This window comes from Acidovorax kalamii (assembly GCF_002245625.1).
GTDB lineage: Bacteria > Pseudomonadota > Gammaproteobacteria > Burkholderiales > Burkholderiaceae_C > Acidovorax > Acidovorax kalamii.
In genome coordinates, this window is the sequence record NZ_NOIG01000001.1 from 395,077 (window position 1) to 452,747 (window position 57,671).

The 57,671-nt window shown below is 66.5% G+C and carries 45 protein-coding genes (2 of these 45 only partly in view); 24 read left to right on the forward strand and 21 right to left on the reverse strand.

Going from position 1 to position 57,671, the window contains the following annotated elements; all coding sequences use genetic code 11:
* The 6 genes from CBY09_RS01800 to CBY09_RS01820 all read right to left on the reverse strand — a co-directional run.
* Nucleotides 1-757: the 5' portion of an MBL fold metallo-hydrolase gene (locus CBY09_RS01800; protein WP_094285916.1), read on the reverse strand. It extends 41 nt beyond the left edge of the window; 757 of the gene's 798 nt are visible here — the first part of the coding sequence; its start codon is at nt 755-757; its stop codon lies off the left edge, out of view.
* Between the two features lie 91 nt (nt 758-848).
* Nucleotides 849-1,943, reverse strand: coding sequence for an outer membrane protein assembly factor BamC (gene bamC / locus CBY09_RS01805; protein WP_094285771.1), 1,095 nt, complete (start codon nt 1,941-1,943; stop codon nt 849-851).
* A gap of 54 nt (nt 1,944-1,997) precedes the next feature.
* A complete protein-coding gene (dapA, locus tag CBY09_RS01810) occupies nt 1,998-2,897 on the reverse strand; it encodes a 4-hydroxy-tetrahydrodipicolinate synthase (RefSeq protein ID WP_094285773.1) in 900 nt (299 codons plus the stop codon).
* A 30-nt stretch (nt 2,898-2,927) separates the two neighbouring features.
* A complete protein-coding gene (locus CBY09_RS01815) occupies nt 2,928-3,482 on the reverse strand; it encodes a class I SAM-dependent methyltransferase (protein ID WP_094285775.1) in 555 nt (184 codons plus the stop codon).
* A gap of 83 nt (nt 3,483-3,565) precedes the next feature.
* Nucleotides 3,566-3,721 carry a hypothetical protein gene (locus CBY09_RS23805; protein ID WP_165773856.1) on the reverse strand — a complete coding sequence of 52 codons (156 nt, stop codon included), beginning with the start codon at nt 3,719-3,721 and terminating at the stop codon, nt 3,566-3,568.
* A gap of 14 nt (nt 3,722-3,735) precedes the next feature.
* On the reverse strand, nt 3,736-4,953 hold the full coding sequence (locus CBY09_RS01820; RefSeq protein WP_094285777.1) for an MFS transporter: 1,218 nt from the start codon (nt 4,951-4,953) through the stop codon (nt 3,736-3,738).
* 130 nt (nt 4,954-5,083) lie between these two features.
* On the opposite strand from CBY09_RS01820, the gene CBY09_RS01825 reads away from it, so the two are divergent.
* The 4 genes from CBY09_RS01825 (at nt 5,084) to CBY09_RS01840 (ending at nt 12,357) form a co-directional block, all read left to right on the forward strand.
* Complete coding sequence (locus tag CBY09_RS01825; RefSeq protein WP_094285779.1) at nt 5,084-7,066, forward strand: DNA topoisomerase IV subunit B; 1,983 nt, start codon at nt 5,084-5,086, stop codon at nt 7,064-7,066.
* Nucleotides 7,067-7,114: 48 nt separating this feature from the next.
* Nucleotides 7,115-7,960, forward strand: coding sequence for a lytic transglycosylase domain-containing protein (locus CBY09_RS01830; RefSeq protein WP_094285781.1), 846 nt, complete (start codon nt 7,115-7,117; stop codon nt 7,958-7,960).
* A complete protein-coding gene (gene parC, locus CBY09_RS01835; protein ID WP_094285783.1) occupies nt 7,957-10,314 on the forward strand; it encodes a DNA topoisomerase IV subunit A in 2,358 nt (785 codons plus the stop codon). The genes CBY09_RS01830 and parC overlap by 4 nt, the downstream gene beginning before the upstream one ends.
* Before the next feature lie 276 nt (nt 10,315-10,590).
* Nucleotides 10,591-12,357 carry a methyl-accepting chemotaxis protein gene (locus CBY09_RS01840; RefSeq protein WP_094285786.1) on the forward strand — a complete coding sequence of 589 codons (1,767 nt, stop codon included), beginning with the start codon at nt 10,591-10,593 and terminating at the stop codon, nt 12,355-12,357.
* A gap of 252 nt (nt 12,358-12,609) precedes the next feature.
* Here CBY09_RS01840 and CBY09_RS01845 read toward each other — a convergent pair whose 3' ends face one another.
* Nucleotides 12,610-13,068: a RidA family protein gene (locus CBY09_RS01845; RefSeq protein ID WP_094285788.1), complete on the reverse strand. Its 459-nt coding sequence runs from the start codon at nt 13,066-13,068 to the stop codon at nt 12,610-12,612.
* A gap of 152 nt (nt 13,069-13,220) precedes the next feature.
* Between CBY09_RS01845 and CBY09_RS01850 the strand changes: the two genes are divergently transcribed.
* The 4 genes from CBY09_RS01850 to CBY09_RS01865 all read left to right on the forward strand — a co-directional run bounded on the left by CBY09_RS01850 (nt 13,221) and on the right by CBY09_RS01865 (nt 18,537).
* Nucleotides 13,221-15,791: a DNA internalization-related competence protein ComEC/Rec2 gene (locus CBY09_RS01850; protein WP_094285790.1), complete on the forward strand. Its 2,571-nt coding sequence runs from the start codon at nt 13,221-13,223 to the stop codon at nt 15,789-15,791.
* An 87-nt stretch (nt 15,792-15,878) separates the two neighbouring features.
* Nucleotides 15,879-17,426 carry a circularly permuted type 2 ATP-grasp protein gene (locus CBY09_RS01855; protein ID WP_094285793.1) on the forward strand — a complete coding sequence of 516 codons (1,548 nt, stop codon included), beginning with the start codon at nt 15,879-15,881 and terminating at the stop codon, nt 17,424-17,426.
* 2 nt (nt 17,427-17,428) lie between these two features.
* Nucleotides 17,429-17,584 carry an alpha-E domain-containing protein gene (locus CBY09_RS01860; protein WP_094285795.1) on the forward strand — a complete coding sequence of 52 codons (156 nt, stop codon included), beginning with the start codon at nt 17,429-17,431 and terminating at the stop codon, nt 17,582-17,584.
* Nucleotides 17,578-18,537 (forward strand): alpha-E domain-containing protein, encoded by a 960-nt coding sequence (locus CBY09_RS01865; RefSeq protein ID WP_094285797.1) that lies wholly within the window; start codon nt 17,578-17,580, stop codon nt 18,535-18,537. Before CBY09_RS01860 ends, CBY09_RS01865 begins: the two co-directional genes overlap by 7 nt.
* Nucleotides 18,538-18,572: 35 nt before the next feature.
* On the opposite strand, the gene CBY09_RS01870 is transcribed toward CBY09_RS01865, so the two are convergent.
* The gene (locus CBY09_RS01870; protein WP_094285799.1) at nt 18,573-18,854 is read right to left on the reverse strand and encodes a VF530 family protein; all 282 of its coding nucleotides are present in this window, start codon (nt 18,852-18,854) and stop codon (nt 18,573-18,575) included.
* 105 nt (nt 18,855-18,959) lie between these two features.
* On the reverse strand, nt 18,960-19,877 hold the full coding sequence (locus CBY09_RS01875) for a LysR family transcriptional regulator (protein ID WP_094285918.1): 918 nt from the start codon (nt 19,875-19,877) through the stop codon (nt 18,960-18,962).
* Between the two features lie 191 nt (nt 19,878-20,068).
* On the opposite strand from CBY09_RS01875, the gene CBY09_RS01880 reads away from it, so the two are divergent.
* The 4 genes from CBY09_RS01880 (at nt 20,069) to CBY09_RS01895 (ending at nt 27,533) form a co-directional block, all read left to right on the forward strand.
* Nucleotides 20,069-20,938 (forward strand): alpha/beta hydrolase, encoded by an 870-nt coding sequence (locus tag CBY09_RS01880; RefSeq protein ID WP_205734074.1) that lies wholly within the window; start codon nt 20,069-20,071, stop codon nt 20,936-20,938.
* A gap of 491 nt (nt 20,939-21,429) precedes the next feature.
* Nucleotides 21,430-22,683 carry an efflux RND transporter periplasmic adaptor subunit gene (locus CBY09_RS01885; protein ID WP_094285921.1) on the forward strand — a complete coding sequence of 418 codons (1,254 nt, stop codon included), beginning with the start codon at nt 21,430-21,432 and terminating at the stop codon, nt 22,681-22,683.
* A 28-nt stretch (nt 22,684-22,711) separates the two neighbouring features.
* Nucleotides 22,712-25,945 (forward strand): efflux RND transporter permease subunit, encoded by a 3,234-nt coding sequence (locus CBY09_RS01890; protein ID WP_094285801.1) that lies wholly within the window; start codon nt 22,712-22,714, stop codon nt 25,943-25,945.
* Between the two features lie 91 nt (nt 25,946-26,036).
* Complete coding sequence (locus CBY09_RS01895; RefSeq protein WP_094285803.1) at nt 26,037-27,533, forward strand: efflux transporter outer membrane subunit; 1,497 nt, start codon at nt 26,037-26,039, stop codon at nt 27,531-27,533.
* A gap of 940 nt (nt 27,534-28,473) precedes the next feature.
* On the opposite strand, the gene CBY09_RS01900 is transcribed toward CBY09_RS01895, so the two are convergent.
* On the reverse strand, nt 28,474-29,646 hold the full coding sequence (locus CBY09_RS01900; protein ID WP_094285805.1) for a pyridoxal phosphate-dependent aminotransferase: 1,173 nt from the start codon (nt 29,644-29,646) through the stop codon (nt 28,474-28,476).
* Nucleotides 29,647-29,734: 88 nt separating this feature from the next.
* Here CBY09_RS01900 and CBY09_RS01905 point away from each other — a divergent pair, with 88 nt between their 5' ends.
* The 6 genes from CBY09_RS01905 to CBY09_RS24285 all read left to right on the forward strand — a co-directional run bounded on the left by CBY09_RS01905 (nt 29,735) and on the right by CBY09_RS24285 (nt 34,519).
* Nucleotides 29,735-31,171 (forward strand): NAD-dependent succinate-semialdehyde dehydrogenase, encoded by a 1,437-nt coding sequence (locus CBY09_RS01905; RefSeq protein WP_094285807.1) that lies wholly within the window; start codon nt 29,735-29,737, stop codon nt 31,169-31,171.
* 243 nt (nt 31,172-31,414) lie between these two features.
* Nucleotides 31,415-31,975, forward strand: coding sequence for a MarR family winged helix-turn-helix transcriptional regulator (locus CBY09_RS01910; protein ID WP_094285809.1), 561 nt, complete (start codon nt 31,415-31,417; stop codon nt 31,973-31,975).
* A complete protein-coding gene (locus tag CBY09_RS01915) occupies nt 31,972-32,658 on the forward strand; it encodes a GNAT family N-acetyltransferase (RefSeq protein WP_094285811.1) in 687 nt (228 codons plus the stop codon). The genes CBY09_RS01910 and CBY09_RS01915 overlap by 4 nt, the downstream gene beginning before the upstream one ends.
* A gap of 191 nt (nt 32,659-32,849) precedes the next feature.
* Nucleotides 32,850-33,536 carry a hypothetical protein gene (locus CBY09_RS01920; RefSeq protein WP_133066221.1) on the forward strand — a complete coding sequence of 229 codons (687 nt, stop codon included), beginning with the start codon at nt 32,850-32,852 and terminating at the stop codon, nt 33,534-33,536.
* A gap of 140 nt (nt 33,537-33,676) precedes the next feature.
* Nucleotides 33,677-34,078: a hypothetical protein gene (locus tag CBY09_RS01925; protein ID WP_133066222.1), complete on the forward strand. Its 402-nt coding sequence runs from the start codon at nt 33,677-33,679 to the stop codon at nt 34,076-34,078.
* 42 nt (nt 34,079-34,120) lie between these two features.
* Complete coding sequence (locus CBY09_RS24285) at nt 34,121-34,519, forward strand: DUF7668 domain-containing protein (protein WP_094285923.1); 399 nt, start codon at nt 34,121-34,123, stop codon at nt 34,517-34,519.
* Nucleotides 34,520-34,751: 232 nt separating this feature from the next.
* Here the strand turns inward: CBY09_RS24285 and CBY09_RS01935 are convergent, their stop codons facing one another.
* From CBY09_RS01935 to CBY09_RS01960, 6 genes are all read right to left on the reverse strand, one after another.
* The gene (locus CBY09_RS01935; protein WP_094285817.1) at nt 34,752-36,929 is read right to left on the reverse strand and encodes a TonB-dependent siderophore receptor; all 2,178 of its coding nucleotides are present in this window, start codon (nt 36,927-36,929) and stop codon (nt 34,752-34,754) included.
* A 121-nt stretch (nt 36,930-37,050) separates the two neighbouring features.
* Nucleotides 37,051-39,189, reverse strand: a complete 2,139-nt coding sequence (locus CBY09_RS01940; RefSeq protein WP_094285819.1) for a TonB-dependent siderophore receptor — start codon at nt 39,187-39,189, stop codon at nt 37,051-37,053.
* A 162-nt stretch (nt 39,190-39,351) separates the two neighbouring features.
* Nucleotides 39,352-40,092, reverse strand: coding sequence for a DUF4198 domain-containing protein (locus CBY09_RS01945; RefSeq protein WP_094285821.1), 741 nt, complete (start codon nt 40,090-40,092; stop codon nt 39,352-39,354).
* Between the two features lie 172 nt (nt 40,093-40,264).
* Complete coding sequence (locus tag CBY09_RS01950) at nt 40,265-42,445, reverse strand: TonB-dependent receptor (RefSeq protein ID WP_205734075.1); 2,181 nt, start codon at nt 42,443-42,445, stop codon at nt 40,265-40,267.
* Nucleotides 42,446-42,540: 95 nt separating this feature from the next.
* Entirely contained in the window at nt 42,541-42,771 is a 231-nt protein-coding gene (locus CBY09_RS01955; protein WP_094285825.1) for a hypothetical protein, read from the reverse strand.
* Nucleotides 42,768-43,970 carry a PepSY-associated TM helix domain-containing protein gene (locus CBY09_RS01960; RefSeq protein ID WP_094285827.1) on the reverse strand — a complete coding sequence of 401 codons (1,203 nt, stop codon included), beginning with the start codon at nt 43,968-43,970 and terminating at the stop codon, nt 42,768-42,770. The genes CBY09_RS01955 and CBY09_RS01960 overlap by 4 nt, the downstream gene beginning before the upstream one ends.
* A 533-nt stretch (nt 43,971-44,503) precedes the next feature.
* Between CBY09_RS01960 and CBY09_RS23590 the strand changes: the two genes are divergently transcribed.
* Nucleotides 44,504-45,193, forward strand: a complete 690-nt coding sequence (locus CBY09_RS23590) for a hypothetical protein (protein ID WP_133066223.1) — start codon at nt 44,504-44,506, stop codon at nt 45,191-45,193.
* A 255-nt stretch (nt 45,194-45,448) separates the two neighbouring features.
* Here CBY09_RS23590 and CBY09_RS01970 read toward each other — a convergent pair whose 3' ends face one another.
* The 5 genes from CBY09_RS01970 to bfr all read right to left on the reverse strand — a co-directional run bounded on the left by CBY09_RS01970 (nt 45,449) and on the right by bfr (nt 51,206).
* On the reverse strand, nt 45,449-47,620 hold the full coding sequence (locus tag CBY09_RS01970) for a TonB-dependent receptor (RefSeq protein ID WP_094285831.1): 2,172 nt from the start codon (nt 47,618-47,620) through the stop codon (nt 45,449-45,451).
* A 177-nt stretch (nt 47,621-47,797) separates the two neighbouring features.
* A complete protein-coding gene (locus CBY09_RS01975) occupies nt 47,798-48,130 on the reverse strand; it encodes a DUF3325 domain-containing protein (RefSeq protein ID WP_094285833.1) in 333 nt (110 codons plus the stop codon).
* Between the two features lie 5 nt (nt 48,131-48,135).
* On the reverse strand, nt 48,136-49,833 hold the full coding sequence (locus CBY09_RS01980; protein ID WP_240515547.1) for a PepSY-associated TM helix domain-containing protein: 1,698 nt from the start codon (nt 49,831-49,833) through the stop codon (nt 48,136-48,138).
* Nucleotides 49,834-49,970: 137 nt separating this feature from the next.
* Nucleotides 49,971-50,279 carry a DUF3649 domain-containing protein gene (locus tag CBY09_RS01985; protein WP_094285835.1) on the reverse strand — a complete coding sequence of 103 codons (309 nt, stop codon included), beginning with the start codon at nt 50,277-50,279 and terminating at the stop codon, nt 49,971-49,973.
* 450 nt (nt 50,280-50,729) lie between these two features.
* Complete coding sequence (bfr, locus tag CBY09_RS01990; RefSeq protein WP_094285837.1) at nt 50,730-51,206, reverse strand: bacterioferritin; 477 nt, start codon at nt 51,204-51,206, stop codon at nt 50,730-50,732.
* A 289-nt stretch (nt 51,207-51,495) separates the two neighbouring features.
* Here bfr and ahpC point away from each other — a divergent pair, with 289 nt between their 5' ends.
* From ahpC to CBY09_RS02015, 5 genes are all read left to right on the forward strand, one after another.
* The gene (ahpC, locus tag CBY09_RS01995) at nt 51,496-52,071 is read left to right on the forward strand and encodes an alkyl hydroperoxide reductase subunit C (RefSeq protein WP_094285839.1); all 576 of its coding nucleotides are present in this window, start codon (nt 51,496-51,498) and stop codon (nt 52,069-52,071) included.
* Between the two features lie 183 nt (nt 52,072-52,254).
* Nucleotides 52,255-53,832 (forward strand): alkyl hydroperoxide reductase subunit F, encoded by a 1,578-nt coding sequence (gene ahpF, locus CBY09_RS02000; protein ID WP_094285841.1) that lies wholly within the window; start codon nt 52,255-52,257, stop codon nt 53,830-53,832.
* 327 nt (nt 53,833-54,159) lie between these two features.
* Entirely contained in the window at nt 54,160-56,379 is a 2,220-nt protein-coding gene (locus CBY09_RS02005) for a TonB-dependent hemoglobin/transferrin/lactoferrin family receptor (protein WP_094285927.1), read from the forward strand.
* A 41-nt stretch (nt 56,380-56,420) separates the two neighbouring features.
* Nucleotides 56,421-56,777, forward strand: a complete 357-nt coding sequence (locus tag CBY09_RS02010) for a hypothetical protein (RefSeq protein WP_094285843.1) — start codon at nt 56,421-56,423, stop codon at nt 56,775-56,777.
* On the forward strand, nt 56,774-57,671 hold the 5' portion of the coding sequence (locus tag CBY09_RS02015) for a hemin-degrading factor (RefSeq protein WP_094285845.1). The gene runs 242 nt beyond the window's last position; the window shows 898 of its 1,140 coding nt (coding positions 1-898); its start codon is at nt 56,774-56,776; its stop codon lies beyond the right edge, outside the window. The genes CBY09_RS02010 and CBY09_RS02015 overlap by 4 nt, the downstream gene beginning before the upstream one ends.

A 57,671-nucleotide genomic window follows, 5' to 3' on the forward strand; every position in this document is an offset into this window, starting at 1 on the left:
TCCCCTGGGTGGGGCTGGCGACGATGATGTCCTCGGCCAGCCAACCCAGTGCTGCGGCAAGGGCCTCTTGCGCGAGGCGAGGGGCATTGTTTTGTGCGCTCAGGTGAGCGGCCACCACCTGTCCCAAGCCCGCGTGTTGCACCGCGCGCAGGATCTCGGCCGTGGCGGCGTTGGCCAGGTGGCCGTAGGGGCCGCCCACCCTGCGCTTCAGAAAGGGCGGATAGCGCGAGGCCTGCAGCAGGCCGGGGTCGTGATTGGCCTCGATCAGGAGGGCATGGCAGCCTTGGAGCTGCTCCAGCACATGGCCACTGGCGTGCCCCAGGTCGGTCAGCACGGCCAGGTGGGCGTTGCCGTCGGAGCAGCGCAGCTGCAGCGGCTCCCGGGCGTCGTGGGGCACCGTGAAGGGCAGGGCCTGGAAGCTGCCCAGGTCCACGGCTTGCATGTCACGCGCGACATGCAACAAGCCGTCGAAGTCCGGGAACCCCAGGGCTGCATGGGTGCCTTCGCTCATCCACACCGGAATGCGGTAGCGCACGGCCAGGGCTTGGGCGCAGCCGATGTGGTCGGAGTGTTCGTGGGTGATGAAAACGGCGTCGAGGTCTTCAGGTTGCAGATGGGCCTGGGCCAGCCGGGCTTGCAACTGGCGGATGCCGAACCCGCAGTCGATCAGCAGGCGGTGGGTGTGCCCACCGCTGCAGCCTTCGACCACGGTGGCGTTGCCCGTGCTGCCGCTGCCCAGATTCTTGAAGCGCAGCATGAAATAGTGGTGGGCGGGGGCTTCAAAAAACACACCCTGCCAGGGGCCGGGAGCCCAGGGCAGGGTGGTGGTGTGGGAGCGCCCTGGTCTGTTACTTCAGGTCGTCGGTGATCACGCGCACGATGCGCTCGGCATTGGCCGAGGTTTCGGGGGCGCCTGCTGCGTTGAGCACGGACACGGTGGTGGACTCACCCTGGCTGCGCACCACGATGCGGTACTTGAGCGGAGGTGTGGCGGCCGAGGAGCTGCTGAACAGCTTGCCAAAGAAGCCGGGTTCCTTCTTGTCGGCGTTGGGGGCCACATAACGCACGAAGTACGTGCCTTCGTTGCGGTTGCGGTCTTCCACCGTGAAGCCGGTGCGGTCCAGCGCCAGGCCCACGCGGCGCCATGCGCGGTCGAAGCCCTCGTCCAGCTGCACCACCGGCTGGTTGTTGACGGTGGCCATGCGTGCTGTCTGCGCGCGCGGCGACGGGGCGGCGGCAATGGCGCGGGATTGTTCCTGGCTCACGCCCAGCTTGACCATCAGGCGGCGCAGGAATTCGGTTTCCAGCTCCGGGTCGGAGGCGCGGGGCTGCCACACCGTGTTGTCCTTGGTGGTGGTGCCATAGACCTCGATCATGCCGCGGTGGCTGATGTAGATCTCGGTGCCGCCATTGGCATTGCGCTCCAGGCGGGTACGGAACTTGTCGCGTTCGCCGGTGGAGTACAGCGAATCCAGCATCTTGCCCAGCGTGGAGCGGATGAAGTCCTGCGGCAGCTTGGCGCGGTTTTCGGCCCAGTCGGTTTCCATGATGCCGACGTTGGACTCGGCCTGGGTCAGGTTGAAGCCGTTTTCCTGCCAGAAGTCGCGCACGGGCTCCCAGAGCTTGTCGGCGGGGCGGTTGACCACCAGCCAGCGCTGGTTGCCGTCGCGCTCGATGCGCACATCGCCCAGCTGCAGGGCGGCGGCGTTGGCCGTGCCGGAGGGCTGCGCGGCCTGGCCCGCCTGCAGGGCGGCGGCCGATACCGGGCCACCTGGCACGGCATAGCGCGAATCGCGCGACAGCTGTGTCAGGTCAGGCGGGACTTCCAGGGTCGAGCCCTTGGCGGCGCTCTTGTAGTCGATCTTGTCGCCTTCGAGGGCGGCGCAGGCGGACAGGGCCATGGCGAGGGCCAGCAGGCTCAGGCGGGTGGTAGCAGCTTTCACGCGGAAATCCTCGGGAAGAAGTGTCTCAGGGAGCCGGGCGAGGCCCGGGTTGGATCAGGCCAGCAGGCCGCTGCTGCGCAGTGCAGCTTCGACAACGGCTTCGTTGCCACTGGCCAGCGGCGTCATGGGCAGGCGCATGGTGCCACCACACAGGCCCATGCGGGCCATGGCCCACTTGACCGGGATGGGGTTGGCTTCGACGAACAGGTTCTTGTGCACGGGCATCAGCTTGAACTGGATTTCCATGGCGCGGCGTGCATCGCCTGCCAGGGCGGCCACACACAGTTCGTGCATCAGGCGCGGGGCCACGTTGGCCGTCACGCTGATGTTGCCGTGGCCGCCGCACAGCATCAGGGCCACGGCGGTCGGGTCGTCGCCCGAGTACACGCCAAAGCCCTGGGGAACCTCACGGATCAGCCACTGGGCACGTTCGATGTTGCCGGTGGCTTCCTTGATGCCGATCACGCCGGGCACCTGGGCCAGGCGCAGCACGGTGTCGTGCTGCATATCGGCCACCGAGCGGCCGGGCACGTTGTACAGCACGATGGGCAGGTCGCCCGTGGCTTCGGCAATCGCCTTGAAATGCTGGTACTGGCCCTCTTGCGTGGGCTTGTTGTAGTAAGGCACGACCTGCAGCTGGCTGTCGGCGCCGACCTTCTTGGCGAACTTGGCCAGCTCGATGGCCTCGGCGGTGGAGTTGGCGCCACAGCCGGCCATGATGGGCACGCGCTTGGCGGCCTGCTCGACGGCTACGCGGATGATCTCGCAGTGCTCTTCGACATTGACCGTCGGCGATTCGCCCGTGGTGCCCACCACGCCGATGCAGTCGGTGCCTTCGGCGATATGCCAGTCGATCAGTTTGCGCAGGGTGGGGTAGTCCACGCTGCCGTCCGCGTGCATGGGGGTGACGAGGGCGACGATGCTGCCGGTAAGTGGCACGGAGGAAGAGGTCATGTCCGCAGTGAAAAACGGTAAAAGGGCATTCTAACTAGCCGCGATGGACAAAAGATGGCGGGAAGGCTTGCCAGCCTGCGGGAGTTCCCGCACGGCCGTGATGCGTTGCACAAAACGCGCGGGTTCGTCCAGGAACCCGTCTTCGTAGGCCACCACGCGCAGCCCCTGGCAGGCGCCCAGCAGCTCGGCGGGTGCGAGCAGGAACTCGGGCCGCGCAGGGCGCCCCACGGTTTCGTTACCCAGGGCAAAGGTCTCGTAGACCAGCACGCCACCGGCGGCGACGCTGTCCACGATGGTGGGCAGCAGCGGCCGCCACAGGTAGTTGGTGACCACCACGGCGCCAAACTGGCGCCCTGCCAGGGGCCAGGGCCCGTTCTCGATGTCTGCCAGCAGCAGCTCGCCCAGGCCGTCGCAGGCGGCCAGGGCCTCGGCGGATCGGTCCACGCCCACCACCGGGTGCCCCAGGCTGCGCAGCCAGCGCAGGTGGCGGCCCGCGCCACAGGCCACGTCCAGCACCGTGCTGCCGGGGGGAATCAGGTGGGCCCAGCGTCGGACCCATGCGGAGGGAGCTTCAGTGCCATGCATGGTGCTATTTAATTTATAGCTATAAAGGCTTGTTCAGCGCGCGCAAAGGCCCCAAAAAGCCTTGAAATCACACGATGCGGCCGTCAGAAACAGGCCCACATCTGGTCGGCGAGCATCACCATGAACTCGGGCACGGTGTACATGCCAAACACCGCCAGGCACAGCAGCACCGCCACGGCCGCGCCCAGCCAGCGCAGGGCGCGCGACCTGGGTTTGGGGGGCGGATGGGGCGTGTGCATGGCGGGCGGCAGGGTCAGGCGGGTTGCGGGGCGGAGCGCTGGATGGGGCTTTCCTTGACGGGCAGGTTCACCAGCCCGGCAAACACGCCCAGGCCGATGGCGATGTACCAGACGATATCGTAGTTGCCCGTGGCGTCATACAGATAACCGCCCAGCCACACACCCAGGAAGCTGCCGATCTGGTGGCTGAAGAACACAAAGCCGCCCAGCATCGACAAATGCTGCACGCCAAAGATCTGCGCAATGGTCGCGTTGGTGGGCGGGATGGTGGACAGCCACAGCGTGCCCATCACGGCCGAGAACACATACACCGACAGCGGCGACAGCGGCACGATGAGGAACACGGTGATGGCCGCCGCGCGCGCGAAGTAGATGAACGCCAGGATGAACCGCTTGGGCAAACGCTGGCCCAGCGTGCCCGCCACGTAGGTGCCCAGCACATTGAACAGGCCGATCAGCGCCAACGCATAGCTGGCCACCTGGGGCGACAGGCCATGGTCCTTGAGGTAGCTGGGCATGTGCACGCCGATGAACACCACCTGGAAGCCGCACACAAAGTAGCCCGCCATCAGCAGGTTGAAGCTGGGGTAGCGGAAGGCCTCGCCCAGCGCCTGCAAGATGGTTTGCTCGCGCTTCACCGGCGCCACGCCCTGGAAGCCCGGCTCGCGCAGTCCAAAGGCCAGGGGCACGATGAGCAACACGGCCATCGACAGCACCAGCAGCGCCTGCTGCCAGCCCAGGCCCGCGATGAGCCAGCCTTCGACCGGCACCATCAGGAACTGCCCGAACGAGCCCGCGGCCGCCGCCACACCCATGGCCCAGGAGCGCTTTTCGGGCGCAATCTGCCGCCCCAGCACGCCATAGATCACGGCATAGGTGGTGCCCGCCTGCGCGGCGCCAATCAGCACGCCTGCCGTCAGTGCAAACAGCGTGGGCGTGGGCGACAGCGCCATGCCTGCCAGGCCCAGGCCATACAGCACGGCACCGCCCATGAGCACGCGGAACGCACCAAACCGGTCGGCCACCATGCCCGCAAAAATGCCGATCAGGCCCCAGGACAGGTTCTGGATGGCGATGGCCAGCGCGAACGACTGGCGCGTCCAGCCCATCTCTTGCGTGATGGGCAGCAGCCACAGGCCAAAGCCATGGCGGATGCCCATGGACAGTGTCACGATGGCCGCACCGCAGGCCAGCACCTGGAACATGGACAGTTTGGGAGTATTCATATGCATGCGCAGGAATGTAGCCAGATTGCGTGAAACGCGCTGATACACCCGCGACCAATACAGTTGCCACCAGGGCTGTGGGATGACTGTCTTTTTATCCAGCCCCGGGGCAGTGGCGGCACTACAATCCGCCGCTATGTCTGCCAAACCGTCTTCTGCATCCGCCAGCGAATATTCCGAAGGTTCGATCCGCGTGCTCAAGGGCCTGGAGCCCGTCAAGCAGCGCCCGGGCATGTACACCCGCACCGACAACCCCCTGCACATCATCCAGGAGGTGCTGGACAACGCCGCCGACGAGGCGCTCGCCGGGTATGGCAAGAAGATCCGGGTCACCCTGCACGCCGACGGCTCGGTGAGCGTCGAAGACGACGGCCGGGGCATCCCCTACGGTATGCACCCCGAGGAAAACGCCCCGGTGATCGAGCTGGTGTTCACCCGCCTGCACGCGGGGGGCAAGTTCGACAAGGGCAAGGGCGGCGCCTATAGCTTCTCAGGCGGCTTGCACGGCGTGGGCGTGAGTGTGACCAACGCCTTGGCGACGCGGCTGGAGGCCACCAGCTACCGCGAAGGCAAGGTGGCGCGCCTGGTGTTCGCCGCCGGTGATGTGGTCGAGCCCCTGGTGGCCCGCCCGCTGGAGGCGGGCGAGCGCAAGCAGGGCACCTCGGTGCGCGTGTGGCCCGACGCCAAGTATTTCGAATCCAGCGCCCTGCCCATGGGCGAACTCACCCACCTGCTGCGCAGCAAGGCGGTGCTGATGCCGGGTGTGACGGTGCAGCTGGTCAATGAAAAGACGCGCGACACGCAAACCTGGCAGTACAAGGGCGGCCTGCGCGACTACCTGATGCAGACGCTGAACGGCGACCCGGTGATCCCGCTGTTTGAGGGCGAGGGTTTTGCCGACCGCAACAACGAAAGTTTTGCCGAAGGCGAGGGCGCCGCCTGGGCCGTGGCCTTCACGGAAGACGGCCAGCCCATGCGCGAGAGCTACGTCAACCTGATCCCCACCAGTGCGGGTGGCACTCACGAAAGTGGCCTGCGCGACGGCCTGTTCAACGCGGTCAAGAGCTTCATCGAACTGCACAGCCTGCTGCCCAAGGGTGTCAAGCTGCTGCCCGAAGACGTGTTCGCGCGCGCCAGCTATGTGATGTCTGCCAAGGTGCTGGACCCGCAGTTCCAGGGCCAGATCAAGGAACGCCTGAACTCGCGTGACGCGGTGCGCCTGGTCAGCGGCTTTGTACGCCCCGCGCTCGAACTGTGGCTCAACCAGCACGTTGAATACGGCAAGAAGCTCGCCGAGCTGGCCATCAAGGCCGCGCAGACGCGCCAGAAGGCGGGCCAGAAGGTCGAAAAGCGCAAGGGCTCCGGCGTGGCCGTTTTGCCCGGCAAGCTCACCGACTGCGAAAGTCGCGACACCGCGCACAACGAAGTCTTCCTGGTCGAGGGCGACTCGGCCGGCGGCAGCGCCAAGATGGGCCGCGACAAGGAAAGCCAGGCCATCCTGCCGCTGCGCGGCAAGGTGCTCAACACCTGGGAGGTGGAGCGCGACCGCCTGTTTGCCAACAACGAGATCCATGACATCTCGGTGGCGATTGGCGTGGATCCGCATGGCCCCAATGACACGCCCGACCTGAGCGGCCTGCGCTACGGCAAGGTCTGCATCCTGTCCGACGCGGACGTGGACGGCTCGCACATCCAGGTGCTGCTGCTCACGCTGTTCTTCCGCCACTTCCCCAAGCTCATCGAAGCCGGCCACATCTACGTGGCGCGCCCGCCGCTGTTCCGCGTGGACGTGCCCGCCCGGGGCAAGAAGCCTGCCGCCAAGATGTATGCGCTGGATGACGGCGAGCTGGCCGCCATCCTGGACAAGGCCGAAAAAGACGGCGTGCCGCGCGAGAAATGCCAGATCAGCCGCTTCAAGGGTCTGGGCGAGATGAACGCCGAGCAGCTGTGGGAAACCACACTCAACCCCGACACCCGCCGCCTGCTGCCCGTGCAGCTGGGCGACATGGACTTTGCCGCCACCGAAGGCCTCATCACCAAGCTCATGGGCAAGGGCGAAGCCGCCGCGCGCCGCGAGCTGATGGAGCTGCATGGCGACGCGGTCGAGATCGACATCTAGGAAGGTGTGACCGAATCGACGCCTCCACTGGCTGTCTGTGGCAAAAATATGAATAAAAACAGTGCTTTCCGCGCATCTGTATTGGGTTTGTTGCTATGTTTTGTGCAGCAATTCGCCCATGCAGACCTGTGGGCGCATGTGGACGAGCGCGGCGTGACGCACTTTGCGGCCGAGCAGGTCGATGCGCGCTACCAGCTGTTTTTCCGGGGCAACGACTTTGACTCCACCCGCGATGCTCCGGCCAATGCATCGCCCATGCCCTATGCGCTGCCTGCTGCAGGCGCGCGCCTGCTGGCGTTTTTTGACATTGCGCCCGACTACAAGCGCGTCAAGCACCACCTGCGCGCTGCATCCAGCCAACATGGCGTGGACTACGAGCTGCTGCAGGCCGTGATCGCCACTGAATCCGGCTTTGATGCCACCGCCGTGTCGCCCAAGGGCGCCATCGGCCTGATGCAGGTGATGCCCGCCACGGCCAGCCGCTTTGGCGTGAGTGCGGACAAGAAGCGCACGGTGGAGCAAAAGCTGGCCGACCCCGCCGTGAACGTGCCCACCGGCACGCGTTACCTGCGCCACCTGCTCGACCTGTTCCCCGGCCGCATGGACCTGGCCGTGGCCGCCTACAACGCGGGCGAAGGCGCCGTGCAAAAGGCGGGCAACCAGGTCCCGGCCTTCAAGGAAACCCAGAACTATGTGCGCACCGTGCTGGGCCTGTATGCCCAGCTCAAGCCGCCAGCGCCCGTGCTGACACAGCGCGCCCTGCCGGGCCGTGTGCGCATGGAGCTGTCGGGCGGTGCGCAGAACCGGGGCAACCTGCCGCCCACCCAGGTGGCACAGACCCGCAGCGCGCCGCAGACCGCGTTTGAACCCCTACCGACGATTCCGAACGAATGAGCGACCAACCCACTCTTGATTTCACGACCGCAGGCGATGACGGGGGCGACTCCCTGGGCCTGGCGGGCTACGCCCAGCGCGCCTACCTCGAATACGCGCTCTCGGTCGTCAAGGGCCGTGCATTACCCGATGTGTGCGACGGCCTCAAGCCCGTGCAGCGGCGCATCCTGTATTCGATGGACCGCATGGGCCTGGGCTACAGCGGCCCCACGCGTAATACTGCCGCCAAGCCCGTCAAGAGCGCCCGCGTGGTGGGCGATGTGCTGGGCCGCTTCCACCCCCACGGCGACCAGTCGGCCTACGACGCGCTGGTGCGCATGGCGCAAGACTTTGCGCAGCGCTATCCGCTCATCGACGGCCAGGGCAACTTCGGCAGCCGCGACGGCGACGGCGCCGCCGCCATGCGCTACACCGAAGCGCGCCTGTCGCGCATCACCAGCCTGCTGCTCGACGAAATCGACGAAGGCACGGTCGATTTCATGCCCAACTACGACGGCAGCACGGAGGAGCCGCGCCAGCTGCCCGCCCGCCTGCCGTTTGCGCTGCTCAATGGGGCCAGCGGCATCGCCGTGGGTCTGGCCACCGAAATCCCCAGCCACAACCTGCGCGAGATTGCCGATGCGTGTGTGGCGCTCATCAAGACGCCCTCGCTGAGCCAGGACGAGTTGCTGGCCATCGTGCCCGGGCCCGACTACCCCGGTGGCGGCCAGATCATCAGCAGCCCCGGCGACATTGCGGACGCCTACCGCACGGGCCGAGGCAGCCTCAAGGTGCGCGCGCGCTGGAAGATCGAAGACATGGCGCGCGGCCAGTGGCAACTGGTGGTCAACGAACTGCCGCCGGGCGTGAGCACGCAGAAGGTGCTGGAAGAGATCGAAGAAATCACCAACCCCAAGGTCAAGGCTGGCAAGAAGGCGCTGACGCAGGAGCAGACGCAGCTCAAGGCCAGCATGCTGGCCGTGCTGGACGTGGTGCGCGACGAATCGAGTAAAGACGCGCCCGTGCGCCTGGTGTTCGAGCCCAAGACGGGCAAGACACCGCAGCAGGAGCTGATCACCGCGCTGCTGGCCCACACCAGCCTGGAGACCTCGGCGCCCATCAACCTCACCATGGTGGGCCTGGACGGCAAGCCGGTGCAGAAGTCGCTGCGCCAGATGCTGGAAGAGTGGATCGCCTTCCGCCAGACCACTATCACCCGCCGCAGCCAGCACCGGCTGAACAAGGTGCTGGACCGCATCCACATCCTCGAAGGGCGGCAGCTGGTGCTGCTCAACATCGACGAGGTGATTGCCATCATCCGCCAGGCCGAGGACCCCAAGGCCGCGTTGATTGCACGCTTCAACCTCAGCGACCGCCAGGCCGAGGACATCCTCGAAATCCGCCTGCGTCAGCTTGCGCGGCTCGAAGCCATCAAGATTGAGCAGGAGCTGAAAGAACTGCGCGAAAGCCAGGGCAAGCTCGAAGACATCCTGAACAACCCCGGCTCGCTGCGCCGCACCATGGTCAAGGAGATCGAGGCCGACGCCAAGACCTTTGCCGACGCACGCCGCACGCTGATCCAGGCCGAAAAGAAGGCTGTGGCCGAAGTCAAGGTGGTGGACGAGCCGGTGACGGTGGTCGTCTCGCAAAAAGGCTGGGTACGCGCCCGCACCGGCCATGGTCACGAGGCCGCCAGCTTTGCCTTCAAGGCGGGCGACGGGTTGTACGGCACGTTCGAGTGCCGCACGGTCGATACCCTGCTGGCCTTTGGCAGCAACGGCCGCGTCTATTCGGTGGCGGTGTCGCTGCTGCCCGGCGCACGCGGCGACGGCCAGCCGGTGACCACGCTGATTGAGCTGGAAGCCGGCACGCAGCTGCTGCACTACTTTGCGGGGCCCGCCAACGCCTCGCTGCTGCTGTCCAATTCGGGCGGCTACGGCTTCCTGGCGGCGGTGGAGAACATGGTGTCGCGCCAGAAGGGCGGCAAGGCCTTCATTACCCTGGGCGAGGGCGAAACCGTGTGCGTGCCTTCGCACGCCGCAGGCAGCACAGGCAGCAAGCCGGTGGTGCCCGCCACGCATGTGGCCTGTGCCTCCACCGGCGGGCGCATCCTCACGTTCGAGATCACCGAGCTGAAAACCATGGCCAACGGCGGCCGGGGCCTGATGCTGATCGACCTGGAAGACAAGGACCAGCTTGCAGGCGCGGCGGCCTACACCCGCAGCATTCGCCTGGACGGCGTGGGCCGGGGCGGCAAGCAGCGGGATGAGACGCTGGAGATCCGCAGCCTGAACAATGCCCGTGCCGCACGCGGTCGAAAGGGCAAGGCGGCGGACCTGGGCTTCAAGCCCACAGCGGTGACGCGGGTGGAGTAAGCCCCAGGCCTGACGAAGAAGCCACCTCCGGGTGGCTTTTTTCATGGGCGATGGTTTTCCACGGGTTGCTACGGATTGGACGAAATGCCCGATCAGGCGCACCATATGTAAGCGAATGTCTGTGCTGGTCTGTGGCCGCTCGCCCGGATCCCGCGCATGCCGGTGGGGGCAGGGGCGATGGGGCCGCCAGTTTCCGGGCCCGCCAGCCAGACAAGCAGGCACCAAGGCACCAAGGCACCCAGGTGCCAGGGCCGCCCATAACGACAGGAGACCATCATGTTCAAACGCATCCGCATCGCCCAGAAGCTGTGGCTCGCCGTCATCTTTATTGTGGTCATGCTGGCCGGGGTGGTGGGTTTTTCTGCCTACCGGTCGGCCAAGGTGCAGGCCGAGGCCGATGTTGTGTCGCGCGAGATGCAGACCCGCGTGAGCACCGCGATCCGCTGGGCGGGCCTGACGGAGACCAATGCCGCGCGCACCCAGGCGATGATCGTGAGCAGCGACCCGGCAGTCGAGGCCGAGTTCAAGGACGTGATTGCCGCCACCTCGGCGCAGATCACCGAGGTGCAGAAGTCGCTGGAGAGCCTGGCCTTGTCCGATGCCGACAAGGCGCAGATGGCCAAGATTGCCGAGGCGCGCAAGACCATGATCGACCTGCGCGGCAAGGCCCGCCAGCTCAAGGCCGACGGCAAGGCCGACGAGGCCGTGACCCTGGTCAAGCAGACCTACAACCCGGCCGTGGCCGCTTACATCAAGACCCTGCGCGACTTTGTGGAGCTGCAGCAGAGCACGGCCGAGGCGCGCCTTGCCGAGATGGCCGCGTCCCGCATGCTCACCGTGAAGATCGCGGCCGTGGCCGTGGCGGTGCTGCTGGCGGCCATCATCGCCGGGGCCTATTACCTGATCGGCAGCATCCAGCGCCCTCTGGCGCAGGCCAACGACCTGGCCGCCAAGATTGCTGCGGGCGACTTGAGCGAGCAGGGCGCGGTCACGCGCGGCGACGAGTTTGGCGATCTGCTGCGCTCGCAGTACGCGATGAGCGAATCGCTCGGGCGCATGGTGCACCAGGTGCGCCAGAGCACCGACAGCATTGCCATCGCCAGCGCCGAGATCGCTACCGGCAACCACGACCTGTCGGCACGCACCGAGCAGACCTCCAGCAACCTGCAGCAGACGGCGGCGGCCATGGAGGAGTTCACCAGCACCATCGCGCAAAGTGCCAGCAGCGCGCGCCAGGCCAGCACCCTGGCTGCCAGCGCCACGGGCGTGGCCCAGCGGGGCGGCACGGTGGTGACGCAGGTGGTCTCCACCATGGAAGACATCAACCACAGCAGCAAGAAGATCTCGGACATCATTGGCGTGATTGATGGCATTGCGTTCCAGACCAACATCCTCGCGCTGAATGCGGCCGTGGAGGCCGCCCGTGCGGGCGAGCAGGGCCGGGGTTTTGCCGTGGTGGCCAGCGAGGTGCGCAGCCTGGCGCAGCGCAGTGCCGAGGCGGCCAAGGAGATCAAGACGCTGATCAGCGCGTCGGTGGAGAAAGTGGAAACCGGCACCCGCCTGGTGGCCGATGCGGGCACGACCATGAACGACATCGTGCGCTCGGTGCAAAGCGTGACGGACATGATCGGCGAGATCACGGCCGCGTCGTCCGAGCAAAGCGCAGGCATTTCCCAGGTCAACCAGGCCGTGGGCAACCTCGACCAGATGACCCAGCAGAACGCCGCGCTGGTGGAAGAAAGCGCCGCAGCCGCCCAGAGCCTGCGCGAGCAGGCCGAACACTTGGCGCAGGTGGTGTCAGTGTTCAAGGTCAACGGGGCCGCCTATGGCGGGGTGGCGCCGCCCGTGCATGTGGCGCACAAGCCTGCGCCCCAGGCCCCGCGCGTGCCATCAGCGCCCGCCAAGACCGCCATGGCAGGCAAACCGGCCACCCACCGCATCGCCCAGGCAGCCCCTGCGGGCAGCAAACCCACGCCTGCTAAGGCCAAGGCCCCGGCACCCGCCCTGGCCCAGGGCGCGGACGAGGACTGGGAGTCGTTCTAAACCGCAGCGCGGCTTGTGCAGCAGGCCGTCGAAACTGGCACGCTTCAAGCCAGCGCTCCCGCGCAAGGGCCGCCAAGCTGCGGATGCGGCGCTTCACTTGCGTGCGCCGGGAGCGTCCCCCTCCCGAATTGCGCAGCAAGGCGGGAGAGGGGGCTGAGGGCTGCGGCTCCAAGCCTGCCTGCGCAGGCTTGGACGAGTCCGAAGAGCGGCCGCCTCTGGCGGACGCACCGAGGCGCGCAGCGACTCAGGGGGTTATCCGAGCTCAGCGATCAGCTCAATCTCCACGCAGGCGCCCATGGGCACCTGCGCCACGCCAAAGGCGCTGCGCGCGTGCACGCCCTTGTCGCCAAATACCTGGCCCAGCAGCTCGCTGGCGCCGTTGGTCACCAGGTGCTGCTCGGTGAAGTCGCCCGTCGAGTTGACGAGGCTCATCACCTTCACGATGCGTTGCACGCGGTTCAGGTCGCCGCCGGTGGCGGCATGCAGGGTGCCCAGGAGGTCGATGGCCACGGCGCGTGCGGCGGCCTTGCCTTCTTCGGTGCCGATGTCGCGGCCAAACTGTGCAGCCCAGGGCTTGCCGTCCTTGCGGGCGATGTGGCCGCTCAGAAACACCAGGTTGCCGGTCTGCACATAGGGCACGTAGGCGGCGGCAGGCACCGACACGGGGGGCAGGGTGATGTTGAGTTCTTTCAGCTTGTCGTAAACGCTCATGGTCTTCCTCGGATTGGAGTGGGTGGTGGAGAGATGGTGAATGGAGTGAAGAGGGCGGGGCGGACCCCCGCGCCGGGTCGGGGACGAGTGTTACACAGCAGCGCGCGCCGAATCCAGCCGCCCCGGGCCCGGTGCGGCATTAGCATCAGCCCATGCCCGCCATAAGCGCCTCTAATGCCACTACCTTCCCCCACCCCGAGGGTGTGGCCGGGGAGCTCGATTGGCCGCAGCCCGTGGCGCCTTGGCGGCTGCCCGTCCTGTTGCTGGGGGTGGTGGCGGGGGCGGCGCTGCAGTTGCAGCAACCCGGCCTGTGGAGCGCTGGCGCCTACGCCGCACTGCTGTGCGCCGCGCTGGTGGTGGGCTGGTGCGGGGTTGCCGCCAGCCGCCCCCGCCGCCCGGGGGCGGTGCGCCATGCCCGCGTGCGCGCTGCTGCGGCGGCGGTGCTGGCGCTGCTGGTCGGGGCGATGGCCATGGCGGCGGTCAGCGGTTTGCGCGCCACGGCGTATCTGCAGCAGGGCCTGGACCCGGCGCTGGAGGGGCAGGACATCCGCGTGACCGGGGTGGTGTCGGCCATGCCGCAGACCAACGAGGCGGGCACCCGGCTGCGCCTGGAGGTGCTGTCTGCGCGGCTGCAGGGCAGCCCGGTGGAGTTGCCGCCCCGGATCGAGGTCGCCTGGTATGGCGGTGCCTTCGTGCGCGATGCGGGTGATGCGGTGGACCTGCAGCGCCAACCCGCCCCGGTGCGCGCGGGCGAGCGCTGGGAGATGACGGTGCGGCTGAAGGCGCCCCACGGCCTGCGCAACCCCCATGGGTTTGATTTTGAGCTGTGGACCTGGGAGCAGGGCGTACAGGCCACCGGCTACGTGCGCGCAGGCCCCAAGGACGAGCCGCCACGCCGCCAGGCCACCACCTGGCAGCACCCCGTGGAGCAGGCGCGCCAAAGCGTGCGCGATGCCATCCTGGACCGCCTGGGCCGGGGCGCAGACGAAGCCAGCGACCCCGGCCGCGCCCGCATCGCAGGCGTGGTGGCGGCCCTGGTGACGGGCGACCAGCGCGCCATCGATCGTGCGGACTGGGACATGTTTCGCGCCACGGGCGTAGCCCACCTCATGAGCATTTCGGGCTTGCATATCACGCTGTTTGCCTGGCTGGCGGCCGGGGTGGTGCGGGCGCTGTGGCGGCGCTCTACGCGCCTGTGCCTGTGGGTGCCTGCGCCATCGGCGGCGTTGCTGGCGGGGGTGGTGCTGGCCAGCGCCTATGCGCTGTTCAGCGGCTGGGGTGTGCCCGCGCAGCGCACCGTCATCATGCTGTGCACCGTGGCGCTGCTGCAGTGGAGCGGGCGGCGCTGGCCCTGGCCCCATGTGTGGCTGCTGGCCTGTGCCGCCGTGGTGGTGGCAGACCCCTGGGCGCTGGCGCAGGCAGGCTTTTGGCTGAGTTTTGTGGCGGTGGGGGTGCTGTTTGCTGCTAATCCAATAGCTGGAAAGGCATATGGGACAGGTGCAAAGGGGCATTTTTATGCACTTTTTCGTGAGCAGTGGGTGGTCACGCTGGCACTCACGCCCCTGAGCCTGCTGTTGTTTGGCCAGGTGTCGGTGGTGGGGCTGGTGGCCAACCTGGTGGCGATCCCCTGGGTGACGCTGGTGGTCACGCCGCTGGCATTGGGCGGCGTGGTGTGGGCGCCGCTGTGGAGTCTGGCGGCCTGGAGCTTGTGGCCCCTCACGGCCTGGCTGCAGTGGCTGGCGCAGTGGCCTGGGGCGGTGCTGTTTTTACCTGCCGCACCCCTGTGGGCGGGCGTGGCCGCCGTGGTAGGTGGTGCGCTGCTGGCCATGCGGCTGCCGTGGCGCCTGCGGTTGCTGGCGCTGCCTTTGCTGCTGCCGGTGTTCTGGTGGCAGCCTGCGCGGCCTGCGCCGGGCCAGTTTGAGCTGCTGGCGGCCGACATCGGCCAGGGCAACGCGGTGCTGGTGCGCACAGCCACCCACAGCTTGCTGTACGACGCGGGGCCCCGTTTCAGCCGTGAGAGCGACGCAGGCCACCGTGTGCTGGTGCCGCTGCTGCGCGCACTGGGCGAGCGGGTGGATGTGCTCATGCTCAGCCACCGCGATGCCGACCACACGGGCGGCGCAGCGGCGGTGCTGGCGCAGCAGCCGGGGGCCCAACTCACCGGCTCCATTGAGGCCGACCACGGCTTGCAGGCCCTGCGGCCCGCCCGACCCTGCCTTGCAGGCCAGCGCTGGGAGTGGGATGGTGTGGCCTTCGAGGTGCTGCACCCGCTGGCGGGGGATGGCGCCCCGGCACCCCGCCCACCACGCCCCAACACCTTGAGCTGCGTGCTGCGCGTGGTGGCCGCCGGGGCCCAGGCACCCTCGGTTTTGCTGGTGGGGGACATCGAGGCCGCGCAGGAGCAGGCCCTGGTTGCACGGGGTGCGGCGCTGCAGGCCGACCTGCTGCTGGTGCCCCACCATGGCAGCAAGACGTCGTCTTCGCCCGCCTTGCTGGAGGCTGTGCGGCCGCGCACCGCTTTGGTGCAGGCTGGGTACCGCAACCGCTTCGGGCATCCGGCGCCCGATGTGCTGCAGCGCTACCGCGAGCGCAACATCCGCGTGGTGGAGTCGTCCCGCTGCGGGGCCGCCACCTGGGTTTCTGCGGCCCCCGATGCGGTGGCGTGTGAACGCGACACCGGCCGCCGTTACTGGCAGCACAGCATGGTGCCACGGAGCGATTGATTGCGAAAGCATGGCGCAGTAGCGCCAGGGGCTGTTGCCAAGGGGGTGGGCGCACAACTTGCTATCCTGTTTGCAGGAGGCCCGTTCATGCAGAAATTTGACGAGATGTACGCCATGCTGCCGTTTGATGGCAGCGATGTGCGGGAACACTACAAGCGCTACGCGCAATGGTTGAGCAAACAGCCCCCTGACGTGATGCAGGCCCGCCGGGCCGAAGCCGAGATGATCTTCCGGCGCGTGGGCATCACCTTCGCCGTGTACGGCGCCAAGGACGAGGGCGGTGCAGGCAACGAACGGCTGATTCCGTTCGACCTGATCCCCCGCATCATCCCGGCCCACGAGTGGGCCAGCATGCAGCAGGGCCTGGTGCAGCGCGTCACGGCGCTCAACCGCTTCATCCACGACGTGTACCACGGCCAGGACATCATCCGCGCGGGCATCGTGCCCGCCGACCTGATCCTGAACAACGCGCAATACCGGCCCGAGATGGCCGGGCTGCATGTGCCGCAAAACATCTATGCGCACATCGCAGGCATCGACATCGTGCGTGCCCCCGATGCCCAGGGCAACGGCGAGTACTACGTGCTGGAAGACAACCTGCGCGTGCCCAGCGGCGTGAGCTACATGCTCGAAAACCGCAAGATGATGATGCGGCTGTTCCCCGAACTGTTCAGCCTGCACAAGGTGGCGCCGGTGGCGCATTACCCCGACATGCTGCTCGAAACCCTGCGCGCCAGTGCCCCGGCGGCTGCGGACGAGCCCACGGTGGTGGTGCTCACGCCGGGCATGCACAACAGCGCGTACTTCGAGCACGCCTTCCTCGCGCAGCAGATGGGCGTGGAGTTGGTCGAGGGACAGGACCTGGTCGTCAAGGACAAGTTTGTGTACATGCGCACCACGCGCGGCCTGCAGCGGGTGGACGTGATCTACCGCCGCGTGGACGACGACTTCCTCGACCCGCAGGTCTTCCGCCCCAACTCCACGCTGGGCTGCTACGGCCTCATGGAGGCCTACCGCGCGGGCAACGTGGGCATCTGCAACGCGGTGGGCACGGGCGTGGCCGACGACAAATCGGTGTACCCCTACGTGCCCGAGATGATCCGCTTCTACCTGGGCGAAGAGCCCATCCTGAAAAACGTGCCCACCTGGATGTGCCGCAAGCAGGACGACCTGCAGCACGTGCTGGCCAACCTCAAGGACCTGGTGGTCAAGGAAGTGCACGGCGCGGGCGGCTACGGGATGCTTATCGGCCCGGCCGCCACGCAGGCCGAGATCGAGGACTTCCGCCGCGCGCTGATTGCCAACCCGTCGGGCTACATCGCCCAGCCCACGCTCAGCCTCTCCAGCTGCCCCACCTATGTGGAAAGTGGCATTGCCCCGCGCCACATCGACCTGCGCCCCTTCGTGCTCAGCGGGCGCGAGGTACAGATGGCCGCTGGGGGCCTCACGCGCGTTGCGCTGCAGGAGGGCTCTCTGGTGGTGAATTCGTCGCAGGGCGGCGGCACCAAGGACACCTGGGTGCTGGGCGAAGTTACGCCTGCAGCGCAACCCAAGGCCGTGCAATCCCAATCGCAAACCCAATCTCAGTCGCAGGGCCAAGGCCAGTCGCAAAGTCAATCGCAAGGGAGCCTCTGAACATGCTGAGCCGCACTGCCGACCATCTGTTCTGGATGTCCCGCTACACAGAGCGGGCTGAAAAGCCCCATGCCATGGGGCTTTCGACACAACACCGCGTGCGTGCGCAGCGCGTGCGGGGTTCTCAGCCCTGCTCGATCAAGGAGGCCGCATGCTGAGCCGCACCGCCGACCATCTGTTCTGGATGTCCCGCTACACAGAGCGGGCTGAGAACACCGCCCGGATGCTCAACGTGAGCTACGAGACTTCCCTGCTGCCCCAGGCCGCCGACGTGGCGCAAAAAGGCTGGGAGGGCCTGCTGTCCATCAGCGAGCTGATCCCTGCCTACACCGCCAAACATGGCGAAGTGACGCCAGCCAATGTGCTGGAGTTCATGGTGCGCGATGGCAACAACCCCTCGTCCATCCTGTCGTGCCTGCGTGCTGCGCGCGAGAACGCGCGGGCTGTGCGCGGTGCGTTGACCACCGAGGTGTGGGAGACGCAGAACCAGACCTGGCTGGAGCTGCACCGCCAGCTGGAAGGCGGCGCCTTCGAGCGCGACCCGGGCCAGTTCTTTGAATGGGTGAAGTACCGCTCGCACCTGTCGCGCGGTGTGGTGCTGGGCACCATGCTGCAGGACGAGGCGTTTCACTTCTTGCGTATGGGCACCTTCCTGGAGCGCGCGGACAACACGGCGCGCCTGCTGGATGTGAAGTTCCACGCCGTGAAGAACGACTTTTTTGGCCGCCCCAGCGATCGCAACCAGGAGAGCGACTTCTACCACTGGAGCGCCATCCTGCGCAGCGTGTCGGCGTTCGAGGTGTACCGCAAGGTCTACCGCGACGTGATCACGCCCGGCCGCGTGGCCGATCTGCTGATCCTGAGCCGCGACATGCCGCGTTCGCTGCACGCCTGTCTGCGCGAGGTGGTGGACAACCTCGCCGTACTGGCCAACGGCCAGTCTGCCGAGACCAGCCGCAGGGCAGGGCGCTTGCTGGCCGACCTGCAGTATGGCCGCATCGACGAAATCCTGGCGACCGGCCTGCACGCGTTCCTCACGCAGTTCCTGGACCGGGTGAACGACCTGGGTGGCGGGATCAGCCGCGATTTTCTGGTGACGTCCGGCGACTGAGACATCCCAGAAAGTGGGGCGGCGCGGGGACTGGGTCAGTCCTGCGCGTTGCGCCGCTGGTCGCGCAGCATGAAGAGGTAGAGGCTCTCCACCTTTTCGCGCGCCCATGGGGTCTTGCGCAAAAACTTGAGGCTGGAGCCCACGCTGGGGTCGATCTGAAAGCAGCGGATGGGAATCTGCCGCCCCAACTCATCCCAGCCGAAGTAGTCGGCCAGGCCCACCACCATGGCCTCCAGTGTCACACCGTGCAGGGGGTTGCGTGGCTGGATGGGCTTGCTGGCCGGTGGGGCGGGTGGCGGGGTCTCTGAAGTGCTCATGGCTCCAAGCATACAGACTGAAATCGTGAACATGTCCCCCGGGGCCACCGAGTGGCCACGGGAGGCATCCCTTCAGGGGGATGACGCGAAGCTGCTCAGGGCGCGTCAGGCTTTGCGTTGCAGGTGTTCTTCCCGCTGAAAAAGCTCGGCCGCCCAGTCCACAAAGGCGCGCACCTTGGCACTCAGGTGGCGGTTGGGCGGGTAGACCACATACACGGGCAGCAGGGGCTGGGTCCACTCTGGCAGCAGTTGCACCAGCGTGCCGTTTTGAAGATGCCGCTCGGCTTGATAGCTGGTGACCTGACCAATGCCCAGTCCGGCAACCAGTGAAGCCACATAGGCGTTGGCCTCGTTCACGCTCAGCTGGTAGGGGCCCGAGATGTCTATGGATTCAGTGCCCTGGCGAAACTCCAGTGGGTAGTGCCGGCCGGAGTGGGGCGAGAAGTACAGCAGGCTGGTGTGCTTTTCCTCGATCTCAAGCGGGTGTGAGGGCGTGCCCTTGCGTGCCAGGTAGTCGGGCGACGCGACGGTGATGAATTCCAGGTTGCCAATGCGCCGAGCCACCAGCGACTGGTCGCTCAGCTCGCCGCCCCGGATCACGCAGTCCACGTTGTCGCTGATAAGGTCCACGATGCGGTCGCTCACGCCCAGGTCCACCTGGATGTCCGGGTAGCGGGCATGGAACTCCGCCAGGTGCGGAATGATGAGCAACTGCGCCACCGAGGTGCCCACGTCGATGCGCAGGCGCCCGCGCGGGTTGGCGCGCGCGTTGGTCATGCTGGCCTCGATGTCGTCCAGGTCCGTCAGCAGCCGCACGGTGCGGTCGTAATAGGCCGCGCCATCGGGCGTCACGGTCACGCGGCGCGTGGTGCGGTTGAGCAGCTTCACGCGCAGTCGCTCCTCCAGCGCCTGCACATGCTTGGTCACGGTGGCTTTGGGCAGCGAAAGCGAATCCGCGGCCCGGGTGAACGTGCCGGCCTCCACCACCCGCACGAATATGCGCATGGCCTGTATCTGGTCCATGGCTTCTCCTTGAATCTGAAACTGCAGCACCCACCAGTGGGTGCTGAGGAATTCTCACACGCGAGCAAGCGTTTGATTGTTGAGCTTTTGGAAACAGTGCGGTGGTGTTTGACCTGTTTATCCAAAAGGCCCAAGCCACTACATTTCATCCATCGTCAACCGACCTTCCACCTACTGACTGGGTACCTGCCATGCAGCCCGACCGCCCTTCTTCGCCATCCTCCACACCGCAGCCCTCTGCCGCCTCCAAGGCCGCAGCGTCCGTTTGCACCGATTCCACCATTGAGGTGGGCAAGGGGCAGGACGTGGCCGTGCGCATGTATGGCCGCAAGAAGGCGGGACAAGCGTCTCCCGTGGTCGTGCATTTTCATGGCGGCGCCTTCACCTCGGGCGATCTGGACAACGGCTGCACCGTGGCGTCGTTGCTGGAAGGCGCAGGGGCGGTGGTGGTGTCGGTGGCCTATCCGCTCACGCCGTTTCCGCAGCCCGTGGACACGGGGTACGACGTGCTCAAGTGGGTGCACCGCAACCGCACCAAGCTCGGTGGGCAGGGCGCTTTGGTCTATCTGGCGGGCGAAGAAGCGGGGGGCAATCTGGCGGCGGCCGTGAGCCTGATGGCGCGCGACCAGTCGCACCCGCCGCTGGCCGGGCAGATTCTGCTGTCTCCCATGCTGGACCCCTGTGTGGGCACTGCCTCGCTGCGCGAAGCCACGGGCGACTCCACCGGCTGCAAGTGGACCGAAGGCTGGCGCAATTTTCTGCGCTGCCCGCGCGATGCCGAGCACCCCTATGCCGTGCCGGCCGGTGCACAGCGCCTGGCGGGGTTGCCACCCACGCTGATCCTGGTGGGCGACACCGACCCCATGCATGACGAGGCGCTGGCCTACGCGGCCCGGCTGGAGGCAGCAGGCCTGCCGATAACCCGCCATGTGTTCTCCAAGAACCCGCAGTGGCCCGATGCCCTGCTGCAGACCGGTGAGCACGAATGCCCTTGTGCTGCGGGTGCGCAAGAGCAGTTCCGCCAGTTCTTTGAAGCCACCCGATGTCCGGTGCCTTCCTGAGCATGGGATCAAACCCCTTGGGTCGCTGAACGTGGATGACCTCAACGCAGGTTGAGGTTTGATACCGCGGCCCTGCTACCAAGACCCTGGTTTTCAACGCTGATTTTTCCGGCTTGCCGAGCCGGAGGGAGAGGCTTTGCCTGCGTTTTCTGCAAGCCGTGCCCGCGAGGGGCAGGACGGCGGGCAGGAGTCATTGATGTCAACGATATGGAGGAAATAACAGCATGAACCACACCTTGCGCTTCTCTGGGGCCTGCCGCTTTGGCTGTCACAACCCGCAGCATCACCGCGTCTGAGTTTCCGAGGCTGGCGCGTACCCACTGGGGGCGTCGGGTCAAGGGGCTTGACTTTCTCACCGTGTCAATGCCGAGACTGCCCCACCGCCCGCTGCCTTGGCGTCTGTCACCCCGCTGTAGGGGCGCAGTCTGGCAGCAAAAACACCTTCATCGGCTTGCCCGCCAAGGCGGCCTTTACGTTTGATTGAAATGACCATGAACTCCAACCCGCTCTTCAAGAACCGCCCTCTGGGCCTGGCCACCATTGCCACCGCCGTGACGGCCGCAGTGGCCGCTTTGATCCTTGTTTTCCAATCGCCTGCGGCCCAGGCCAACGGCGAAGGCGCCACCCCCCCCGCCATGCCCGTGTCGGTGGCAGCCGTGCTGCAAAAAGACATCGCCCTCTGGGACGAGTTTTCAGGCCGGCTCGAAGCCGTGCAGCGCGTGGACGTGCGCCCCCGCGTCTCGGGGGCCGTGCAGGCCGTGCACTTCCGCGAAGGCTCGCTGGTCAAGCAGGGCGACCTGCTGGTCACGGTGGACCCCGCCCCCTACGCCGCCGAGGTGGACCGCGCCGAAGCCCAGGTGGTCGCCGCGCAGGCCCGCCTGTCGTACACCCGTAGCGAACTGGAGCGCGCCACGCGCCTGCTCGAAGAAAAAGCCATTGCCCAGCGCGAGCACGATGAGCGCCTGAACGCCCAGCGCGAGGCCGATGCCAACCTGCGCGCCGCCCAGGCCGCGCTGCAGACCGCGAAGCTGAACCTTTCGTACACACAGGTGCGCGCCCCGGTGGCGGGCCGCGTGGGCCGCATCGAAGTCACCGTGGGCAACCTGGTGGCGGCCGGTGCGGGCGCCCCCGTGCTGACCACGCTGGTGTCCGTGAGCCCCATCTACGCGAGCTTCGACACCGATGAGCAGATCGTGGTGAAGGCCCTGGCGGACCTGCAAAGCGGCCAGCGCGGCAACAGCGCCCGCCAGCTCATCGAGCGCATCCCCGTGCAGATGGGCACCGGCACCACGGGCGGCACGCCGCACGCCGGCCGCTTGCAGCTCATCGACAACCAGGTCGATGCCAAGAGCGGCACCGTGCGCGTGCGCGCCGTGTTCGACAACGAAGACGGCTCGCTCATCCCCGGCCAGTTCGCCCGCATCCGCATGGGCCAGGCCCGCAACACGCAGGCGCTGCTCATCAACGAACGTGCCGTGGGCACCGACCAGAACAAGAAGTTCGTGATGGTGGTGGGCGAGGGCAACAAGGCCGAGTACCGTGAGGTCACCCTGGGCGCGCCGATTGACGGCCTGCGCGTGGTCACCTCGGGCCTCAAGGCGGGCGAGAACATCGTCGTCAATGGCCTGCAGCGCGTGCGCCCCGGTGCCGTGGTGGCGCCGCAGCCTGTACCCATGACCGCCAAGGCCGAGATTGCGGGTGATCGCAAGGAAGCCAAGAACGCCGTCAAGTCGCCAGCCGCCTGAGCGCGCTGGACACCAGGAATTTGCACCCATGAACCTGTCCCGCTTTTTCATCGACCGCCCCATCTTTGCCGGGGTGCTGTCGGTGCTCATCTTCCTCGGGGGGCTCATCGCGTTGCGCGGTCTGCCCATCTCCGAGTACCCTGAAGTCGCACCGCCCTCCGTGGTGGTGCGCGCCCAGTACCCGGGCGCCAACCCCAAGGTGATCGCCGAGACCGTGGCCACGCCGCTGGAGGAGTCCATCAACGGCGTGGAAGGCATGCTCTACATGGGCAGCCAGGCCACCACCGACGGCGTGATGACGCTCACGGTGACGTTTGCCCTGGGCACCGACCCCGACAAGGCCCAGCAGCTGGTGCAAAACCGCGTCTCGCAGGCCGAGCCGCGCCTGCCCGAGGAAGTGCGCCGCCTGGGCGTCACCACCGTCAAGAGCGCGCCGGACCTGACCATGGTGGTCCACCTGGTCTCGCCCAACAACCGCTACGACATCGACTACCTGCGCAACTACGCGGTGCTCAACGTGAAGGACCGCCTCGCGCGCATCCAGGGCGTGGGCCAGGTGCAGATCTTCGGCGGCGGCGACTATTCGATGCGCGTGTGGCTCGACCCGCAGAAGGTGGCGCAGCGCGGCCTCTCGGCCAGCGATGTGGTCACAGCCATCCGCGGTCAGAACGTGCAGGCGGCTGCAGGTGTGGTGGGCGCATCGCCCGGCCTGCCGGGCGTGGACCTGCAACTGTCCATCAACGCGCAGGGCCGCCTGCAGACCGAAGAAGAGTTCGGCGACATCATCGTCAAGACCGGTGCGGATGGTGCGGTGACACGCCTGCGCGACATCGCCCGCCTGGAGCTGGGCGCGGCCGACTACTCGCTGCGCTCGCTGCTCAACAACGACCCCGCCGTGGGCATGGGCGTGTTCCAGGCGCCGGGCTCCAACGCGCTCGACATCTCGTCCAACGTGCGCAAGACCATGGACGAGATCCAGAAGAACATGCCCGAAGGTGTGGAGTACCGCATTGCGTACGACCCCACACAGTTCGTGCGTGCGTCGATCAAGTCCGTGATCCACACGCTGCTCGAAGCCATTGCCCTCGTGGTGCTGGTGGTGATCCTGTTCCTGCAGACCTGGCGTGCCTCCATCATCCCGCTGCTGGCGGTGCCGGTGTCGGTGGTGGGTACGTTTGCCGTGCTGCACCTGCTGGGCTTCTCGATCAACGCGCTCTCCCTGTTCGGGCTGGTGTTGGCCATCGGCATCGTGGTGGACGATGCCATCGTGGTGGTGGAGAACGTGGAGCGCAACATCGAGGCGGGCCTGACCCCGCGCGAGGCCACCTACCGCGCCATGCGGGAGGTGTCCGGCCCCATCATCGCCATCGCACTGGTGCTGGTGGCGGTGTTCGTGCCGCTGGCCTTCATCAGCGGCCTCACGGGGCAGTTCTACAAGCAGTTCGCGGTGACCATCGCGATCTCCACGGTGATCTCGGCGATCAACTCGCTGACCCTGTCGCCCGCGCTGTCGGCACTGCTGCTCAAGGGCCACGACGAACCCAAGGACGCGCTCACGCGCGGCATGGACAAGGTGTTCGGTGGCCTGTTCCGCGGCTTCAACCGCTTGTTCCATCGCGGCTCCGAGGCCTACAGCGGCGGGGTCAAGCGCGTCATTGGCCGCAAGGCGCTGATGTTTGTGATCTATCTCGCGCTGGTGGGTGCCACCATGGGTCTGTTCAAGATCGTGCCCGGCGGCTTTGTGCCCGCGCAGGACAAGCAGTACCTGATCGGCTTTGCGCAGCTGCCCGATGGCGCCACGCTGGACCGCACCGAGAACGTGATTCGCCGCATGGGCGAGATCATGAAGGAGAACCCGAACGTCGAAGATGCGATTGCCTTCCCCGGCCTGTCCATCAACGGCTTCACCAACAGCTCCAACTCCGGCATCGTGTTCGCCACGCTCAAGCCCTTTGCCGAGCGCACCCGTGCCGACCAGAGCGGTGGCGCGGTGGCAGGCCAGCTGAACCAGGCCTTCGGCAGTATCCAGGACGCGTTCATCGCCATGTTCCCGCCGCCTCCGGTCGCGGGCCTGGGCACCACGGGCGGCTTCAAGCTGCAGATCGAAGACCGCGCCTCGCTCGGCTACGAAGCCATGGACAACGCCGTGAAGGCCTTCATGGGCAAGGCCTACCAGACGCCGGAACTCGCTGGCCTGTTCACCAGCTGGCAGGTCAACGTGCCGCAGCTGTACGCCAACATCGACCGTACCAAGGCGCGCCAGCTGGGCGTGCCGGTGACGGACATCTTCGACACGCTGCAGATCTACCTGGGCAGCCTGTACGCCAACGACTTCAACCAGTTTGGCCGCACCTACAGCGTGCGCGTGCAGGCCGATGCGGCCTACCGCGCGCGGGCCGAGGACGTGGGCCTGCTCAAGGTGCGCTCTGCCACCGGCGAGATGGTGCCTCTGTCGGCGCTGATGAAGATGGAGCCCAGCTTCGGCCCCGAGCGCGCCATGCGCTACAACGGCTACTTGGCTGCTGATGTGAATGGCGGCCCCGCGCCCGGCTACTCGTCGGGCCAGGCGCAGGCAGCCATCGAGCGCATCGCCGCCGAGACCCTGCCCCAGGGCATCACCTTCGAATGGACCGAGCTGACCTACCAGGAGATCCTGGCCGGCAACTCCGCCGTGCTGGTGTTCCCGCTGGCCATCCTGCTGGTGTTCCTGGTGCTGGCCGCGCAGTACGAAAGCCTCACGCTGCCGATTGCCATCATCCTGATCGTGCCCATGGGCATCCTGGCGGCCATGACCGGCGTGTGGCTGAGCAACGGCGACAACAACGTGTTCACGCAGATCGGGCTCATCGTGCTGGTGGGGCTATCGGCCAAGAACGCCATCCTGATCGTGGAGTTTGCGCGCGAGCTGGAGTTTGCCGGGCGCACCCCCGTGCAGGCCGCCATCGAGGCCAGCCGCCTGCGGCTGCGCCCCATCCTGATGACCTCGCTGGCCTTCGTGATGGGCGTGCTGCCCCTGGTGCTGTCCACCGGCGCGGGCGCTGAGATGCGCAGCGCCATGGGCGTGGCGGTGTTCGCCGGGATGATCGGGGTGACGGCCTTCGGCCTGTTCCTCACACCCGTGTTCTATGTGCTGCTGCGCAAGCTGGCGGGTAATCGCCCGCTGGTGGAGCATGGCGCGCATGTGGCGCCCATCTCGCAGGCGCCCCACGGTGGTGGCATGGGTCAGCCGGTGCTGGCCGCGCCCCGCAAGGAGCACGAATGATGCCCACGACCACAACGACCTTTGTGGCCCTGAATGCTCGCTCCACGCTGCCGGGTGCAGCGGGTGCATTGGCTGGGGCAGGAGACCAACCATGACCGATTTGCTATTGAAGAAAAACTCCACCGATGGAGCCCTCGCAGTGCGCAAGCGCAGCCTGCTGGCGCCCCTGGCCGCCGCCCTGGTGCTGGCCGGTTGCATGACCCAGCCCGTGGCCCCCGCGCCGCATGCGGGTGTGCCCGTGCCCGCCAGCTTCACCGCAGGGGGCGACGCGTTGCCCACGGCCCCCTGGACGATCGCCGCCCCCGCCGAGGCGCAGCCGCGCGGCGAGTGGTGGTTGGGCTTTCAAGACCCGGTGCTGGCCGATCTGGTGCAGCGCGCGGGCCAGGCCAACACCAGCATCCAGCAGGCCGCCGCGCGCCTGGCCGAGGCCCGCTCGCTGCTGCGCTCTGCCGATGCCGCGCGCTCGGTGCAAGTGGGCGCCTCGGCCGGTGTGACGCGCCAGGCAGGCGCTGCCACCACGGGCAGCGCAGCACCCGCCACGCTGGGCACCGCGGGGCTCAACGCCTCGTACGAGCTGGACCTGTTCGGCCGTCTCTCGCAAACCAGCGACGCCGCACGGCTGGACGCCGATGCGCGCGAAGCCCTGCTGCAAAGCACGCGCCTGATGGTGCAGGCCGATGTGGCGCAAACCTACCTGCAGCTGCGCGCCGTGCAGGCCGAGCAGGTGCTGGTGCAAGAGAGTCTGGCCGCGTACCAGGACACCCTGCGCCTCACCCAGCGCCGCCTGCAGGCGGGCGACGTGGCCGAGCTGGACGTGGCCCGTGTGCAGACCGAGGTGGCCGCTACCGAGTCCGATGCCCTGGCCTTGCAGCGCCAGCAGGCCCTGCTGACCAACGCGCTGGCCGTGCTGGCAGGCGAGGTGGCCAGCGGCTTTGTGCTGCCGCCCGCGACGGGCGATGCCGCGTTGCCGGTGATCCCCCCCGGCGTGCCCGGCACGGTGCTGGCCCGCCGACCTGATGTGTCGGCCGCGCAAGCCGCCGTGCTGGCCGCGCAAGCGCGCGTGGGCGTGGCGCAGAAGGCCTGGTTCCCGGCCGTCACGCTCACGGGCAATGCGGGGCATGCGTCGCCCGAGCTGGGCGATCTGTTCAAGTGGTCCGCCCGTGCCTGGGGCGTGAGTGCACTGCTGTCGCTGCCGATCTTTGACGGCGGCCAGCGCGATGCGCAGATCGAGGGCGCGAAGGCGCGCCTGGAGGCTGCGCTGGCTGACCATCGGGGGCAGGTGCTGAACGCGTTTCGGGACGTGGAGGATCAGCTGACCTCGCTGCGTCTTCTGTCCGGCCAGGCCGAGGCGCAGGGGCGGGCGGTGACAGCTGCGCGGCGGGCCACGCAGTTGTCGGATGTGCGGTATCGCAATGGGCTGGTGAGTCAGTTGGAGTTGCTGGACGCGCGGCGCAGCGAGTTGCGCAATCGGCGGCAGGAGCTGCAGGTGCGGACGGCGCAGTATGTGGCGACGGTGGGGTTGATTCGGGCGCTCGGTGGAGGGTGGGGGGAGCAGCCTGCGGTGAAGTTGGCGCAGATGTCGCAATAGTTGTTCGGAGGTCTTTTGGCTGCTAGCGCTTAATGGATAAGCGCTAGCAGCTATTGTTTTCATAGTGCAGGATGTTTTCCAAATGTTGGGGCTGCGTCTGTCGGAGCCTTGGTGTGCTGGTTTGGAAGGTGTGCCTGTGTTCAGGGCGGAGGCCGGGAGTCGCCCGGCGTGCGAGTAACTTTCTTTCGCGTCGCCGAAAGAAAGTCACCAAAGAAAGGGCGACCCCCAGTCTGCGACCCCTTCGCTGCGCTCCGGGGCAAACCTGCGGCGGGGCGGTTGCGGGATGCGCCGCAGAACTCACTGCGCTGCTTCGCAGCTCCGCTCGGACAACTGCGGCGAGTCAGATCACGAAGCATGGGCGCTCCGACGCCCATGCCACCCCGCAACCGCCCCGCCGCAGGCGCAGCCAGCAGGGGTGGGACAGCCGAACAGCCATACGGCCCTTTGCTTCGCTCGGCCTCGCGGTCGCGGCGCGCAGCGCCTGCGCGTTCGGGGCCGAGCGCAGCGCAGCGAAGCAATGGCCCGTGTGGATGTCCGTTCCCCGGGGTTCCCTTAAGGATGCGCCGAGGAGCGCAGGTTTTGGCGGATCAGGGCTCGCGTCTGTTTGAGTGACGCGAAGCGGCGCGAGTTTAGCGAGACCCCGCCAAAACCGAGCACCGCAGGTTGCCCGTAGCGAAGCGAAGGGACGCAGCGTGTAGGGTCGCTTTCTCTTTGGTGACTTTCTCTTGGCGAGGCAAGAGAAAGTTACTGCGCCGCCGGGCGCACACCCCGGTTCCCGCCCTGAATCCAGGCATGCCGCACAGATTCGCGAGCGGGCGTGCACTGGCATCGACAAGCTCAGCACGAACGGGCAGAGCGCGAACCAATAACTATAAAAACAATAGCTGCCAGCGCTTATCCCACAAGCGCTAACGGCCAAAAATCCTAAAAATCCTCTCCATCACCCCTTCAACCACCCCCTCAACCGCTCCACCCCTTCCCCCAACCGCCCCACATCCCGACTCGCAAAACACCACCGCAACCACCCCGACGCTTCCCCCCCAAACGCACTGCCCGGCGCCAACCCCAACCCCGCCTCCCGCACCAACCGCTTGGCGAGTGGCAAACACTCGTCATGCCCGTCGATGTGAAAGAACGCATACATGCCCCCACGCGGCGTAGCCACCGACACCCCCGGCACATCGGCCAGCAACGGCACCAGCGTGTCCCGGCAGGTCTTCAGATGCGCCACCAGCGCAGGCGTCACCTCCTCCGTGCGCTGCAGCGCCACCGTGGCTGCGCGCTGCACAAACACCGGCGCGCACGAGGTGTTGAACTCGATCAGCTTGCCGACGGCATGCGTCAGCGATGGCGGCAGCACCAGCCAGCCCAGGCGCCAGCCGGTCATCAGAAAACTCTTGGAAAAACTGTGCGTCACGATCAGCCGGTCCTCGGGCTCAGCCACGTCCAGAAAGCTGGGTGCGGCGCCGTTGGCCGTGTCGCCTGCGTAGTACAGCCGCTCATACACCTCGTCCGCCAAAATCCACGTACCCGTGCGGCGGCAGTGCGCCAGAATGGTGGCTTGCTCCTCACGTGTCAGCGTCCAGCCTGTGGGGTTGTTGGGCGCGTTGACCACCAGCAGGCGCGTGCCGGGCGTGATGGCGGCCAGCAGCGCATCCATGTCCAGGCGCCAAGCGCCCTGTGCGTCGGCCACCAGCGGCACGGTGCGCACCTGTGCGCCCAGAATGCGTGGCTGCGCCACCAGGTTGGGCCACACGGGCGTCACCAGCACCACCTCGTCGCCCGCGTCCACCAGGGCCTGCACGGCCACCATCAGGCCGTTCACGCCGCCGGACGTCACTGCGATGTGGTCGAACCACGCATCGGTGTGCTGCTGCGGGTGCAGGCCGTGCATGTAGCCTGCAATCGCGTGGCGCAACTCGGGCAGGCCGAGGTTGTGGGCGTAAAAGGTTTCACCGTGCTGCAGCGACGCAATGGCCGCCTCACGGATGAAATCGGGCGTCACCTCGTCGCTCTCGCCAAACCAGAACTTGAGCACATCGCTGCGCCCCAGGCCTTCGTTGGCCACTTCGCGGATGCGCGACTCTTCGAGGCTTTGGACTACTTCTCGCATGCAATCTCCTTGAAATACACAGCCATCATCGCAGGCGTATAGTCGTTTTTTCGATTTTTTCACCACCTTGGCTGACCAACCAACGCTCATGACCTATCCCAACACCCAGCTCTTCATCGCAGGCCAGTGGCAAGACGCCGCCGAAGGCAAGACCCTTGCCGTGTTCAACCCCGCCACGGGCAAGGAAATCGGCCGCGTGGCCCATGCCACCAAGGTGGATCTGGACCGCGCCCTGGACGCCGCACAAAAGGGTTTTGAAGCCTGGCGCGACATGCCTGCCGCCGAGCGCGCCAAGACCATGCGCCGCGCAGCGGCCCTGATGCGCGAGCGCGCCGAGGCCATTGCCGCCATCATGGTGCAAGAGCAGGGCAAGCCCCTGGCCGAGGCCAAGGTCGAGACCATGGCATCTGCCGACATCATTGAATGGTTTGCCGACGAGTCGCTGCGCGTGTACGGCCGCATCGTGCCCTCGCGCAACCTCAAGGCGCAGCAGATGGTGCTGAAGGACCCGGTGGGCCCTGTAGCGGCCTTCACGCCATGGAACTTCCCCATCAACCAGGTGGTGCGCAAGCTGGCCGCCGCGCTGGCTGCGGGCTGCTCCATCCTGGTCAAGGCGCCTGAAGAAACCCCCGCCAGCCCGGCCGAGCTGATCCGCGCATTTGCCGACGCAGGCGTGCCCGTGGGCACCGTGGGACTGGTGTACGGTGACCCGGCTGAAATCTCCAGCTACCTGATCCCGCACCCCATCATCCGCAAGGTCACGTTCACCGGCTCCACGCCCGTGGGCAAGCAGCTGGCCGCGCTGGCCGGCAAGCACATGAAGCGCGTGACCATGGAGCTGGGCGGCCACGCACCGGTCATCGTGGCTGAAGACGCCGACCTGGAACTGGCCATCAAGATCAGCAGCGGCGCCAAGTTCCGCAACGCGGGGCAGGTCTGCATTTCGCCCACGCGCTATCTGGTGCACGAAAGCGTCCGTGCCGACTTTGTGGCCGCGTTTGCCAAGTACGCGCAGGGCCTGAAGGTGGGTGACGGCCTGACGGCGGGCACGCAGATGGGCCCGCTGGCCAACCCGCGCCGCATCACCGCCATGGCCGACTTGCTGGCCGATGCGGTGCAGCAGGGCGCCAAGGTGCTGGCCGGTGGCGAGCGCATTGGCAGCGAAGGCAACTTCTTTGCGCCCACGGTGCTGAACGACGTGCCCTTGTCGGCCCGCATCGTCAACGAAGAACCCTTCGGCCCCGTGGCTGCCGTGCGTGGTTTCACCAAGATCGAGGATGCCATTGCCGAAGCCAACCGCCTGCCGTTTGGCCTGGCTGGCTATGCCTTCACCACGTCGCTGAAGAACGCCCACCTGCTGGCCCAGCGCCTGGAAGTGGGCATGCTCTGGATCAACCAGGCCGCCGCCCCTGCGGCCGAGCTGCCGTTTGGCGGCCTGAAGGACTCGGGCTACGGCTCCGAAGGCGGCCCTGAAGCCATCGAGGCGCACATGAACACGCGCCTAGTGTCGATCATGAACGTGTAAAGCATGCCCCGCCGGGCGGCACGCGTTGGTGCGTGTCGCCTGCATCGAGTGGTGAACAAGGGCCTGCGGGCTGTCTCCCGGGAGTTTTCCGCGAGGCTGCGCGCAGGCCCTTTGCTTTGTTGTGGTGCGGCGGTACGCGCGGGGCTGCTGCAGTACGGCAAGATGCAATGGTGACGTGTGTGGAGGAAGGATTTGACACAGCCCATTAAAAACATATCATGATATATATCTAGGTGGCAAAACATGATCGAAGACATCGTCAAGGAACTCGGTTTTCTTACCCTCGGCACCCGCTTCAAGCGCATTGGCGAGGCGCTGCAGGCACAAACCCAGGCGCTGCTGACCGAGCACGGCATTGGCATGCCTGCGGCGCACTTCCCGCTGCTGGCCGCGCTGAACTGGCACGGCCCGCTGGGGGTGGGCGAACTGAGCCAGGCCGTGGGCGTGAGCCAGCCCGTGGTCACCCGCTCGCTCAAAGGCCTGGAGGACAGCGGCCTGGTGGTGTCCGAAGCGGTGGAGGGCGACCGGCGCATACGGCGTGTGGCGCTCAGCCCCGAGGGGCAGGCCCTGGTCCGGCGCGCCCAGCGCGAGGTCTGGCCCGTGATCGAAGCCTCGGTGGCCCAGGTGTGTGCATCGCTTGAAGGCCCTTTGCTGCAGCAACTCGCGGCGCTGGAGGTGGGCCTGCAGCGCACCTCGTTGCTACAACGCTCGGCGGCCGCCATTGCGAGTGAGCCGTCCCCGCGCAAGCGCAAAACCCCCGCCCTCAGCAAGCCCGCAAAAAAGACCCAGGAAACCTCACGATGAACACCACCAACAATCCCTTCGACCGGCCCGTCTGGGCATCCCTGGCCTATGCGCCCCTCCTGGCCGAAGGTGGCGACGAGGCCCGGCGCTACCGGCGTGATGTCAACCTGTTTGCATCCGCCCGGGACGACGGTGACGGCACCAGCCTGGCGGCCCTGGCCCCGCTGGTGGCCGAGGGCGAGGCCGTGTTTGTGCTGCAAGCCCAGCCTGCCCCCGTGCCCCTCGGCCTGCAGGCCCTGCGCCGCGCCGAGGGCGTGCAGATGCTGGCCACGCAGGCGATTGCGCCCGAGCCCGGCAAGGAAGACATCGTGGAGCTGGGCGACGCCGATGCCGCCGAGATGCTCGCCCTGGCCCAGCTCACCGAGCCCGGCCCGTTCCTGCCCCGCACCCACACCATGGGCCGCTTCATCGGCATCCGCGTGGGCGGCCGCCTGGCGGCCATGGCGGGCGAGCGCATGCGCTTTGCGGGCGGCACTGAGGTGAGCGGTGTCTGCACCCACCCCGACTTTCGCGGCCACGGCTTTGCACGCAGGCTGTCGTCCGTGGTGGCGCATGCCATCCAGCAGCGGGGCGACCAGGCGTTTTTGCACGCGTGGGCGACGAACACAGCGGCGATTGCTTTGTATGAAAGCCTGGGGTTTCGCATCCGCACCGGCGTACATGTGGTGGTGCTGGGGCGGTGAAGAAATTTCGGACAAGTTGCTGCATGCTGCGGCAGTGCCCGTTCCTGTGCGGTTGGCCGTTACCATTCCTTCCGTGACGGAGGTATCGGCCCATGCTGTTGACGCGACTGCTTGTTCCATGGTTGGCTTTGTTTTGCGCCTTGCCCGCTATCGCGGGCATGGAGAGAGAAAGCCACAGCACCCGTGGCGGATTGTTCTTTGCTTTGCTGCCGCCCGATGCCGAGCGGGTGATGGCACGTTTTGATGACAAGGCCCAGCTACAGCGGCTGGTGCAGCACTGCAATGCGGACAAGGCGGTGTTTGCATTGCAAGGCGGCGTGAAGTACCGGTGCAAGGCCGAGGTGTTCAAGACTCAGTCCGGCGCCGACGACTGGGACGTGACAGGGGTGACCGTGCAAGGCCCGGCCCGCCAGAGTGAGCGCAGGCAGTACGCGCTGTTTTCGATGGCGCCACCCGCCACGCCCCGGTGGGACGTGCGCAAGATCGACCCTGACCTCCGCACCGAACTGCAGACCTACATCCAGTCCGACACGCGCCGCTTTGGCGCACTGTTGCGCCAACTGAAGTGGGACGATGCCAGGTCGATCCAGCAGCCCCACGACGCCCCCGGCGCGCGCACCACGGTGGTGGTGCCTGGCAAGGTGGTGCGCGACGCGGACGCGTTCTACCAAGCGCAAAGGCACCATGTGTTTGTGCGCAGCAGCCAGGGCACTTATGCCTACATGGGTGAGGTGCCTGGCACCCCTGAGAGCCATGTCGATATCGATGGCAACGACCTGCCCGGGCTGGTGGTGGAGGAAGGGTGTGATGGCTGGTGCATCAGCCTGTGGCGCCTGACCGGCGGGCTGCGGCAGGTGGGGCGGTTTGGGGGGCATTGATGCCGCTGTATGTCTGCTCGGCACCCGCCATGTGGCAGACACTGCCCATCGGTGAAAGTCCCATGCGCCCGGCACATGTCCATTCGGACGCCCCGTCGCTGCCGTAGCATGTCCGCCTGTCCACACGCCAGCTGTACCCGATGCCTTCGATAGCACGTGCCACCAGAATTTTTCTGATCTGCGGACTGGCGGCCCATGCCGTGTGGCATGGCTACACCGCCGACCTTGCTGGCGAGACCGCCTGGGGCGGCTATGCCAAAGCGGCCGCCTGTGCTGTTGCCGCCATGGGCCTGTGGCGGGGCGTGATGTGGGGGCTCAGTCTGGCCAGCGTGGTGTGGATGATCGAGTGCTTGCGCTGGACGATGCGCTACTTCCTCTCTGCTGGCGAGCTGCGCGTGCCGCTGCTTTTGGACAGTCTTGTGGGCTCACCCACCCCGCTCCCGGTGCACATCGTTCTGGTCCTGGTGTTCGCTGTGGGCATGCTGGCGCCGTTGGTGGTGTTGGGGCGGCGTGGTGAAGGATTTCGGGGGGCGGCGTGGTGAAGGATGGCTCGGGGCAGTGCGTACCAAAAAACCAAAATTCAGATGACCATTAATAAGCAAGACCCTCAAGTGCCTGCCCTCAGGGATGCGGATTCGGAGCGTCCTATTCCTTCGGCTTGGCGACCGGTCATTTGTGAGATTGTTCGTGCGTTCGTGGGGCGAGACTACGCATTGAGCGTAGGTGTTCCCGGCGTTTCACCTGTGTCGTCTGAGACGGCAGAACATATCGAGAAATACATCCAGCATTACGGAGAGGAATTGGTGGAACTCCCGGAGGAAACCTGGGATTCCTCCGTGTGCATCTGGATGGGAGTTCGGTGGGATGCGCTGATTGATCTCTGGACGTCTTCCGAGGGAAGAAGTGACCTTGTGCTCAGTCTCAGGGTGTCTGAGGACGGTAGCGGGTTCAAGTTTGATGTCTACATGGTCTACGTACCATAGCGCGTGTCATGCGGGTTCGGGCACGAACGGATTGAGTACTCCCGGACCAGTGCGTTGAACTTCGCCGCGTTCTTGGTAGCCGCCGCAAATCCTCGCAAAACAAAGCCCCGGCTCATCGATAAGCCGGGGCTTTTTTTGTTTGCTATTATTTTTATAGCTACCAAGGCTTTTCCATAGCGCGGAGAAGCCCATTCTGGCTTGAATCTCTTCAAGCCAGCCTCTTCCCGTGCCCTCAGAACCGGTACGTCGAAGTCAGCGTGTACGTCCGCGCCTGCCCATAGAAGCAATCGCCCCGCGCCAGGCACTGGGTGATGTGCACCTTGTCGGCCAGGTTGACCACGTTGAAGGCCACGCGCCAGTCGCCTGCGTCGTAGGCCACCATCGCATCGGCCAGGGTGGCGGCCGGGGTGCTGATGGCGCTGGTGCCGCTCCATTGCGAGCCGGTGTAGCGCACACCTGCGCCCACGGTCCAGCCGCCACGGCCTTCGCTGGCAAAGCGGTGGCTCAGCCACGCGGATGCGGTGTGCTTGGGCACGCTGGCCACCGGGGTGCCCTGGTCGCCGGCGTTGCTGCGGCTGATCTTCGCATCGGTGAAGGCGTAGCCTACGGTGAAGTCCCACTGGCGTGCCAGGCTGGCCTGCACCTCGGCTTCGAAGCCCTTGACCTTGACTTCACCGATCTGCAGGCTGTTGAGCGGGTTGGTCGGGTCGGTGGTCTTGCGGTTTTTCTCGCGCAGCTGGTAGACGGCGGCGAAGGCGCTGATGCCCTGGCCGGGCGGTTGCCACTTCACACCGGCCTCCCACTGCTCGCCGCGCTGGGGCTTGAAGGGCACGCCGTAGAAGTTGGCGCCGCCCAGTGGCTGGAAGGATTCGGAATAGCCCGCATACGGGGCCCAGCCGCCGTCCATCTGGTAGGTGACGCCAGCGCGTTTGCTCCAGGCCTTGTCGTTGACGGCAGCGGCGGGGCGGCCTTCTGTGTCGCTCTTGGCGTTGTCATGGCGCAGGCCCAGGGTGGCGGTCCAGCGGCCCCACTTGATCTGGTCCTGGGCGTAGAAGCCCAGCTGGCGCTGCTCGACGCTGGGCACGCGTGCCAGGGCCGATGCCGATGGCGCCGTGAAGTTGCCGTACACGGGGTTGTAGACGTCGATGGCGGGCGCCACGGCGCGCCAGCTTTGCTGGCCCCAGTGGTTGCGCTGCACATCGAGGCCGCCCAGCACGGTGTGCTCGGCTTCGCCCCAGCGCAGCTTGCCTTCGACCTGCGTATCGACCAGCAGCATGCGCGCGTTGCCCAACGTCCACGAAGCATCGCGCAGCACGGTGCGGTTATCGGCGTTGAACACGGGGCGCGCGGGGCGGCCCTGGGCGGCATTGGCGGTGAAGCTGGTGTACAGCGTGCGGTAGTCCACGTCGCTCACGCTGCGGCGCAGGTTCTGGCGCACGGTCCAGGTGCTGTCGATCTGGTGGCTGAACAGGTAGCCCCAGGAGGTGCTTTCGGAGTTGTAGCGGTCCCAGCCGGGTTCACTGATGAAGGTGTTGGTGGGGATCTGCCCATAGCGGTTGGGCAGCTGCGTGCCCTGCCAGGGGAAGAAGCCGATGAGCGAGCCACTCTTGTCCTTCTGGTGCGTGAGCTGCAGTGTGAGCGAGGTGGCGGCACTGGGCTTCCAGGTCACGGTGGGGGCGATCACCACGCGGTCGTCGCGCACATGGTCTACCTGCGTGTCGCTGTCGCGGCCCACGGCCACCAGGCGGTAAAGCCATTCACCGTCCTGTGTGAGCTTGCCGGTCATGTCGGCGGCGATCTGCTTGCGTGCGTTGCTGCCCAGCTGCACCTGCACTTCGCGCTGCGTTTCGGCCTGCGGGCGCTTGCTGGTGAGGTTGAGCACACCGCCCACGCTGCCCTGGCCATACAACACCGACGAGGGGCCGCGCAGAAACTCGACACGTTCGAGCGTGTACGGGTCGGGCCGGGTGTCGTTCCAGTAACCGATGAAGCGCACCATGCCGTCCAGGTACTGCGTCACATCGCCGCCGCGCGCCTTGAAGGTGTCGCCCCGGCTGTCAAAGTAGTTCGACACCGCCCCGGCCGTGTACGCCGTCACCTGGCGCAGTGTCTGCACACCCTGGGCCTCCATCTGGTCGCGGGTGATGACGCTGATGGCCTGTGGGGTTTCGATGAGCGGCGTGTCGGTCTTGGTGGCGCTCAGGGCGCGCTTGGCCACAAAGCCGGTGACGGGGGCGGTGGGGTTCTCCTGCTCGGCGCCCGCGCTCACGGTGACCGGGGCGAGGGCTTTTTCTGCCGTGGGGGCGGTTGGGGCAGTGGGTGTGGCCTGCTGCGCATGGGCCGCGCCGCACAGGGCAAGCAGGGCCGCATGTGCGATGGCGGTGCGGCAGACGGTGATGCCAGATTGCATGGTGCTGTTTCTCCGAGGGTTGAAAAAAGGTTCAGGCCCGCTGGCCAGGCATGGCGTGTCGCGTGCCGGGTTGTGGGTGGGCCGATGGGGCAGCGCGCCGATGTGCCTTGGTCGCCGGTTGTCAGAACGTGTAGTCCAGCGACACCTGCAGGCTGCGGGGCGTGCCCGGCACCACAGCGGCAAAGCCTGCGGCGGTGGTCGAGCCGTCCAGGTAGTAGCGGCGGTTGCCCGCGTTCTTCAGGTTGGCCTGTATCCGCACGCCACCCGCAAACTGGTAGCCCACCGCCAGGTCCACCACGGTGTAGCCGGGCAGGCGCCACAGGTTGTCGTTGGCGGTGAACTTGTCGCCCTGGTGCACCAGGCCGCCGCCTACCCACAGACCGGGCAGCTGCGGCAGGCGGTACTGCGTCCACAGCGATGCGGCGCGGCGCGTGGCCAGCCCCACGCGGTGGCCCACGTTGGCACCGGCTACGGTGTCGGCCAGCACCTTGGGGTCGTGGAAGCTCGCGTTGGCCGTCACCGTCCAGCCAGGCGTGATGCGGCCTTGCAGCTCCAGCTCGATGCCCTGGATGCGCTGGCGAGCCGTGAGCACCGAGTAGCCCGGGTGTGCGGGGTCGTTGGCGGGGGCGTTGGTGAACTCCAGGTCAAAGGCGGCCACGGTGGTCATCAGTCGCTGGCCCAGCCATTCCTGCTTCCAGCCCACTTCCAGCTGCTTGCCCTCCGAAGGCGGGGCGGATTGCGCACCCCACACCAGCGTGCCCGAGTTGGCCTGGAACGAGCGCGCGTGGCTGGCGTAGACCATGCTGCCCGGGCGCGGCTGCCAGGTCAGTGCGGCGCTGGGCTGGGTCTTGCTCAGGTCGGTGACGGGCGTGGTGTAAGCGTCCTTGAAGCGGTCATGGCGCAGGCCCAGCAGCAGGCCGAAGTCGCCCAGCGCCAGGCGGTCTTGCACAAACAGGCCGGTGTTGCGTGCGTCGGTGGACAGCCGGGTCACGCCCGTGGAAGCCACGGGCGGCACCAGGCCCGCGATGGGGTTGTAGAGGTCGATGGTGCCCAGGTTGCCCCGGGTGACTGCGCCGTAGACGCCTGCATTGGCGCGCCAGTCCAGGCCCGCCAGCAACTGGTGCTGCACGGCTCCGGTCTGCACCTTGGCACGCAGCTCGGCCAGAGCGGTGTCGGCGGTGTATTCCTGCCCCGGCGCCAGCCAGTAGCCGCGCGCCACCTTGCCATTGGTGACGGGGCCCATGGGCGAGGGCAGGTTCACGTTGCGGTGGGTTTCGTTGCGCGAGAGGTGCACGCGGCCTTCGATGCCGTTGGCGAAGCGGTGCTGCAGTTCGGTGGAGTAAAAGCGCAGGCTCCCCTTGGTGTTGAGCCAGCGCTCGCCATAGAACGCGCCCACGGGCAGCACGTCGGCGCTGCGCGGGTTCTTGGGGTCGGGCACGGCCAGGCCCACGGTCGATACGCCCTCGCTGCTCTGGGTCTCGGCCTGCGCGCGCCAGACGGTGTCGGGCGTGATCTGCCACTCCAGGCTGCCCGCCACGCCCTGTTTGCGCGGGGTGTTGCCGTCCACAAAACTGCCGCCCCGGCTGGCGCCGCCGTCCAGGCGGTAGCGCAGCGTGCCGTCGGTGTTGAGCGGGCCGGTCAGATCAAAATCGGCGCTGCGCCAGCCATGGCTGCCTGCGCCGATCTTCACGGTGCGCAGCGGCTCGGCAAGGGGCCGCTTGCTCACATAGTTGATGAGCCCGCCGGGCGCGACCTGGCCAAACTCCAGCGCTGCGGGGCCCTTGATGACTTCCACACGGTCGATGTTGAACAGCGGTGGGTCCAGCAGGTGCGAAAACTTCGCGCCGTCGCGCAGGTAGTTGTTGATGTTGTTGGCCCACAGCCCCCGGATGGCGAACTGCGAGTACGAGCCGTAGTACTCGGTGCGCGCCGACACGCCCGAGGCGTTGCGCAGCACGTCGCGTTCGGTGGTTGCCATCTGCTGCTCCAGCAGCGCGTTGTCGATCACGCTGACCGAGCGCGGCGTCTCCAGCACCGACAGGCCCAGGCGCGAGCTGCTTTGCGCGCGGCGTGCGGGGGTGGCGGCGGCGCCAGCGGTGGAGTCCACCACATCCACCTGGCGCAACGAGGGCGCGGCCGGGGCGGTGGGTGCGGCAGGGGCAGCGTCGTCGGCCGTGCCCGTCTGTGCCTGGGCCATGCCATACAGAGCCAGCAGCACGGCCTGGGCGACGGCGGTGCGCAGAAGATGATAGTGGGTCATTTGCTATTGATTCGGTAGCTTAAGGCCGATATGCAGAGCGCGGCAGGGCCTGTTTTCATTCAAAAAACAGGCGCAGCGCAGCCGCGAAAAGTCTTGACCCGGCAGCCCCGCAGGTGGGGTGCAGGTTCCGGGTGTTGCAAGGGCCCCGCTGGGCCCCGCAGATCAGTGGCCCTTGGCGGGCGGCTCGGGCAGCGCGGGCGATGCCATGCCGTCCTTCTGCACAAAGCTCAGCGTGGTCACGTAGCTGGTTTCGCCATACGGCTTGCCCTGCGCCTCACCGGCGGTCTTGTCGCTGTGCTTGACCTCGGCCACGTACTGGCCCTTCCAGGGCAGGGCAAAGGTCACCGTGCCGTCGTCGCCGCTTTGTTCGCCGCGTGACCAGCCCGAGGGCGCCACCATCTCCACCTGCACCTTGGGCAGGGGCGCGCCGTTGAACACCACCTTGAACTCGCCGGGCTTGCCGGTGGGCACCAGGTCCAGAGCCTTGGTGTTGGCCTCGGCCGCCTGGCCCGCGTTGGCCACCCAGCGCGCGGCGGGCACCCACAGCATGGCGGGCTGGTTGCGCTTGCTGCGGTCGATCAGCGGGTAGCTGGCCGTGGCAAACAGCGTCTGTGCATCGGCCTGGGTGGTGTAGCTGAAGGCGTCCTTGCCCAGCTTGCCTTCCAGGCGCTGTGTGCCTGCAGCGCTGCGCTGGTCGAGTGCGGGCGCACCCAGGAACTTGTCGAGCGCACCGGGCGAAGACTCGCGCAGGTTCTCATTGAATTCGCCAAAGTGCAGGCGGGCCTGGCCACCTGCGTTTTCCAGCCACACCTGGTGGGCGTGGGCGCTGGTGACGGCGGTGAGGGACGCGCAGGCAATCAGGGTGGCGAGCAGCGGGGCCTGGAGGCGCAGGGACGATGACATGGCAGTTTCCTTTCGGTGGTTTCAACAAAAAATGTGCGTGCGCAGGGTGTGCCCGGCCCCGGCGGGGCCAGGGGCAATCCCTGTGCGAAAGAAGTTGGCTGCCTGCGCCCGGTGGTCTGGCGCTGGGTGGCTGGGGCCGGGCGGCTGGCTGAACGGCACCGCCCGGAGTGCGTCAGAAATCGACGCTGGCGCTCAAAGAGAAGGTGCGTGGCGCGCCCACCACCAGGTAGCCCGCGCCGGGGTAGCCGCCCGACGAGGCCCAGTAGTTGCGGTTGGTCGCGTTGTCCACGCGGGCGCGCAGCGTGACCAGGTGGCCCTGCACCTCGGTGAGGTAGCGCACGCCCAGGTCCAGGCGGTTCCAGCCGGGCACGCGCAGCGTGTTGGTGGCGTTGGCATAGACCGCGCCGGTGTGCACCAGGCGGCCATCCACGGCCAGGCCGCTCACGCCGGGCACATCCCATTCGGCGCCCACATTGGCCTGCAGCTTGGGCACGCCAATCACGCGGCGGCCATCGGTGCTGGCGGCGCCGGTGGCGATCTGCTTGGCATCGAGCCAGGTCAGGCCGCCCAGCAGGCGCAGACCCTTGGTCGCCTCGCCCTGCACGGCCAGCTCGATACCCTGGTGGCGGTCCTTGCCGCTGCTGCCAAAAAGGTTGTCGCTGCCCACATAGGCACGCGGCTTGGTGGTGGAGAACAGCGCCACGCTGCCGCCAAAGCGCCCGCCGTCCCACTTCACGCCCACTTCCTTTTGTTTGGAGACATAGGGCGCCAGCATCTCGCCCCGGTTGGCGGCGGTGCTGGGCGCGGTCTGACCCTGGCTCAGGCCTTCCACATAGTTGGCGTATACCGACAGGCTGTTGCCCCACTTGTACACCGCCGCCAGCAGCGGGCTGGTGCGGCTTTGGTCGTAGCGGTCGGTCTGCACGGCGGTGCCGTAGTCGTAGTTGGCGATCTCCAGCGACTGGTGGCGCAGGCCCACGGTGAGCAGCAGGCGGTTATCGAGCAGCGACATCGTGTCGCCCAGCGCCAGGCTGGTCAGGCGCGTGCTGCCGGTGATGCGCGGGTCGGCCAGGTCGCCGCCCCGGATGGTGTTGGCGCTCAGCGCGGGCAGGGCCGAATAGACGGGGCGGTAGAGGTTGGTAGCCTGCGTGTTGCCAAAGTCCATGGCATACGCGTTCTTCTTGTCGGCGCTGAAGTGCGACGCCACTGCCACCCATTCATGCCCCACGCTGCCGGTCTGCAGCCTGCCACGCAGGCCCAGTTCACCGGTGTTCACGCTGTCTTTGCGGGTGTTGTCAAAACGGTAGGTGGTGCCTGCGCCGGTGCTGCTGTTGGCCACCGTGAGGTTGGCCAGCGAATTCGCCTCGGTGCCCCGGCGCGCGCCCGCAGCCGCCCAGCCGGTCACGTTGGGTGTGATGTCCCACTCGCCGCGCAGCGTGCCAAAGGTGTCGCGTTCGTTGGAATAGGTCCAGGGCTGGGCAAAGTTGGTGGCGTTGTCGGGTGCAGTGGGCACCTGCGTGGCGGTGGCGGCCAGTGTCACGTTGGTGCGGGTGTTGCGCAGCTTGTGGTCTTGCCAGCCGATGTCGCCCGACAGGCGCACGTCGCGGCTGCGCCAGTCCAGGCCCACAGCCACCAGGCCCAGTTTCACGTCTTCATCGTCCACGCCGGTGCCGCCGCTGTGGGTGGCGGCATTCACGCGGATGCCGGTGTTGCCGTCGGGCCCGAAGCGGCGGGCCACATCGGCCGCCAGCTGCGTCTGGCTACCGCTGGCCACGCCAAAGGTCACGCGGTTCAGGGGCTCGTTGGGTGCGCGCTTGGGCAGCAGGTTGATGCTGCCGCCAATACCGCCGCCATTGGGGCTGGCGCCGTTCAAAAAGGCCGAGGCGCCGCGCAGTACCTCCACGCGCTCGAACAGCTCGGTAGCGATGTACTGGCGCGGCAGCAGGCTGTACAGGCCGTTGTAGGCCGTGTCGTCCGACCCGAGCAGGAAGCCGCGAATGAAGTACGACTCCTGAAAGTTGCCAAAGCCCCGCGCCACACGCACCGTGGGGTCGTTCTGCAGCACGTCGCCCACGCTGCGCGCGTGGCGGTCCTGGATCAGCTCGTTGGTGTAGCTGGTGATGGAAAACGGTGTCTCCATCGCATCGTGCGTGCCCAGCACGCCCGCGCGGCCGCCGCGCGCCACCTGGCCGCCGGGGTAGGCGGGCGACAAACCCTGGGCCGATGCATCGGCACTGGCGTTCACGGTCACGGTGGACAGGGTCTTGGTTTCGCTCGCAGTGGCGGGAACTGCAGCTTGCTGCGCATGCAGCGCAGGTGTGGCCAGGGCCAGCACCACCACGGCTGCAGCCATGGCAACAGGGGTGGTTGGGAATGCCGGGCGCAGCAGCGGGGCGGAGTGGGGCGATGGTGCGGAGCGCATGGGGATGGAACTAAAAAACGGAGAACTCAGCGGGGTGCGGAGGAAGGAGTTGTGGGTGCGTTGGTAGCGTCGGCAGCCGCCCGTGTGCGGGGCCAGCTGTACCAGCCCATCACCGCCACCGGCACACCCAGCGCCACCCATGACCACCAGTCGCCCCAGGTGTCAGACACCAGGGCCGTGAGCAGCCCGGTGGTGGTGAGCACACCCATCAGGATGGGCGCGCCCCACAGGGCCCAGAAAGGGCTGGGCTTTTTCATGCGGCCCCCTCGGTGGTACGCGCGGCGCCCGATGCGGGCAATGCGCCGCCCGCAAAGCCGCCGGTGGTGCTGCCAGCGGCTGGTGTTGCGGGGCTTGCTGCCTGCACGCCCTTGCGCAGCCACAGATACAGCCCGCTGCCCAGCACCACGATGGTGGCGATGTCGAGCAGCGCCCAGAGGATCTTCATCGGCATGCCGCCGTAGTCGCCAAAGTGCAGCGGCTGCGACACCAGCAGCGCCGTCAGGTACCAAGGCAGCGCAGGCGACGCCGTGACCTGCGCCGTGCGCGCATCCACCAGCACCGGCTTGAGCAGCTTGGAGGTGAGCGGCTCGTTGCCGCGCATAAAAAACGTGTTGTGGTGCGGGCTGGAGAACGCCGTGCCCGGGAACGCAATGAACGACAGCTTGGTGCCCGGCGCCTGGGCCTGCGCCACCTCCAATGCCTGCTGCAGCGGCCCCCGCTCGGCAGCGGGCACGGTGGGCTGGCCTTCATAGGGCTTGAGCAGCACCGAGAGCTGGTCGTACTGCCAGTATTTGATGAGCAGGTCGGCCCACGTGTTGATCATCCCCGTGCCGCCCACCACAAAGGCCCACACCAGCGTGACGATGCCCAGCAGGTTGTGCAGGTCGAGCCACTTCACGCGCGTGGAGCGGTCCCGCCGCACCTCGCCAAACGCCAGCTTGCGCATGAAGGGGGCATACAGCACCACGCCGGTGACGATAGCCACCAGCAGCAACAAGCCCATGAAGCCCAGAAACAGCTTGCCCGGCAGCCCCGCAAACAGGTCCACATGCAGGCGGAACATCACATGCATGAAGCCCTCGTCAAACCGTGGCTGCGCCAGCACCTGGGCCGTGCGCGCATCCACCGCCACCGACTTGAAATCGTCCGTGGGCGCCGGTGTGGGCGTGAGCGTGACGAACCAGACGTTGTTGTCGTCCTCAGCGTGCGACGCGAACTGCACCACACGATCCGGGTGCAGCGCGTGTGCGGTGGCCAGCACCTTGTCGAGGCTGGCGCGCGGTGTGTTGGCGGGCATGGCGGGCGCCTCGACCTCGGTGCCCAGCAGGTGGCCAATTTCGTGGTGAAAGATCAGCGGCAGGCCGGTGATGCACAGCAGCAGCATGAAGACGGTGCACACCAGGCTGGACCACTTGTGGGTCCAGCTCCAGCGGCGCAGGGCGGTGGGGCTCAGCATGGCGTGGGGGCGGGGTGGCAAGGGCCGTCGAGCAGTCGCACCACCACCAGCGCCGCCCACGGCACGGGGCGCGCTGTCGCAACAGAGAAGGCGAAAAAGTGGTTCATCAAGCCAGACAACCCGGAAACATCGAAAGACGGTGGGTGCTGGCTGCAGCCGGGAGGCCTGTTCAAAAAGAGGCTCCGGGGGAGGGCTGTGGCTTGCGGAAACCTAATTTTACATTGCAAATGGGAATTGTTTTTATTCGTGACTGCGTGCGAGGTAAGGGTGTTGGGAAAACGGCGCGGACTGCGGTTCGGCAGGCGCTTGGTGGGAGGAGCGGCTTGGCGCGCAGGGGCTGCTGGTGCGGGGCGCGTTTTGAGCCTGCAGGCTATAGTCCCTTCGCCTCAATGCGCTGGTTTTGCAGAGATTCGCACTTGCGTTTGAACTCAGTGCATCGGCTTCTAACCCAGGCTGCGAGCCGCTCTCAGGAGAGTTCTGTGTCCACGATATCCCGCGCCGTTCGGTCCATCTCGCACGCGTCTGTGGCATGCATGGCTGCCTTGCTCGGGCCCGCTGTTCTGGCCCTGCTGTGTGTGGGCGGTGCACATGCCGCAGACGGGAACACATCCGCAGAGCAAAGGGCCCGGCTCGCAATAGCCCCCGAGTTTCGGCATTCCGACTTTGTCTGGACCACTGCAGAAGGCGACTTGAACGGCGACGGCGTTCCAGACCTGGCCCTGTTGCTGACAAGGCACAAAGAAGAAGGCCCGCGAGAGGAGCGGTTGCTTGTCCTGACCGGGAGGGCGGATGGCAGCTATCAGGTGCTCTCGGCGTCCGGCGAGTTCTGCCACCCCAGCAAGTTCTACAACCTGGACATCAAGAACAATTCGTTGTTCGTTCAGGCGGTCTTCTACGCCGACGCCGCCCGGTTCTCGGGCTTCACGCTGCAGTTCCGCTACAACGCCAAGACCAAAGACCTGGAACACATCGGCGAGCAGCAGGACGACGAAGACTATTCCAGCAACGCCTCTTACCGGGTGAGCCTCAACTACCTGACCAACGCCGCCATCCATTCGCGGCGAGCTGGAAAGAAGTACAAGGAGGTGAGAGGCCGGATCACCGATGCGCCGGGCGTGCTGCCTCTGAACGGGTTTGTCTGCGAAGGCTATGGCATGACGAGTTCATCGGTCTACCTGGATGAAAGTTTCAAGGTCCTCAAGAAGGGCGGGACGCCGCCATGAGGCGGAGCGGGTTCGTCGAAGGGGCCCGCAGCGCGGTCAACATGACCGCCATATCCTTTTCAAAGAGCGCTGCTGCGGTCCGTTCACTGCCCATGTGAGGCATCAGGCGTTTGACGCTCTGGCAAAAAGAGGCACTTCGATGGGGAGGTCTTTATGCTATTGAATTTATAGCTATAAATCCATGGCCATCAGGCGGAAGAGGCCAAATTTTCTTAAATTTTTTGGCCCTTTGACCCCTTCCGCCATTCCCCCTCCTCAGAACCGCGTCCGCAACGTCACCTGCACCGCACGCGGCGAGCCGGGCAGGATCAGGTTGTCGTTGCTGCCGTGGCTGGACACGTAGTACTTGCGGTTGGCCAGGTTCTTGATGTTCACGTCCACATCCCACTGGCCCAGCGTGTATTGCAGGGCGGCGTCCACCGTGGTGTAGGCGGGCAGGGTGACCAGGTTGGTGAGCGAGGTGAAGCGGGCGCCCACATGGTTCACGCCGCCACCCACGCGCAGGCCGTGGCCCAGGTCCTTCATGGCCCAGAGGAAGGCGGAGTTGCGAGGTGTGAGTGCGGGCACCTTGCCCTGGGCCGCGATGGCGGCCGTGGGCAGTTGGGTGGACGTGGTGGTGGCCAGCGACTTGGTCATGCGGCCGTCCAGCCAGGCGTAGCCCGCGCTCACATCCCAGCGGCCGGGCAGGCGGCCGTTGGCGGTCAGCTCCAGGCCGTTGGTGCGCTGGGTGCCCACGTTGATCTGGCGACCGGGGTTGGCGGGGTCGGTGTTCTTGATGTTGGTGCGCTCCAGGTTGAAGAGCGCGCCGGTCACGTTCATGCGGCCGTCGAGCAGGTCGAGCTTCACGCCGATCTCCTTGTTCTCGGTGATCTCTGGTTCGGCGCCGGTGTTGTTGGCGGCCAGCGCAAACGCTTCGGCCGAGGGCTGGAAGGACTTGCTGTACGACACGTAGTACGACACCGTATCGCTGGGCTGCCACACCAGGCCGGCGCGGGGGCTGAATTTCTTGTCGGTGCGCGAGAGGGTGCTCAGCTTGCGGTCAAACGTGGTCTCTTGCCCGAACACGTCGTAGCGCGCGCCCACCAGCGCCTTCCATTGCGGGGCCAGCGTGATCTGGTTTTGCCAGTACAGCGCGGCCGTGTCTTGTGTGGTGTGGCTGGGGATGGCGTTGTCGGCGTTGTAGTTGGCCGCCGGGATGACGGGGGCTGCGGCGATGGGGTTGAAGATGGACACACGGTCCGCACCGCCAGAGACGGATTCAGAGCGTTTTTTCTGCTGGCCCAGCTCCACCCCCATCAGCCACTCTTGCTTGAAGCCGCCCAGCTGGTTGCGCCAGGTGACGTCGGTCTGGTTGAAGACGCCTTTTTCGTCGCGCAGGATGAAGGCCCGGGTGCGGCCCACCGTCAGGTTCACCGGGTCGGTGGTGCCGCCGGGCAGGGTGTTGTAGCGGTCGAGCGTGTAGTCGTACACGCGCGTGACATTGCGCACCGACCAGTTGTCGTTGAAGCGGTGGTTCAGCGTGGCCGCCAGCGACTGCATGGTGCTGGTGGTGGTGTCGTCCTGCGCCGCGTTGCGGGAGCCGTAGTACGTGCTGGCAGGCACGTTGACGGGGCGGCCGTTCAGGGCCGGGATGCCGAAGTCGGTCAGGCGCTTGTCGCGTGCGTTGGTGTACTGCAGCAGCAGGTCGGTTTGTGCGGCGAGCTTGAGCGCGAGCGACGGCGCGAAGTTGTGGCGCTTGACGAACTGCTGGTCGCGGTAGCTGCCGGAGTCTTCCACAGCGGCGTTGATGCGGAAGGCGGCGGTGTCGCTGATGCCCACATTCACATCGGCCGTGGCGCGGCGGTAGTCGAAATTGCCCAGGCCCAAGCTGGCCTCGCCCGAGGTCTCGCCGAACTTGGGCTTCTTGGTCACGCGGTTGATCAGGCCGCCCGATGATCCGCGTCCGTACAGCACGGCCGCAGGGCCCTTGAGCACTTCCACGCGCTCGATGTCGGCCAGGTCGCGGAAGTACAGCGCGTCGTCGCGCACGCCGTCCACAAACTGGTCGGCGATGGCAGTGAAGCCGCGTATCACCACCTGGTCGCGCTGGCCGTCGCCGTGGCTCATGGCCACGCCGGGCACGTTGCGCAGCGCGTCTTCCATCGAGCGGGCCCCTTGGTCGCGCAGGAGCTGCTCAGGCACCACGTTCACGGCCTGGGGCACGTCGCGCAGCGGTGCGCTGCCCTTGGTGGCCGATGTGCTGGCAGCGGGGGCGTAGCCGTCGTCACCGCTGGTGGATTGCACGGTGACTTCACCCAGTGTCTGGGTGGGCGCAGCGGGTGGTGTGGCCTGCGCCAATGCGGTGCCGCAGAAGGCGGCCAGGACGGCGGCGGCCAGCGGGTGCAGGACGTGCGGGTGACAGAAAGAGCGATGGAAAGGTGCGTGCATGGTTTGTCCTTGGTGTGTGCGCAACGCGTTGGAGAACGGCTCTGCAGGCACCGGGCCTGGCGCGGGCCCGTGGGGCCGGTGGCTGGGAGGGCGCAGAGAGCGGGAAAAAAAGAAAGCAGGGCAGAGCGGTGAATCAGTAGGAGGGGCGGGCCCGCAGGGCTGTCGCACCCTTTGTGCTCACCACCCCCAGGCCCAGGCAGCAATGCCGGCCACCAGGGCAACCCCTGCCAGCAGCGGCGTGCTCCGGGGCTGCCAGGTCACAGTGGCCGTCACGGCCACGGCGGCCACCGACAGGGCCACGGCCCATGCGGTCACACCCAGCGAGGCAGGCACGCCACCGGCGGGGTGTGCGGCCAGCCACAGCGACAGCAGCAGCAACAGCCACCCGGCACGGCGCAGCTGTTGCAGGTGGCGGGCCGCACCTTCGCGGCCTGCGGCGTCTTCGTGGTGGCGGTCCATGCCCAGCGCCATGGCCGACCAGGCCGCAAAACACAGCAGAAAAGCGGACATGGTGCTCAGGCCCCTGAGGTGGAAACGGACACATCGCTAGCTGCAGGCAATGCGGCTGCGGGGGCTGTGCGCGGCGCCTTGGCCGCAACGGCTTTGCCCTTGGGGGCGCGGCCCGGGCGCAGCCGCCACGACAGCCAGCCCAGCAGCAGCCCGGTGGTCAGGAAGGCCAGGTCCATGCTGGCCCACACCCATTCACCCGCAGGCAGCGTGATGCCCAAATGGGTGTGCGTGGTCAACGCATTGATGACCGGCAGCAGCGCCCACACCAGCCCTGCCGCGCCCAGCGGCACCGACCAGCCCATGCGGCTGGGCCGCACCACGGCGCAAGCCAGTGCCCACAGCAGGGCCAGGCCCCAGGCGCTGAAGAACCAGGCCAGTTCCGCATCGGCCCGGCCCGCCATGTTCAGCGGGACCAGGCGGTTGGAAGCGAGGTACACACCGCAGGCCAGCGGCAGGCCCGCCAGCGTGGCAATGTTGATGGCCGCCACCAGGCGCTCGCCAAACGGCGTCCCGGGCGCAGCGGCATCCGCCGCGTGGGCAGCGCCTTTGCGGCTGGCCTGCGTCTGCGACTTGGCGCTGCGCTTGACCGACCAGAGCACCATGCCGGTGGCAATCATCAGGCTGCCCAGCAGGCCAAAGCCAAACAGTGCCCAGCGCAGGCCCACATCGGCAAACCGCGCCATGTGCAGGCCATACAGCACGCCGTAGGTCTTGACGGCGGGGCCGGTGGCGTCGGCCTGGTCCAGCCACTGGCCGGTGGTGGCGTCAAACAGCAGGCGCGGCGGGCGGTATTGCAGGCGGTCGCCCTCGTGGCGCGTCACCTCGACCACGGCGCGGCCCTTGGCGTCGCGGCGTGCCTGCACGCTGCCGATGCGGCCGCCGTTCCAGCGGGCGCGGGCCTCGGTCAGGATGGGGGGCAGGGCGATGGCAGGCAAGGGCTCCACCTTGTCGGCGGCGCCACGGCGGGGGCGGCTTTCGGCCTTCTCGCCCTGCAGGTCGGCAAAGTACGCGTTGGAGTCCACGCCTTTCTCGCCCTTGTAAGCCGTGGCAATGCCCGCTGGCATGTACAGCGTGTGGAAGATCATCAGCCCGCTGAAGGTGATCATCAAATAGAAAGGCAGCACCAGCACACCGGTGACGTTGTGTGCATCCAGCCAGGCGCGCTGCCCGCCCTTTGCGGGGCGGAAGGTGAAGAAGTCCTTGAAGATGCGGCGGTGCGTGATCACGCCCGAGATCAGCGCCACAAACATCAGCATCGTGGCCACGCCCACGACCCAGCGGCCTTCAATGGTCCAGCGGCCCTTTTGTGCGGTGCGCAACTCGAAGTGGAAGCGGTAGAAGAAGTCGCCGCCCATGGTCTGGCGCGTGTCGATAGCCTCGCCAGTCTGCGGGTGCATGCGCAGGGTCTCGAAACGGCCGTTGCCTGTGTCGCGCCACAGGATGTTGACGGCTGGGTCGCGGTCGTCGGGCAGGTGCATGATCCACTGCGTGACGTTGGGCACCTTGCGCACCAGCGCGTCCAGGGCCTTCTGCGCCGTCTGTGCCATCTGCGGGTCGGCAGCGTCCACCGGCTGCAGGCCGTGCATCTCGGGCCGCATCCACAGGTTGAACTCGTTCTTGAAGAACGACAGCGTGCCCGTGAGGAAGATCGCAAACAGCAGCCAGCCCAGGATCAACCCCGCCCAGGTGTGCAGCCACGACATGGCCTGGCGGAAGCCTTCGCGGTCATTGGGGGCCCTGGGCGATTTGGCCTTGCGCGGGGCTTCGGCCGCCACGCCGCCGAGGGCGGCTGCGGCATCGCGTTCTACTGCTGCAGCGTCGGGTTTCGGTGTGGTGGCGTTCATGCTGCGGCTTTCATCCATTGCGGCGCCCAGGCGCAGGCACCCAGCACTAGTGCAGGCAGCAGCGTGCCGCCCCAGGCGCCCCAGGCGGTGCGCGCATAAAAGGCCCAGCCTGCAGCGATGACATACACCACCCAGGCGAGCATGGTGGCGGTGATCACGGCCTCCACACGCGGCATGCACTGCGCAAGCAGCAGCGACAGCGCCGCCGTGAAACCCGCCGCCAGCGCATAGCCGCCCCCCACAGCCGCCACGGCGCGGGAGGTGATGGCCAGCCGGTAGCGCCAATCGGCGCGGGCGGTTTTCATGGCCGGGCCCGGGTGGCGCCGGGCGTGGCGGGGTGGGAGGAAGATGGCAGTGCCCCTGCAGGGCAGGGGCAGGCGTTGCGGCGCAGCATCAGCAAAGAGGCTCCAGGCAGGTGTGTGGGTGCAAAACGCACAAACGCTGGCTGCAGCTGGCGGCGGGGCCGGGCTGACTGGCTTGCTGGCGGGCTCGGGAATCAGGGGTTCACAGAACCCGGCCGCTGGTCGTAGGCGTGCATTCTACTTTTGTTGAGAAGCATTCGCATTTGTGGTGGGCGAAATTTTCTGCCTTTGATGTGCACTTGCAACAACCCGTGACAACTGGGGGCATGGTGGCCCTTGGGTGCGGGTGGGATGGGGCCGCGCGCAGGCACAAAAAAACGGGCCGAAGCCCGTTTTCTTGATTTCTTCTCTTCTTTGCTTTTTTTCGTGGAGCGCTCTGGAGAATTCTGTGCGTCAGTCCGCGTCACCCATCTGCGACTGCAGGTAGTTCTGAATGCCCACCTTGTCGATCAGGTCGATCTGGGTTTCGAGGAAGTCGATGTGCTCTTCGGTGTCGTCCAGGATCTTTTGCAGCAGATCGCGCGAGACATAGTCGCGCACCGTTTCGCAGTAGGCAATGCCTTCCTTGATGGTGGCCTGGGCGCCTTGCTCGGAGCGCAGGTCGCAGGCCAGGATCTCGGGCACGTCCTCGCCCACCTGCAGCTTGGCCAGGTCCTGCAGATTGGGCAGGCCATCCAGCATGAAGATGCGGTCCATGAGCCAGTCGGCATGCTTCATCTCGCCGATGGATTCGGAGTATTCCTTCTTGGCCAGCTTGTCGAAGCCCCAGTGCTTGAGCATGCGGTAGTGCAAAAAGTACTGGTTGATGGCCGTAAGCTCGTTCTTGAGCTGGGCCTGCAGATGGCCGATGACCTGTGCGTCGCCTTTCATGGGGACTCCTTCCTTGTTTGTTGTGTCTGTGAATGCGGCCCCGATTGTCGTGACCCCCATCAACCCGTGCAAGGCAATCCCATTTTTTTGCGCAATGGCTGCGTTTGATGTTGAGTTGTGTTTGCGTTCGCAGCGCTGAGTGGTGGTGGAGCAGGCTTCGGGGCTGCGGCTGTGCCGTTATATAGTCATAGACAATTGATTGAATTAAATCAATTGATTGGATTCATGGCTTTAAAGGGCCTAGACTTCAGTCCTGTTCAGTTAACCAACCAACCCAAAGGAAACAGCAATGTCCCTGATCAACACGCAAGTTCAGCCGTTCAAGACCACCGCTTTCGTCAACCGCAATGGCAAGGGCGAGTTCATCGACCTGACCGAAGCCGATCTGAAGGGCAAGTGGTCCGTGCTGATCTTCATGCCTGCCGCCTTCACCTTCAACTGCCCCACCGAAATCGAAGACGCCGCTGAGCACTACGCAGAATTCCAGAAGGCTGGTACCGAGGTCTACATCGTCACGACCGACACACACTTCTCGCACAAGGTCTGGCACGAAACCAGCCCCGCCGTGGGCAAGGCCAAGTTCCCCCTGGTTGGCGACCCAACGCACCAGCTGACCAACGCTTTCGGCGTGCACATCCCTGAAGAAGGCCTGGCACTGCGCGGCACCTTCGTGATCAACCCCGACGGCATCATCAAGACGGCCGAAATCCACTCCAACGAAATCGCCCGCGACGTGAAGGAAACCGTGCGCAAGCTCAAGGCTGCCCAGTACACCGCCGCCAACCCCGGCCAAGTGTGCCCCGCCAAGTGGAACGAAGGCGCCAAGACCCTGGCCCCCTCGCTGGACCTGGTCGGCAAGATCTAAGCCCCGGCTCATTCGGCGCAGCGCCCCGGAAACGGGGTGCATCCAGCCGGACAGCGTCATGGCGCGCACGTGCCATGCCGTCCGGCTTTTTTACGCCCGTTTTCTGGGCAATGTTGCGGCTTCAGGGTTGCCAAAAGTAACCCCAGCCCCCAACCTATAAATCGAAATTCAAAGGACACCACCATGCTCGACGAACAACTCAAGACCCAGCTTTCCGCCTACCTGGAGCGCGTGCAGCAGCCGTTTGAGCTGGTGGCATCCCTGGACGACAGCGACACCGCCCGCGAGATGCGCGAGCTGCTGACGACCATCCAGTCCCTGCGCAGCGACAAGATCACCCTGCGCACCGATGGCAACGATGCGCGCAAGCCCTCGTTCAGCCTGCAGCGCGTGGGCGCCACCAACAGCCTGCGCTTTGCGGGCCTGCCTCTGGGGCATGAGTTCACCTCGCTGGTGCTGGCCCTGCTGTGGACCGGCGGCCACCCGCCCAAGGTCGAGCCCGAAGTGATCGAGCAGATCGCCGCGCTCGAAGGGGACTTCAACTTCGAGGTCTACATGAGCCTGACCTGCCACAACTGCCCGGACGTGGTGCAGGCGCTGTCGCTCATGGCCATCGTCAACCCCCAGGTCAAGACCACCGTGATCGAAGGCGGCGCCTTCCAGCAGGAAGTGACCGAGCGCGAAATCATGGCCGTGCCCATGGTGTTCCTCAACGGCAAGGTCTTCGGCTCCGGCCGCATGTCGGTCGAAGAAATCGTGGCCAAGCTCGACACCGGCGCTGCCGCCCGTGACGCCGCCAAGCTCAGCGCCAAGGCGCCGTACGACGTGCTCATCGTCGGCGGCGGCCCCGCTGGCGCCGCAGCCGCTGTGTACGCAGCCCGCAAGGGCATCCGCACGGGCGTCGCGGCCGAACGCTTCGGCGGCCAGGTCAACGACACGCTGGCCATCGAGAACTACATCTCGGTGCTCGAAACCGATGGCCCCAAGTTCGCCGCCGCGCTCGAAGCCCACACCCGCGCCTACGACGTGGACATCATGAACCTGCAGCGTGCCGACAAGCTGGTTCCTGCGGCCGAGCCCGGTGGCCTGATCGAGGTGCAGCTCGCCAACGGCGGCACGCTCAAGTCCAAGACGGTGATCCTGTCCACCGGTGCCCGCTGGCGCAACGTCAACGTGCCCGGCGAAGCCGAGTACAAGAACAAGGGCGTGGCCTACTGCCCGCACTGCGACGGCCCGCTGTTCAAGGGCAAGCGCGTGTCGGTCATTGGCGGCGGCAACTCGGGTGTCGAGGCTGCCATCGACCTGGCTGGCATCGTGCAGCACGTCACGCTCATCGAGTTTGCCGACCAGCTCAAGGCCGACGCCGTGCTGGTCAACAAGCTCAAGAGCCTGCCCAACGTGACCATCCACACCAACGCGCAGACGACAGAGATCACTGGCGCTGACGGCAAGGTCAACGGCCTCAAGTACAAGGACCGCGCCACCAACGTGGAGCACACCGTGGCGCTGGAGGGTGTGTTCGTGCAGATCGGCCTGGTGCCCAACACCGAATGGCTCAAGGGCACGGTGGAGCTGTCGCGCTTTGGTGAAATCATTGTCGATGCACACGGCCGCACCAACCTGCCCGGCGTGTTTGCAGCGGGCGACTGCACCACGGTGCCGTTCAAGCAGATCGTGATCGCGGCGGGCGAAGGCTCGAAGGCGGCACTGAGCGCGTTCGATCACCTGATCCGCATGCCTGTGGTGGCCGGGGCTGTGTGATTTTTCAATAAAAATGGCTACTTGCGCTCAATGGTAGCGCCCTGATAGCTATCAAAAAATGAGCGGCTGACTGCGTGGAGTGGTCAGCCGCTTTGTTTTGGAGGTCGTCCTGTTTATTTGTTGTTATTGAGAATTATTCTCATATAATTTACCCCATCAGCCAGCCACAACCGCCCGATCTTCTGCGCGCAGAAGCCAGGGCCGTCTGTTTGGAGCCAGCTCTGTATTCGTTGTCGTTTCAGAGAAGGACTCCCCTCCGTGGCGCAGGCATTCCGTTCCCCTCCGTTTTCTTCCCGGCGCGCACAGGCGCAGCCCTCCGATCAATGGCTGCAAGGCCGTCTGCGGCCGCTTGCATGGCTGGTGGCCTGTGCATGTGCGGCCATTGGCAGCGCGCATGCGCAGGGGCACGCGCAGGATGTGGCCCAGTTGGTAGCTGCAGCGCCGCAGCTCAAAGAAGTGGTCATCAGCGGCTCGCGCAGCGAGCAGGACCGCGACGAGTTGCCGATGAGCATCGATGTGATCAATGCGCAGGCCATCGAGGAAGGCCAGGTGCGCGATATCCGCGACGTGGCGCGCGAGCTGCCCAACGTGTCGGTCACGCGCTCGCCCGCACGCTTCTCGCTGGCCAGTGGCTCCACGGGGCGCGAGCAGAACGCGGGCTTCAACATCCGGGGGCTGGACGGTAACCGCGTGTTGATGATGGTGGATGGCATCCGCCTGCCGCGCAGCTATGTCTTCAGCGCCAATGCCTTCGGGCGCGACTACCTGGACATCGGGCTGCTGCAGCGCATCGAGGTGGTGCGCGGCGCCACCTCGGCGCTGTATGGCTCCGACGGCATGGCGGGCCTGGTCAACTTCATCACGGCAGACCCATCGGCATTCCTCGACGGCGGCAAACGCATCGGCGGCCGGGTGAGCCTGGGCTACGATGGCGACGAGCACGGCAAGCGCGTGGGCGCCACGGTGGCAGGCAAGGCGGGCGACACGGTGCAGTGGCTGCTGGGCGGCAACGTCACGCGCGCCCGCGAGCTGGACAACATGGGCACCAACGATGCGGCCAATGCCGACCGCACCAAGCCCAATCCGCAGAAAGACAAAAGCGGCGCTTTGCTGGGCAAGGTGGTGCTGACGCCCGGCGGCGGACAGCGCCATGTGTTCACGCTGGAGCATGTGGACAAGACGTCCGACTATGAGCTGCTCACGGCGCGCTCCAAGCCGCCGCTGGCCGCCGCGTCCGTGCTGGGCTCCACCTCGTTCACCGACATGCAGCGCAGCCGTGCGACGTGGGAAGGCAACTGGCGCGTGAACACCGCGTTTGCCGACGATGTGAAGGCCACGCTGAGCTGGCAGGACGCGCATTCGCGCGAGTACATCACCGAAGACCGCAACACCGCCGCCGACCGCGTGCGCGACGTGACCTACGACGAGCGCACCTGGCAGGCCAACCTGCAGGGCAGCAAGGTGCTGCGCAATGGCGGGCCATGGGTGCAGAAGATCACCTACGGCCTGGACTACACGGCGGCCAAGGTCGAGAACCTGCAGACCGGCGTGACGCCGCCCACGGGCGAGACCTTCCCGCTCAAGCGCTTCCCCGACACCACCGAGACCAGCACGGCCCTGTATGTACAGGACGAGTTCGTGAGTGGGCCCTGGAGCATCACCCCGGGAGTGCGCTTTGACACCTTCCGCATCAAGGCCGACCAGGCGGGCTTTGGCGCGCAGGCGGTGTCGCTGTCGGGCAATGCCACCTCGCCCAAGTTCGGCGTGCTGTACCGCGCCAGCGAGCAGTGGAGCGTGTTTGGCAACTATGCAGCGGGCTTCCGTGCGCCCAATGCGGGGCAGGTCAACGCCTTCTTTGAGAACCCGGTGGGCAACTACCGCACAGTGCCCAACGCCAACCTCAAGCCGGAGAAGAGCCAGAACTTTGAGCTGGGCGTGCGCGGGCGCCTGGAGCGTTTGTCCATCGAAGCCGCAGCATTCACTGGCCGCTACAAGGACTTCATCGAGGACCTGCGCCAGGTCAGTGGCACGGGCGCACCGGGCAATCCGCTGGTGTTCCAGTCGGTCAACATCGGCCGCGTCAAGCTGAGCGGCTTCGAGGTCAAGGGCGACATGCGCTGGGGCCAGTGGGCGGGCGGGCAGTGGAGTTCTCCGTTTGCCTATGGCCAGACACGTGGCCGTGACACCGCCACCGGCAAGCCGGTGAACACCGTGGACCCATCGCGCCTGACGGCGGGCCTGCGCTACGACAGCGGCGGCTGGATGGCGCGGCTGGACATGACCCACGCCGCCGCCAAGAAGGCCAGCGACGTGAGCGTGGCCACGGGCAGCACGCAGTTCCTCACGCCGTCGTACACGGTGCTGGATCTGTCGGCCCAGTGGCGCATCCGCAAGGACCTGCGCCTGAACGCGGGCATCTACAACCTCACCGACAAAAAACACTGGCGCTGGGCCGACGTGCGCGGCCTGGCCGCGAACGCCAGCTTCATCGACGCCTACAGCCAACCTGGCCGCGCAGTGCGCGTGTCGCTGGTGGCGGACTTTTAAGGCACAGCCCATCCCGATGAACCCCATCAAGGAGACAGACCATGAGCCATGCACCTGACATGCCCGATTTGCCCACATCCGGCGCCCACTGCGATGAGGAATACAGCCTGCCCTGCGCCGAGGCGCTGCTGGCGGGCACCCTGGCCCTGATGACGGGCTATGTGCAAGCCTGCTGCGACAGCCACCGCGACGCCATGGGCCGCAAGATCGCGGCCAACCTGCAGATGCTGGCCGACGCCGAAGGCTTCACGCTGCACTTTCGCACCGTGGTCTGGAGCCTGCAAGGCCGCTGGGACCAGCAATGCAAGGCGCGCCAGGACGTGGCCGCCAGCGCCGCGATGGTGGCTGCCGAACAACGCCGCGTGCTGTGGCACACCGCGCCGGAGGCCGTGCAATGAATGCCGCTGTAACGAACCCCCCAAGCGCTCCGGCCCATCCGCCGCAGGCCGCCCCCGACATCCGTGAGCGGTTCGCCGCAGCCCGCGCAGAGGGCAAGCGTGCCAAGGACGCCGCCGAGAGCCTGGGGCTGTCGGAAGGCGCCGCCGTGGCGGCTCATGCGGGCGAGCACGGCCACCCGCTCAAGGCCCAGCCGCTGCAGGGCTCGTGGCTGGAACTGTTGCAGGCGCTCGAAGCCTGCGGCCCGCTGATGGCGCTTACGCGCAACGAAGGCACGGTGCACGAGAAGACCGGCGTGTACCGGCACGTGTCGGCCACCGGGCCGGTGGGGATCGCACTGGGCGAAGACATCGACCTGCGCCTGTTCTTTGCGCAGTGGCATGCGGGTTTTGCGGTGACCGAGCTGGCGCATGACGCCGCCCAGGACCCCACCAAGCCGCCATCGCGCAGCCTGCAGTTCTACAACGCGCAGGGCCGTGCGGTGCACAAGATCTTCACGCGCGATGCCACCGACCTGGCTGCATTCGACGCAGTGGTGAGCCGCTTCGTGCAACCCAGCGCGGGTTACGTGTTTGGTCCGAAGCCCGCGCCAGCGACCGTGCTGCCTGACGCCGACATCGACGCCGAAGGCCTGCGCGAGGCCTGGGCCGCCATGCAGGACACGCACGAGTTCTTCGGCCTGACCAAGAAATTCGGCGTGGAGCGCCAGCAGAGCTTTCGCCTGGTCGAAGGCCAGTTTGCCTGGCGCGCCGCACCGCAGGCTGTGGCGCGCCTGCTGGACGAGGCCGCGGTGGACGGCCTGCCCATCATGGTGTTTGTGGGCAGCGGCGGCTGCATCCAGATCCACACCGGGCCGGTGCGCAATATCCAGCCGCTCGATACGCCGCGTGCGCAGT

Bases quoted from the DNA above. Each gene is read 5' to 3' on its own strand.
- dapA (WP_094285773.1), bottom strand. From the start codon at position 2,897: ATGACCTCTTCCTCCGTGCCACTTACCGGCAGCATCGTCGCCCTCGTC.
- CBY09_RS01815 (WP_094285775.1), bottom strand. From the start codon at position 3,482: ATGCATGGCACTGAAGCTCCCTCCGCATGGGTCCGACGCTGGGCCCAC.
- CBY09_RS23805 (WP_165773856.1), bottom strand. From the start codon at position 3,721: ATGCACACGCCCCATCCGCCCCCCAAACCCAGGTCGCGCGCCCTGCGC.
- CBY09_RS01820 (WP_094285777.1), bottom strand. From the start codon at position 4,953: ATGCATATGAATACTCCCAAACTGTCCATGTTCCAGGTGCTGGCCTGC.
- CBY09_RS01825 (WP_094285779.1), top strand. From the start codon at position 5,084: ATGTCTGCCAAACCGTCTTCTGCATCCGCCAGCGAATATTCCGAAGGT.
- CBY09_RS01830 (WP_094285781.1), top strand. From the start codon at position 7,115: ATGAATAAAAACAGTGCTTTCCGCGCATCTGTATTGGGTTTGTTGCTA.
- parC (WP_094285783.1), top strand. From the start codon at position 7,957: ATGAGCGACCAACCCACTCTTGATTTCACGACCGCAGGCGATGACGGG.
- CBY09_RS01840 (WP_094285786.1), top strand. From the start codon at position 10,591: ATGTTCAAACGCATCCGCATCGCCCAGAAGCTGTGGCTCGCCGTCATC.
- CBY09_RS01845 (WP_094285788.1), bottom strand. From the start codon at position 13,068: ATGAGCGTTTACGACAAGCTGAAAGAACTCAACATCACCCTGCCCCCC.
- CBY09_RS01850 (WP_094285790.1), top strand. From the start codon at position 13,221: ATGCCCGCCATAAGCGCCTCTAATGCCACTACCTTCCCCCACCCCGAG.
- CBY09_RS01855 (WP_094285793.1), top strand. From the start codon at position 15,879: ATGCAGAAATTTGACGAGATGTACGCCATGCTGCCGTTTGATGGCAGC.
- CBY09_RS01860 (WP_094285795.1), top strand. From the start codon at position 17,429: ATGCTGAGCCGCACTGCCGACCATCTGTTCTGGATGTCCCGCTACACA.
- CBY09_RS01865 (WP_094285797.1), top strand. From the start codon at position 17,578: ATGCTGAGCCGCACCGCCGACCATCTGTTCTGGATGTCCCGCTACACA.
- CBY09_RS01870 (WP_094285799.1), bottom strand. From the start codon at position 18,854: ATGAGCACTTCAGAGACCCCGCCACCCGCCCCACCGGCCAGCAAGCCC.
- CBY09_RS01875 (WP_094285918.1), bottom strand. From the start codon at position 19,877: ATGGACCAGATACAGGCCATGCGCATATTCGTGCGGGTGGTGGAGGCC.
- CBY09_RS01880 (WP_205734074.1), top strand. From the start codon at position 20,069: ATGCAGCCCGACCGCCCTTCTTCGCCATCCTCCACACCGCAGCCCTCT.
- CBY09_RS01885 (WP_094285921.1), top strand. From the start codon at position 21,430: ATGAACTCCAACCCGCTCTTCAAGAACCGCCCTCTGGGCCTGGCCACC.
- CBY09_RS01890 (WP_094285801.1), top strand. From the start codon at position 22,712: ATGAACCTGTCCCGCTTTTTCATCGACCGCCCCATCTTTGCCGGGGTG.
- CBY09_RS01895 (WP_094285803.1), top strand. From the start codon at position 26,037: ATGACCGATTTGCTATTGAAGAAAAACTCCACCGATGGAGCCCTCGCA.
- CBY09_RS01900 (WP_094285805.1), bottom strand. From the start codon at position 29,646: ATGCGAGAAGTAGTCCAAAGCCTCGAAGAGTCGCGCATCCGCGAAGTG.
- CBY09_RS01905 (WP_094285807.1), top strand. From the start codon at position 29,735: ATGACCTATCCCAACACCCAGCTCTTCATCGCAGGCCAGTGGCAAGAC.
- CBY09_RS01910 (WP_094285809.1), top strand. From the start codon at position 31,415: ATGATCGAAGACATCGTCAAGGAACTCGGTTTTCTTACCCTCGGCACC.
- CBY09_RS01915 (WP_094285811.1), top strand. From the start codon at position 31,972: ATGAACACCACCAACAATCCCTTCGACCGGCCCGTCTGGGCATCCCTG.
- CBY09_RS01925 (WP_133066222.1), top strand. From the start codon at position 33,677: ATGCCTTCGATAGCACGTGCCACCAGAATTTTTCTGATCTGCGGACTG.
- CBY09_RS24285 (WP_094285923.1), top strand. From the start codon at position 34,121: ATGACCATTAATAAGCAAGACCCTCAAGTGCCTGCCCTCAGGGATGCG.
- CBY09_RS01935 (WP_094285817.1), bottom strand. From the start codon at position 36,929: ATGCAATCTGGCATCACCGTCTGCCGCACCGCCATCGCACATGCGGCC.
- CBY09_RS01940 (WP_094285819.1), bottom strand. From the start codon at position 39,189: ATGACCCACTATCATCTTCTGCGCACCGCCGTCGCCCAGGCCGTGCTG.
- CBY09_RS01945 (WP_094285821.1), bottom strand. From the start codon at position 40,092: ATGTCATCGTCCCTGCGCCTCCAGGCCCCGCTGCTCGCCACCCTGATT.
- CBY09_RS01950 (WP_205734075.1), bottom strand. From the start codon at position 42,445: ATGGCTGCAGCCGTGGTGGTGCTGGCCCTGGCCACACCTGCGCTGCAT.
- CBY09_RS01955 (WP_094285825.1), bottom strand. From the start codon at position 42,771: ATGAAAAAGCCCAGCCCTTTCTGGGCCCTGTGGGGCGCGCCCATCCTG.
- CBY09_RS01960 (WP_094285827.1), bottom strand. From the start codon at position 43,970: ATGCTGAGCCCCACCGCCCTGCGCCGCTGGAGCTGGACCCACAAGTGG.
- CBY09_RS23590 (WP_133066223.1), top strand. From the start codon at position 44,504: ATGGCTGCCTTGCTCGGGCCCGCTGTTCTGGCCCTGCTGTGTGTGGGC.
- CBY09_RS01970 (WP_094285831.1), bottom strand. From the start codon at position 47,620: ATGCACGCACCTTTCCATCGCTCTTTCTGTCACCCGCACGTCCTGCAC.
- CBY09_RS01975 (WP_094285833.1), bottom strand. From the start codon at position 48,130: ATGTCCGCTTTTCTGCTGTGTTTTGCGGCCTGGTCGGCCATGGCGCTG.
- CBY09_RS01980 (WP_240515547.1), bottom strand. From the start codon at position 49,833: ATGTCGTGGCTGCACACCTGGGCGGGGTTGATCCTGGGCTGGCTGCTG.
- CBY09_RS01985 (WP_094285835.1), bottom strand. From the start codon at position 50,279: ATGAAAACCGCCCGCGCCGATTGGCGCTACCGGCTGGCCATCACCTCC.
- bfr (WP_094285837.1), bottom strand. From the start codon at position 51,206: ATGAAAGGCGACGCACAGGTCATCGGCCATCTGCAGGCCCAGCTCAAG.
- ahpC (WP_094285839.1), top strand. From the start codon at position 51,496: ATGTCCCTGATCAACACGCAAGTTCAGCCGTTCAAGACCACCGCTTTC.
- ahpF (WP_094285841.1), top strand. From the start codon at position 52,255: ATGCTCGACGAACAACTCAAGACCCAGCTTTCCGCCTACCTGGAGCGC.
- CBY09_RS02010 (WP_094285843.1), top strand. From the start codon at position 56,421: ATGAGCCATGCACCTGACATGCCCGATTTGCCCACATCCGGCGCCCAC.